This is a genomic window from Serratia sp. NA_112.1 (assembly GCF_052691715.1).
Window position 1 is genome coordinate 56,988 of the sequence record NZ_JBQZFO010000007.1, and the last position, 57,671, is coordinate 114,658.

The following is a 57,671-nucleotide window of genomic DNA, read 5'->3' on the forward strand; positions in this document are numbered from 1 at the left end:
CCCTATATCAACGCCCACCGTGGCAAGACGTTTGTCGTTATGCTGGGTGGCGAAGCCATAGAACATGAGAACTTTGCCAACATCGTTAACGACATCGGGTTGCTGCATAGTCTGGGTATTCGTTTGGTGGTGGTTTATGGCGCGCGGCCGCAGATCGACGTCAATCTGGCGCAGCATAATCTCGAACCGATTTACCACAAGCATACCCGCGTCACCGACGCCCATACGCTGGAGCTGGTTAAACAGGCGGCGGGTCTGCTGCAACTGGATATCACCGCCCGGCTGTCAATGAGCCTCAACAACACACCATTGCAGGGCGCGCATATCAACGTGGTCAGCGGTAACTTTATCATCGCCCAGCCGCTGGGTATTGATGACGGAGTGGACTACTGCCACAGCGGCCGCATCCGCCGTATTGATGAAGAAGCCATTCACCGTCAGCTCGACAGCAACGCCATCGTGCTGATTGGCCCGGTGGCCGTTTCCGTCACCGGCGAAAGCTTCAATCTGACCTCGGAAGAGGTGGCAACCCAGTTGGCAGTCAAGCTGAAGGCCGAGAAAATGATCGGCTTCTGTTCGTCACAGGGGGTCACCAATCAGGAAGGCACTATCATTTCCGAACTGTTCCCTAACGACGCGCAAAAACGCATCGAAGAACTGGAAGAGCATGGCGACTATCATTCCGGCACCGTGCGCTTCCTGCGCGGCGCGGTGAAGGCCTGCCGCAGCGGCGTGCGCCGCAGCCACCTGATCAGCTATCAGGAAGACGGTGCGCTGGTGCAAGAGCTGTTTTCACGCGATGGTATCGGCACCCAGATAGTGATGGAGAGTGCTGAACAGGTACGCCGGGCGACGATTAACGATATCGGCGGCATCCTCGAGCTGATCCGTCCGCTTGAACAGCAGGGTATTTTGGTGCGTCGCTCACGTGAGCAACTGGAGATGGAGATCGACAAGTTCACCATTATTGAGCGCGATAACCTGACCATCGCTTGCGCAGCGCTGTACCCGTTCCCGGAAGAGAAGATTGGCGAGATGGCCTGCGTTGCGGTTCATCCTGACTACCGCAGTTCGTCACGGGGAGAAATGCTGCTCCAACGGGTGGAAAGTCAGGCACGCCAGATGGGCCTGAATAAACTGTTTGTGCTGACTACGCGCAGCATCCATTGGTTCCAGGAGCGTGGCTTCACACCGGCGGAAGTCGACGTGCTACCGGTTGAAAAACAGGCGCTGTACAACTACCAACGCCGTTCCAAGATTTTGCTGGCGGATCTGTAATTGTTGGCGGGCGCAGTGTGCTGCGCCCTTGTCCATTCTCGCTTAAGCCTTGATCTGCAACCGCTCCGCCAACCCGCTACGGCGCTGGGTCGGGGTACGGATCGCCCGCATCAAAACCGCATCGATGGCATACAGCGAAAGCTGCCTGCGAGCGCGGGTGATTGCGGTATACACCAGTTCGCGGGTCAGCACCGGCAGGAAATGATTGGGCAGCACCAGTACCGTATGGTCAAACTCCGAGCCCTGTGACTTGTGCACCGTCATCGCATAAGCGGTTTCATGCGCCGGTAAACGGCTCGGCTGCACCGACTTGATGCTGCCGTCCGGCAGTTGAAAATGAACGCGGAGTTCGCCGCTCTCATCCCGCAAGGCAATGCCAATATCGCCATTAAACAGCCCCAGAGCGCTGTCATTGCGACCAATCATCACCGGACGGCCGGAATACCAACGCCCAGCGGCTCCCGGCTTACGCTGGATCAGGCCGGCACGTTGCAGCCCCGTCTCAATGCGTTCATTTAAGCCGGCGATGCCGAAAGGCCCCTCTCGCAGCGCGCACAGCACCTGGAAATGACCGAACGCCGCCAACACCGCCACAGCGTCCGCCCCTTCACCCACCAGCCGCAGATAATCACGGTAACCCGCCACACAGGCATCCAACAATGCCTGATAGTCTTGAGTTTCAGCCAGTGGATAACCGCTAACGTCAGCGAAACTGCCGCTGATCGCCGCCATTGCCCGTTTGCCATCACCGGCGTTCACGGCAAAGGCCAATTGACCAATGCCCGAATTGGCATCAAACCGGTAGCTTTTGCGCAACAGGCACAGACTATCGCGTACCGCAGCTTCCGCCTGGGCAGTTTGCCCCTGCAGCAGGCAGCCGGTCAGCCGCGTAAGTTGCTGCGCACGCGTCACGCTGTAACCTTGCTCGGCAAAGCGGCAAATATCTCCCAGTACCGCCCCGGCCTCTACCGAAGCCAGTTGATCGCGATCGCCCAGGAAAATCACCCGTGCCTGAATGGGCAAGGCGGCAATCAAACGCGCCATCATAGGCAGGTCGACCATGGAGGCCTCATCGACGACCAGTACGTCCAGATGCAGCCGGTTGCCACTGTGATAACGCATACGCTGACTGTTGGGCTGAGCGCCCAGCAGACGATGCAACGTGGAAGCTTCGGTAGGGAACAGCGCACGCTGCTCCAGGGTTAGCGTCAGCTGCTTGCTGGCACTGCCCAGGGATTCGGTTAAACGCGCCGCCGCTTTGCCGGTAGGAGCCGCCAGCTGGATGCGCAAACGCCTCCCTTCGTCGAACTGCACCAGCGCCGCCAGTAATTTAGCGACCGTGGTGGTCTTACCGGTGCCCGGTCCACCCGAAATCACCGCAATACGTCGCGTGGCGGCCACCGCGGCAGCAATTTTCTGCCAGTCGGGTTCATCGGTCGCCTCACCAAATAATTGGTCGAGAATAGCACGCAGCTCGGTCTCTTCGACCGCCTGAGGTAGACTGTCGCTACTGATACTGTCGCCTCTAATAAAGGCGGCAACCTCACCCTCGTTCTGCCACATGCGCTGCAGATACAAGCGCTGCTGTTGCAACACCATCGGCATCGCGGTACTGCCATCACCCACCGCCGCACTGGCCGACAGCCGCCGTTGCCAACCGGCCACATCCAACTGCCCTGCCGCCACCCACGCAGCCTGCGCCAGCTCCGGATGACGTCCGTCAAAAAGGTTTTCCGGCAGCAGTTGCTCTAGCATCAGGCAAACGTGACCCGCGCCAGCCTCCGCGCTGAGGCAGGCAGCAGCCAGCAGCATCTCAGGCTCATCCGCTCCAGCGACTACGCGGGCGAACTGCAAATCCAGTGGGCGTAACACGCCAAGCGCCTGTGCCTGTTCCAGTAGAGCGATCATGATGCATCCCCCACCGCAACGGTTTTACCACTGAATAACAAATCCATGCCTTCCACCAATGGCTCCTGAGGGCGGCAGGTAAAAATGCCGCTGCCCGGATGCTGTGCATCCACACCGCGCAGGAACAGATAAATCACCCCGCCGAAGTGCCGCTGATAATCATAATCCGGCAATCGATGGCGCAGATAGCGGTGCAGTGCCAGCGTGTATAGCTGGTACTGCAAGTCGTAACGATGTTCCACCATCGCCTGTTCCATCGCCGGTTGGGTATAGGCGCTGCTGTCTTCGCCCAACCAGTTGGATTTGTAATCCAGCAGGTAATATTTCCCCTGCCAGCAGAACACCAGGTCGATAAATCCTTTCAGCATCCCCTGCACCTGTTGGAAATCCAACTCAGGGCAACGGGCAGAAAGTGGATCGTAACTTTTCACCAGATTATCCAGCTCACGCGCCTGCAACAGCTGCTCGATCGGCAGATAAAACTGCAGCTCAGCCTGCTTATACTGCGGGGCCAGCGCTGACAAAGCGACGCCGGTATCATTAAGCGGGGTGTTTAACAGCACCTGCATCCACGCCAGCAGTATCGGTTGCCAGTGTTCGCCAAATCCTTGTTTTTGCAACTGCTCCAACATCCACGCCTCATCGAGCGGTTGGGTAAAGTCGATCGTTTCAAACAGGCTGTGCAGGAAGGTTCCCGGCCCGGCGCCACGTGGAAAGGTATGCGGTGTGAGCGCTGGCTCACTGTCCTGCGCCTGCTCGCCGGCGGCATCAACATCCAACCTTGGCAACAAATCCTGCATCAGGCTCGTGCCGTGCTGTTGCAGACCGGTATAGCTGGTCACCCGCCAGAAATCCTGCACCTGGCGTGAGAAATGTTTCGCCGCCAGCTCGGTCAAGTCTGGCGTTTGCGGCTGCCAAGGGTACTCGTCCAGAGTTTCGACCCGCGATAGCGCAACACCATCGACGGCCAATTGTTGCAGACATTGCTGCAGATAAGCCGCATCGCCGGCCTGACCGGCCTGCACCAGATAGCCCAGCGCGCTGCGGTGTAAATCGCTATCACCCTGCTTTTTGCGGGTCCCCTGTATCAACGGCGCAATGCCGATGCTGCAGTGGTATACCGAACGGGTCAGCGCGACATACAGCAGGCGTAGATCTTCCGCCAGCCGCTCCTCCTCCGCCCACTCGATACTTTGCTCATCGGCGTCGAGATCCAGCAGGGCCTGGAAACTGTGGCGATCGTGGTACAGCACCTGCTGCTGCTGGCGGAAATTGCCAACGAACGGCAGCCATACCAGATCGAACTCCAGCCCTTTGGATTTATGGATGGTGATCACCTGCACCAAATGGCGGTCGCTTTCCAGCCGTAGCTGCTGGTTGTCGGACTGCCGATTCGGCTGAGCAATCTGCTGCGCCAGCCAACGCACCAGTGCATGTTCGCTGTCGAGCTGTGCGGAGGCTTCCTGCAATAGCTCGCCCAGATGCATCACATCGGTCAACCGGCGCTCACCGCCGAGGCTGGCCAACAGGTTTTCTGCCAGATGGCGCTGATTCATCACCTCACGCAGCATCGGCAACACGCCGCGACGCAGCCACAGCGTGCGATATTTATCGAACTCATTGACCAGGGCATCCCAGGCACGCTCATCCTGGTTCAAGCCGTCCAGCGCCTGCGCGTCCAGCCCCATCAGCCCTGTCGCCATGGCACTGCGCAGCGTACGTTCCTGCTCCGGTGCCAACACTGCCTGAAGCAGCCACAGCAAATCCTTGGCTTCTGGCGTATCGAACACGCTGTCGCGGTTGGACAGATAAACCGAAGGGATCGCCAGTGCACTCAGGGCGTCGCGCACTAATGCCGCCTCATTGCGGCTGCGCACCAGCACGGTAATGTCTGACGCCTCTACCGCCCGCCGTTTTTCGCCTTCGACCAGCCAGGCCTGCTGGTTTTGCCCGGCGCTGAGCCAGTCGCGGATTTGCGTGGCGCACAGACGTGCCATTAATTGTTGGTACTCACTAACGCCGACACCTTCCCCCTGTTGCAGCCAGAATTGCATCGCAGGCTGCGGCTGGTTGTGCAGCTCAAACGCCAGCCCCCGATTTTTCTCGGCGGCGACCACCTCAACAAAGGGAATTTGGCCGAACAGGAAAGGTTTTTCCACCTGCGCAAACAGATGATTAACGCTTTCCACCATCGCCGGTGAGGAGCGCCAGTTGGTTTCGAGCGTATAGTGGGCGCTTACCTCTGAACGGGCGCGCATATAAGTAAAGATATCGGCACCACGGAAAGCGTAAATTGCCTGCTTGGGATCGCCGATCAGCAGCAGGCCGCATTCCGGCCTGCCGACATAGAGTTTTTGGAAGATGCGGTATTGCTGTGGATCGGTATCCTGGAACTCATCGATCATCGCCACCGGGTAACGCTGGCGGATCGCCTGTGCCAAACGTTCACCCCCGTCACTCTGCAATGCACTGTCCAGCCGACTTAACAGGTCGTCAAAACCCAGCTCAGCCCGCTGACGTTTCTCCTGCTGAATGGACAAACGTATCTCGCTCAGCGCCCGCGCCATGATCAAATCACGCAGCGTCAGAGGTTCATCGAACAGTTCGTCGATCGCCACAAACAATGCATGGCGCGGCGGTTCGCCTTTTTTAGTTTTCTCCAGCAGTACCGACTGACGGAATTTATCCAGCTCTTTCGGCAACTGATAGTCTTGGGTTTCCAGCACCACCCATTCACCGACTTTGTGCAACCAGTTAGGCAGGTTTTTGCTGCTGTAACTGCGCTTATCAACGCCGGACTGGCTGATCAACGCTTCCAGCTCGCCCGCTGCCGCCAGCCACTGCACTTTAATGGCGTCAATACGCGCCACGATTTGCTCATGGCGCATCAGCACCGTTTCTTCATCCTTCGGCGGCCGACGCAGCATGGGCGCTTCGCCATGCAGATAACCGGAAAGATCGGCCAGCAGCGCTTCCGGGCCGCTCCACTCCTGGCTCACCGCCCGGGCCACTCCGATCGGCAACGGATAACAATGGCGACGCCAAAAGTCCGCACAGGCCTGACGGCGCAGCGGCAGTTCATCCTGCACCAGCGTTTGCTCAAACAGAATGCCGGACTCGAAGGCGTTGTGGGTCAGCATACGCTGGCAAAAACCGTGGATGGTATAGATTGCCGCTTCGTCCATCTGCCGTTCGGCGGCCAGCAGTTGCGCAGCAGCATCCGGCAGATCGTCAATTTCCGCCATTAATGCATTAAATAATGGGTCTTTACTGCTGCCACGCACGCAGGCAATGCGTAAGCCATGGATATTGCTGCGGATACGTCCACGCAACTCCTCAGTGGCGGCCTCGGTAAAGGTCACCACCAGGATCTCCTCTACCGTCAGCGGCCGGGGAAAGGCTGCCGCCTGGCCCAAGCCAAGCAGCAGACGCAGATATAACGCACCAATGGTAAAGGTTTTACCGGTCCCCGCCGACGCTTCTATCAACCGCTCGCCAAACAGCGGCAACGTTAGCGGGTCAAGTCGCTGCGGAGTGGTCCCTGTCATGGCATCGCCACCTTACGCGGCAAGGTTTTCTGCAGCGCAGAGGCGTTTGGATACGTTACCCAGTTCGGCTGTACGGCGTAATCCGCCTTCTCTTGCCCACTGCCGCTCACCTGCGACAACACCGCCAGCCCCTGCGGCTTAATCACCGCCTGGTGGAAATAATCCGCCAGTTTGGTCGGCGTCAACTGCTTGATCTGCTCAATCAGCTTATGACGGGTATCAAATGCGAAGTTGCCACGGTCAAAGTCATTGGAGAAGCGGCCGGCTTCTTCGCTCAGGGTCTGCGGACGCTGCTTCAGCTCGTTGATCATCGCTTGCTTATACTGCTCGAAGTCCGCTTCTTTCATCTCGCGCAGGCGTTTCTCGGTTTTCGGGTAGAAATCCTGATAGCGCTGATACAGGTACGCCGGTTGCTTGCTGTTACTTTGCAGCAGGAAACCAATGCCCCACTGACGGCCGACGGACATCGGGAAAGCAAACACCGCGTAGCCAAGTTGTTCCTGAGTACGCAGCTGGCTGTAGAACCATGGCTGGATAATTTGGCCCAGCAACGAGCTGTAAGCCATACCGGTCACTTCGTCGTAGCCGGTCGGCACATACACTGCCGCCAGCGCCGAGTCGGTGCTGCTGCCTGCCCGCTGCAGATTGGCCAACTGGTTTTTAGTCACTTCAACGTCTTCGCCGTGCCACCATTCAATGCCGGTACAACCCAGACGGTGTTTCAGCGTGGAGGCCAGGGTATCCACCTGCTGCTTGCTCATATTGCCCACCACCAACAACTCCGGTGTTGCCTCAGCCAGCAGGCTGTCACGGTAGGCCAGCACATCTCTCAGCGTCAGGGTTTTCAGCACCTCACGGCGCTCACTGCGTTCTGAGTAAGGCACGCGAGAAACCATCTGCACCGGTTGGATAGCCAGTTCAAACGCTTTGCCTTTCTCGGCCGAATCCAGCTGTTCCAGATACCAGGATTTGGCCTGCGTCAGTTGATCTTCGGTCGGTGTGAAACTGGAGTAGCCCTCGATCAGCGAGGTCAGCAATTGCGGCAGACGCTGGGTAAAACCATTGGCGTTGAACTCCAGACCGTTGTTCGGCGAGGTTGAGAAACTCAGCCCGCCAACCGAAGCCTGATAGCTCAGTTGGTCCAGTGATATCCCGGCCAGATAGTCAGTCAAAGAGAACAACACCTGGTTGCGTGCAGAATCCATGGTTTTTGCATTGCGGAATACCACTGTGACGTCAGCCTTCGGCTCGTCGGCAAAGTAACGGCTCGGCATATACAACACACGCAGACCCGGTTGGTCGACCACCATCTCCGGTTTTTTAAACTCGTGCGAAGGTTTGGTCAGGCTGAAATCATCTGGAATATACGGGTTCAGCGTAGGTAACGACAGGCTGATCCCTTTACCCAGTTGCTGCCACTGCTCAAAGCGCTGCTGAGTGATTTTATCGACCTGATACGGCGCATTGACGAAGTAGGCCATCTTGTTATGCGGCTCATTCGGGCTGACGAACCAGATACGCGCATTTTGTGGCGTCATGGCGTCCAGACGTTCGGCAATGGCTTTGACGTCATAGCGGTCGGCCAGATAAGGCGAATCCAGCGTATGTTCGACCGGCACGCGCAGCATGGTATCCACCAGCCATTCGATGTAGTCCATATCACGGGTGATCGACGGATAGCGGAAATCCAGATTCAGGACGTGGGAAATCTCATCAAAATAGCTTTGCTTAATACCTTCGCTGCGCAACATTTTCAGATAGTTGAAGATGGCCGCAACCACTTCGTCACGCTTGGCCAGGCCTTTATCGGTCAGCGAGACGCTGATCGAGAATACGCCGCCGTTGCGATCGACCATAGGATCGGCCCCGGCATTGATGGCATCCGCCAACCCCTGCTTTTGCAGCCAGTCAGACAGGGTATTTTGGCTGCGGTTGCCAATCAGGTAACTGATGTAGGTATCGGTCTTGCTGCGGAATTCGGCGCTGTTATTGTCGATGCGGAATTCTACTTTCAACTGTTTGCGCGGCTGGGCCGGCACATAATGAATAATGATGCCCTGCTGTTCAGGGGTGACCGCCGGGACTTTGATCGGCGGTACGCTGGCGTCTCGATTAGGAACCTTGCCAAAGGTTTTGGCCGCCAGTTCAGCCAGTTCCGGCAATGGCTGGTTGCTGTACAGCACCCCCATCATCAGATTGGCAGAATAATAACGCTGATAGAATGCCGTCAGCTCATCGTGCAGCTTGCTGCCCGGCTTGTCTTTTAGGGTATCAAGGTTACCGCCAGAGAAACGCGCGCTCGGGTGAGCCGGGTTCAGCGTTTCTGCCCCAACCTGCGCCATGCGCATACCGTCACGTGAGCGTGCCATCGTCAGTTCAGCGTTGACCGCATTACGTTCACGATCGGCATTGTCCGGATCCAGCAGCGGCTCGGCGATGGCGTCCGCCATGCGATCTACCGCCGGGGCCAGCGCGTCGTTTTCCACTTCCAGATAAAACGCAGTGCGATAAGACGCGGTGCTGGCGTTATGGCTGCCGCCGTGCTTCTTCAGGAACTCCGACAGGTTTTCCGGTTGCGGATAGCGCTTTGACCCCATCAGCACCATGTGCTCCAGGTAGTGCGCTAACCCAAGCTGAGTGTTCGGATCTTCCAGCGAGCCTACCGGCAGCGCCAGCGCCGCCAGTGATTTCGGCGCCTGAGCATCGGAAACCAACAGCACGGTCATACCGTTCGTCAGCTTGATCGCCTGGTACTGGCGCGGATCGTGATCGCTTTTGTTGATCTTCTCCGCCAGCGGTTGCCATCCCTGTGCGGCCCAGCTCAACGGTGCCCAAAACATAACCACTAATACTAACCCGGTGATGCGGGCCAACTGTCTGCGCATATCCAAAATGAACCCCTATTCAGACGCCGTCGCGCCACATCCCTGACGTTGACGGCGTACATCAAAACAACACATCAAAATCTATACCCTATGAATTTCAAGCTGCAGCTTGAAAGGCGGCGGGTCTATATGCCTGTACGTTATGTAAGACCGGAGCTAACCCCGATAGTTGAATATAACCCTGATTATTTTTACCACCTCCGGGCAATCAGTACCACCGGGGGATTTTACCCGTTGCCTTTCAAGTCGCAACGTTGTTACCTGCACTCGTTCACCCCAGTTACTTACCAGAGTAAGCGCCTGGGGATGAACGAGCTGGGTGCCTGGCTGCAACTAGAAATTCATAGGGTAAATAACTCTATGTAATGCCACAGGATCAGCCTAGGTTATACCGTGCCACCGGTAACAGATAACGCTCTGTTTCGGCCAGAATTTGCGCTAAATAAATATTATCTAACTGGCGGAATACCCGCTGTACATAAGGGTCTTCACCTTCGCCCGGAATGCGTTGATCGCCCTGCCAGGTTTGTAGCAGCTTGCCCCTGGCCTTGATTTGTACCTCTTCATCCCAGTCAATCTGCTGCGTTTGTGGCTGGTAGCACTGGCTCAACCATGCCCAGCCGCTTTTGTTCAACAAAAGTAACGGCTGACACAGGCCGCGCTGATAACCCGCCACCAGTTCGGCCAATTGCTCGCGGGCCTCTTCCGTGCTTAATGCGGCAAAGCGCCAGACAGCCCCTTTACGCCCGTAAATGCGACTTTCACCGCTGCCCCCGACGCAGCAGTACACCAGATGTTCCAGCCACAGTAATATGCCGTCGACTGCCGATAAAGTTGATGGTCGCCAGCGCAGCAGCCCATCGCCTTGTACCTGGTGTAACCAGCCGCTGATGCGTACACCGGCAATGTCGATATCCAGTTCCAGGCTGTGCCCTTCGCTACGTTCAGCGCGGACCTGTTCGGCCAGCTCGCTCATCTCTTCCTGCTGTTTCTGCCAGTAAATTTCGCCGAAGGGACCAAAAGGCAACCCGCCGGCGGCGCGCACCCGTTGAAACAGGCGGCTGGCATCCTCGCCGTCAATCAGGGTGTTCAGTAGTTGGCTGTTGAACTGATAGCGGCTGAGGTTATCCAGGGTGAAGGGTTCTTCATCTGGCAGTTCGGTTTCTTCCAAGATGAAACTGACCCCTAACCGCAGTTGGAAGAAAGCGCGGATCGGGTGGCGGTAGAAGCGCAATAAATCGTCCAGCGAGATCTGAGTTTTCTCATCCGGCAGCAAGGGCTGATTAAACGGCGGATGTGCCGCACCGCGCCGATCGGCGGCAGGCAGCCATTCTGCCGCGTAGCTTTGATCTTCGGTGTCGGGCAGAAAATTCTCGGCAGCGAACGGCATGCGTGAATGCCAGTTAAGCAAGTGTTTACCCACCCGACGTGCGCTACCATCAGCGTCCAGATGTTCATCGCCCGGCAGGCAATAACTTTGCTCCAGATACTCCAGTAGTTCAGTCACCAGCACCGAGGGATAACGCTCGCTGTTATCCTGAATGGAGCGGCCAATAAAGCTGATGTACAGCCGTTGCTGCGCCGACAAAATCGCTTCCAGGAACAGGTAACGGTCATCATCTCGGCGGCTGCGGTCACCGCGTTTGACCTGTTGCGCCATCAGATCAAAGCCTAACGGCGGCAGAGTGCGCGGATAAACCCCGTCGTTCATGCCCAGCAGGCAAACCACTTTGAATGGGATAGAACGCATAGGCATCAGCGTACAGAAGTTAATTTGCCCGGCCAGGAAACGCTGGCTGATGCGTTCCTGATCGAGGCGTGCCGCCAACTCGTCCCGCAGGATAGACAGCGGGACCTCATCGGGATAGCGCGCCGCCAGCCCGAACTCAAACAGCTTGTTCCACTCCCGCTCTATCAGTGCCAACACCACTTCCGTTTCGCCGTCCTGCTCAAAGAAGGTCTCAAGCAGTTGGCGACACAGTGGCTGCCACTCTGGCAAAGAACGCGCCTGTCCCAGCCGTTGCCGCCAACGACTCAGCGCCGCCAGCAGCTCCGCCAGTTGCCCGGCCAGTTCTGCCACCAGTCCGCTCGACTCGTCATAGGGTAAAACGCCCTGCCAATCACCGGCATTGCTGTCCATCGCGTAACCCAGCAGCATGCGTGTAATGCCAAATTGCCAGGTATGCTGGCCGGTCGCCGGCAGATCCAATTCACGCACGTTGTCGTCATCCAGCCCCCAGCGCACACCAGACTCACCAACCCAATGGCGCAACAGGCGCAATCCTTCCTCCCGAATGGAGAAACGCGCCGCCAGTGCCGGCACCTCCAGCAAAGCCAGTACCTGTTCTGAGGTAAAGCGGCTCTGCGGCAGATCCAATAACGAAATAAACGCCTGTAGCACCGGGTGCGCCTGGCTGGCTTTTCGGTCAGAAATGGCAAACGGCAGATAGCGTTCGGGTGAGGCGTTACCGAATACCGCCTGAATATAAGGGGTGTAGCTGTCGATATCCGCCACCATCACGATGATGTCACGCGGCGTCAGCTCAGGATCGTCCGCCAGCATGCTCAACAGTTGGTCATGCAGCACTTCCACCTCACGCTGCGGGCTGTGGCAGGCGTGCAGGCTGATAGACCTGTCGGCCGGATCCAGTCGACGTTTGGTGTCGCTCCTCTCCAGCGTTGCCGGGGTGGTACCGATCACCGCGCTGTTCTTCAGCTCCAGCATATCGTGCTGAATGCCATGCAGCAGGTTATCCGCTGGGATATCCACAAAGGCAAAAACTTCCTCTGAGGATTCGATCTGCGAGAGTAAAAAGTGGTGGTCGCGCCCCAGCTTGCCCCATGAAGCCAACAGCGGGTTCGGCAGGTCTTGCTCGCCGGCGTCGTTAAACAATGCAGAGGCGTTATCAGGATCCCTGAATAACGAATATTCTGTTTTATCGCGATAATGCTGCCTTTTGCGGCTCTGTAATTTCGCCAGGAAGGACTGGCTCTGAATGTCCCCCCAATAGTAGTGGCAGGGGTTGGTGAACATCAGATGAATATCGATATGCTTGCCCAGCGCCTGCAGCGCTTCCAGATAGACCGGCGGCAAGGCCGAGATGCCGCAGATAAACACCCGAGGCGGCAACCCCACAGGTGGGGTTTCAGCTTTATCTAACGCGCTGATAAAACGGCGATACAAATTGGCACGATGCCATTCCGGTTGCCCCAGTTCCTGAGTGTATTCGACCAGTCGTGCCCACAGGGGCGCCTGCCACTGCTGCGCTTCCGCCAATCCGTCAATACACTCGCCTTTCTGCCAGCTTTCCAGCCATTGCGGACGATACACCAGATATTGGTCAAACAGGTCGGCTACCCGGCCGGCAAGCTGGTGAATCTTACGCTTGTCGCCGTCGTCGGTGAGGTAATGCTGCAGCGGGGCAAATTCAGGCTGAGTGAGCAGATCGGGCAGCAGCCACATCAGCTTCCAGGTCATGGCGTCTTTGCTGAAGGCGCTCTCTTTCGGGATACCCGGTAACACCCGGGTAAACATGTCCCAGATGAAGGTAGCCGGCAACGGGAAAGCGATGTTGGCAGCAATGCCAAACTGTTCCGCCAACTGCATCTGTAGCCACTGCGCCATACCGGGGCTCTGCACCAACACCACTTCCTGTTGAAAAGGATCGGCCAATGGCTCTCTGGCTATCAACGCGCTGGTTAACGTTTTCAGCAAATCCAACTGATTGGAATGATAAACCCTAAACATTGGGAGCTCCCTTAAAACAAAATATCTGCCGGTTCACTGACGCTTGCAGTACCAACGACTGAGTTCCGCCCACTGCCGTTGGGGCGTTTGTATTCTTACCGTCAGCCGTTGGCAGGCGGCTTGCGGAGTGCTTAACCCGGTCTGACGCTGCCATCCGGGGGACGGAAGCGGTAGCCCAACATCAACCCGCCCGGTAGCGGCGAAAACTTCCAATTGCTGATGCGCCAACGACCAGGCCTGTCGATACTGCCACTGACGCTGAAACGACTGCAACAGCACCTGATGATACTGTAACAACCCCAGCAGCGACACCGCGAACAGCAAAGCGGCAATCAACACCTCCGGCAGGCTGAAGCCCCGCTGACGCCATAGCTTGCTACTCCGCACAGTCAGCCTGCTTTTTTTCAGGGCAAAAATCCAACCAGCCGCCGGTTTCCGCTCTTAGTCCGATGTCGCCCCCTGAACCATCAGGTTGGGTTCGTTGATATAACCGCAACGGTTCCCCACGGCTCACCTGCGCATCACCACGTACCAGCACCATGCCTGCCTGAGAGGATAACTTTGCACAGGCCCGCAATTCGCCGGTTTGCTGGCACCACCAGCCGTTGGCGGCGAGCCTGCCGCGTGGCCAGGACTGCGCAACACCCCAACTGAGCCCCGAAGCGGCCTGATTGTAAGCCTGTAAATAATGCTTCTCGTCGGCAGCCAGCAGCAAAGCACTGTCCAACTGGCGATGCTGGGCATTCAACAGCATCAGCCCCATCACCAGCAGCATCATCACTGCCGCCAGGGTGCTGCCTCCCCGCTGCCCACCAGCGCTCATGGCAGCGAGGCCATATTAACCGCCCACTGCAGACTGCGCCGTATACCGCCATCCGCTTTTGAACGGCCACTCAAGGTCAAGGTAACCCAGCGTTTACCACTGTCGCCCGCCTTCACCTTGACGCTGAAGGCTTCAATGCGTACTTCGTCGTTATCCAGGAGACGCTCCCAGCCAGTGCCATGGCAGTGTCTCACCCCACGTTGCCCTTCCAGCCGACCTTGCCGTAAACGGTAACCGAAGTATCCAGCGTCAGCGCCGAGAGTTTCCCAGCGCCCGTTGCGGGTGATGTCATAGGCGACTATCACGCAACTTCCCACGGCCTCCCCACCCACTCGGCCAATCAACAAGGGTTGCCCCTGGCACTGACCGACACAGAAACCGGCGCGGCGTAGATCTTTCTCAATGCCAAAGGCTAACTGCCGCAGCACCGACTCCAGCCGATAATGCCGGCCAACATCGACACTATGCTGGCGTAATACCGGATAAGTTTTAGCCGCCGCCAACGCAATCAGGCTGCCAAACGTCAGCGCCAGCATCACCTCCGGCAAGGTAAAACCACGTTCTAGGGCTGGCATGTCGCAATTCCTCTTATGCTCACGCCTTCACTGCATAGCCGTAGCCGCCCCTTGGCAGACAGCACCAACCGCAGGCTACCAGCGCCATTGCGGAGCAAGATATGCCCGGCCTGCGCATTGTTACGCAGGCCATAAAACCCCATATCCTTTTGAGTAAAACCCGCCAGTTGCACGTCCCGATAGCCGGGGCTGAACACATCATCGCCGAGCGCTGTACAATCCACTGGCGCCTGGCCGCTGCCGATGCACCAGGGATCGCCGGTTTTAAAATCCAGCAATGCCGTGCGGTTGCGCCAGTTGGCATCCGCCTGTAACCGGGTGAGAAATGCCAGCAGTTGCTGCGCGGTATGTTCCAACTGCAGAGCCTGTTGATAATGACGCCAGTGGCTAACCCCCCAACCAGTCAGCAGGCCTGCCAGGGTTATCACCACCAGCAGCTCAATCAGCGTCATCCCGCGCTGGCCATCAATGTTGAAAGTCATCTTGTCATTCATGGCGGCCAGTGTAACCCGGGGCAGCGCAGGATAAAGACGGAGTTACCCGAGCTGAAGCACGCCACGCAACCTTTCTATGAAACTGACGGGCGAAACCAACAAAATGCGAAGCAGAACGCAGAAACAACCAAGACGGGATCGGCAAAAATAAACAAGGGCGCAACCAGTGCGCCCTTGGGGATCAATCATCGGGTAAAAATCAGATGGCAACCGGTGCCTTGATGGCGGGGTGCGGATCGTAACCTTCGATTTCAAAGTCTTCGAAACGGTAATCGAACAGCGATGCCGGTTTGCGTTTGATCACCAGCTTCGGCAAGGCACGCGGTTCACGCGTCAGCTGCAGCTGGGTTTGTTCCATATGGTTGCTGTACAGATGGGTATCGCCGCCGGTCCAGACGAAATCACCCACTTCCAGGCCACATTGCTGCGCCATCATATGGACCAACAGCGCATAGCTGGCAATGTTGAACGGCAGGCCGAGGAACACATCGCAGGAACGCTGGTACAGTTGGCAAGACAATTTGCCATCCGCCACGTAAAACTGGAAGAACGCATGGCACGGTGCCAACGCCATCTGATCCAACTCCCCCACGTTCCAGGCTGAAACAATGATACGGCGCGAATCCGGGTCCTGCTTCAGCTGGTTCAGCACGGTAGTCAATTGATCGATCTGACGACCGTCCGCCGTCCCCCAGGCACGCCACTGTTTGCCATATACCGGGCCAAGACTGCCGTTTTCGTCGACCCACTCGTCCCAAATGCTGACGTTGTTTTCCCGCAGATACGCCACGTTGGTATCGCCATTCAGGAACCACAGCAATTCATGGATTATCGAACGCAGGTGACACTTCTTGGTAGTAACCAGCGGAAACCCTTCCTGCAAATTGAAACGCATCTGGTGGCCGAATATCGACAAGGTGCCAGTGCCGGTACGGTCGGCTTTAGGGGTGCCCTCGGCGAGCACTTTGTTCATCAAATCCAGATACTGTTTCATTTGTTCCTCACGACAGTTGTTGCTGTGGGCGGCGACGATACGCCCAAATCATCATAATAATACCGGCCACCACCATAGGAACTGACAGGATCTGCCCCATGCTGATTACGCCGTCAAACAGGCCGAGCTGGGCATCCGGCTGGCGGAAGGCTTCGACAATAATACGGAATGCACCATAACCAATCAGGAACAGGCCGGAGACGGCCCCCATTGGCCGCGGTTTGCGGATAAACAGGTTCAGAATGATAAACAGCACCACGCCTTCAAGCAGCAGTTCATACAGCTGGGACGGGTGACGCGGCAACACGCCGTATTGGTTCAGGAGCGGCAGCAGTTGCGGATCGGCGGCGGCAAGCGCCACGTCTTCTGCACGCGAGCTTGGGAACAGCATCGCCCATGGGGTATCGGTAGTCACACGGCCCCAGAGCTCACCGTTGATAAAGTTACCCAAACGGCCGGCACCCAGACCGAACGGGATCAGCGGGGCGATGAAATCAGAAACCTGGAAGAAGGTGCGTTTGGTGCGGCGAGCGAACCAGAACATCACCAGGATCACCCCCATCAGACCGCCGTGGAATGACATGCCGCCATCCCAGACTTTAAACAGATAGAGCGGGTTCTCCAGGAACAGCGGCAGATTGTAGAACAGCACATAACCCACGCGACCACCGACGAACACACCTAGGAAACCGGCGTACAGCAGGTTCTCTACTTCATCCTTGGTCCAGCCGCTGCCGGGTTTGTTAGCCCGGCGTACCGCCAGCCACATGGCAAAAACAAAGCCAACCAGGTACATCAGACCGTACCAATGCAGAGAAACCGGGCCGATAGAGAAAATCACCGGATCAAATTTAGGAAACGCCAGATAGCTATTGGTCATCTATCACCACAACATGTCTATTATTCTTCCCCATCCGGGGGCGGCAGGTGCCAAACGCGGTGAAACTCAGCGGGAACACTATTTTTCCGTGGCTTTCAACGCAGTTGAGGAAGCGGATAATAGCATAAGCTTAACCGCCTCCGGACTGGCACGCCGGGAAAAGTTCTGTAAAAAAATCAGTCAGCCCGCGGCTTACTTGCCGCCGCGGATCAAACCGCCCATACCACGACGCTCCATAAATGCCGCCACCTGGTGGCGCACTTCGGTGGTCATTTGGGCGTTAAGCACCCGCTGGGTCAGCACTTCGGCATCGGACAGCTCAATATGCCGCAGCAGATATTTTATCCGCGCCACGCTGCGGCCGTTCATGCTCAGGTTGCGGTAGCCCATCCCCACCAGCAGCAACGCCCCCATAGGGTCGCCGGCCAGTTCACCACACAGGCTGACCTGCAGCCCGACGGCCCTGGCCTGAACGGCTATCAGCTTCAGCACCTGCAACATGGCAGGATGCAGGCTGTCGTACAGTGAGGCCACCCGGGTATTGTTGCGATCTACCGCCAGCAGGTATTGGGTCAGGTCGTTGGTCCCCACCGAAATAAACTCAACGCGCCCGGCCAGATGCGGGATCATGAAGATCATCGAAGGGACTTCCAGCATGATGCCCAATTTGGGTTTGGGGATTTCATACCCCAGCACCTCTTCCACTTCCCGCCCTGCGCGGTCGATCAACCTGCGTGCTTCGTCGATCTCCTCCAGGCTGGTGATCATCGGCAACAGTATGCCCAGATTGCCAGTTCCGGCATTGGCACGCAGCATGGCTCGCACCTGGATCAGGAAGATCTCCGGTTGATCCAGGGTAATGCGGATGCCACGCCAGCCCAGGCACGGGTTTTCTTCGCTGATCGGCATATAAGGCAGTTGTTTATCGGCACCGATATCCAGCGTGCGTAGCGTCACTGGCTTATTTGGATACATCTGCAACATGCCCTGATACTGTGCGACCTGCTCCTCTTCAGAAGGGAAACCGCTCTGTAGCATAAAAGGAATTTCGGTACGGTATAGGCCAACGCCATCAACCCGCCCGCCCAACAGTTTTTCATGTTCCGGGCTGAGGCCGGCATTAAGCATCACCTGAACTCGCTCACCGCTTTTAAGCTGGGCCGGTTGCTCAACGTCATCTTCCGCCAACCTGCTTAATTCCAGCTCTTCGCTGATCAGCCGTTGGTATTCCTGCACCAGCACCGGTTCGGGGTCGACCAAAAGTTCGCCGCGATAACCGTCGACAATCAGCAGCCGCTGGCTGAGTAGCGCAGGCTGAATATCCGCGCCCATCACCGTCGGTACGCCCATCGCCCGCACCAATATGGCTGCATGGGAGCTGGCAGCACCGTCGCGCACCACCACGCCGACCAGCCTGTCCTGCGGCATTTCAGCCAACAGTGTCGCGGTCAGCTCATCGGCTACCAGCACAAAGCGCGCCGGCCACTGGGTAGCGCCCTGGGTGGTGTCATCGAGATGGAATAGCAGACGCTGGCCGAGCGCGCGCAGATCGCTGGCGCGCTCACGCATATAGGTGTCTTGCAGGCTGGCAAACTGAGCGGCAAAGACTTCGATCACCTGTTTAACCGCCCATTCCGCCACAGAACCGGCATCAATCTCGGAAAAGAGTTCGCGCTTGAGGCGAGCATCGTTGAGCAGGTGAGAGTAAAGATCGAAGATCGCCGCGCTCTCTTTTTGCGAGCTGGCGGCAAAGCGCTTGCTGAAACGGCGGAATTCCGCACCGGCTTCTTCAAGTGCCTGAGTCAGGCGTTCGCGTTCGCTGGCGGTATCGAGCGTCGAGGCTTTGTAAACCTGGTCGAGAGACGGTTGACTGCTGTCCTGCCAACCTTCCGCTACGGCGACGCCCGGCGATGCCGCCAGTGCACGAATGCGCGTCTGACGATACTGGCCAAAAATGGCGTTAAGCTGTGACTGCAAGAGGATCCCGGCCATTTGTGTGGCCAGGGTCACCATGAAGGATTCTTCGCTTTCGTCAAACTGGCGCAGCTCACGCTGCTGCACCACCAATACCCCCAGCAACTGGCGACGATGAATGATCGGCACGCCGAGGAAGGATCGGAAACGATCCTCTTTCACCTGGGGAATGTATTTGAAGCTGGGGTGGCTCTGCGCGTCTGCCAGGTTAATCGGCTCCGCAAGGCGTCCGACCAATCCGACAATGCCTTCATCAAATGCCAGTGCGATAGCGCGCCCACGCGGTTTTTTTAACCCGCGTGTCGCCATCAGGTAATAGCAGCGGCGGTCGTTGTCCGCCAGGTAGATGGAACAGACTTCTGTATCCATTGCCAGACAGGTTTCATTGACCAAAAGATCCAGCGCATCTGTCAGGCTGGCCGCCGCGGCCACCTTCTCAACAATTTCTCGCAAGCGCGTGAGCATAGTCGGCTTAACTTAACCTCTCTTCCGGCGATAAGCGGGGGTCTGCCGCTGTGCTGCCTGCTCCTGCATCGGCATCACGGTGACGGCGAATTCTTTCATCACCCGGCGGTAAACGTCGCGTTTGAACGACACCACCTGGCGCACCGGATACCAAAAACTCACCCAGCGCCAGCCGTCAAACTCCGGCGTGCTGCTGCGTTGCATATTGATATCAGCGTCATTGCACATTAACTGCAACAGAAACCATTTCTGCTTTTGGCCGATACAAACCGGCTTTGTGTCCCAACGCACCAAACGTTTTGGCAATTTATAGCGCAACCAGTTGCGGGTTGAGGCCAGGATACGGACATCCTTTTTACTCAGTCCCACTTCTTCGAACAGCTCACGGTACATTGCCTGTTCTGCGGTTTCACCAGGGTTAATCCCACCTTGGGGAAACTGCCAGGAGTGTTGACCGTAACGGCGAGCCCACAGGACTTGCCCCTGACGATTACAGATTACGATACCAACATTCGGGCGGTAGCCATCATCATCGATCACCGGACTACCTCGATAAGCTTAAATTCGCATAGATACCCTGATTGTTTCACACAAGCTACAGGCGGTAAACCACTGCTTTGCGGCGCTGCAAACCGGATAACATTGGGATAACTCACAGATAATGGCAAAGTTATAAACATGCGGAAGGATTTACACCGGGTTTTATTCACTTTTTCTGTGGATAGGTATGTGAAGAACTCAAGGGATAAGCCGGTAAAACTCTGGTGAGCCTAAAAACCCCGGAAATATAAAAATCAAATTAAATATTTAAAAACATATACATATACAACCATAAACAGCCCTACACAGAGCCAAAACGTGATCTATGTCCGTTTAGGATCTTACCCTGGTGAAAGATCCACCAACGTCGTTTTTATCCACAGATTATCCGTATGAGTTACGCACAAAACGGACAATTTCGCAAAAAAGTGCCTGCGTCAAGGCTGTAAATCGAACCAGTGATCGGTAAAAATTTGGGTTATCCCATAAATCTGTGGATAAATAGGTGTAAGATCCTGTTTATTGTCGGTGGCTACAGGTGCACAAGCGTCAGTCGGAATTTTTCCTTTACCGGGGGGGAGAGAAAAAGTCATGGAAAATCATGCTACTATTATTCTTTTCCCCAGTCCTTTCCGGCCAAAGTTCTCTGTGGACAAATACAGTACGTTTTTCAACCAAATCTAACAGGCTTGTATTATGGCGTTTTTCTCTCCTTTGCCCCCTCCTCCAGAAAACGAACAACAGCTGTTTGAAAGAGCACAACGGCTTGCCGGCTGTCATCTGGGCGAACTGGCCGAAGGTGCGCGGTTGGCTATCCCCAGGGATCTGAAACGTGATAAAGGCTGGGTTGGCATGCTGCTGGAGCAGTATCTTGGTGCCATGGCGGGCAGCAAACCGGAACAGGATTTCCCCGAGCTGGGCATCGAGCTAAAAACCATCCCGATAGACGCCGCCGGCAAACCGCTGGAAACCACCTTCGTCTGCGTAGCCCCCTTAACCGGCAACAGCGGTGTCACCTGGGCCAGCAGTCATGTACGCCATAAGCTGGCGCGGGTGCTGTGGATCCCGGTAGAAGGCGAGCGACAAATCCCGTTGGCGCAGCGCCGTATCGGCTCACCGCTGTTGTGGAGCCCAAACGCCGAAGAAGAAGAGATGCTACGCCGCGACTGGGAGGAACTGATGGATTTGATCGTGCTCGGCCACGTAGAGCGGATCACCGCCCGCCACGGTGAAGTGCTGCAACTGCGTCCCAAAGCCGCCAACAGTAAGGCCCTGACCGAAGCTATCGGCGAACAGGGTCAGCCAATCCTTACATTGCCGCGCGGCTTTTATCTGAAAAAAAGCTTCACCGGCGCATTATTGGCAAGACATTTCTTAGTTTGACCCCTTTTGTTTAGGTGGCGTTTAGCTAACAGTGTCGCTGTATCAATAAACGCGTATAATTCAGCCTTTGTTTTTTATTAAGGTGTGGCTCGACAATGTTTGAGTGGATTATGGATCCCAATGCCTGGTTAGCGTTAGGTACGCTGACCATTCTTGAGATCATTCTGGGTATCGATAACATCATTTTCCTTTCGCTGGTGGTGTCCAAGCTACCGAAAGCGCAGCAGAACAAGGCTCGCCGCATCGGGCTGGCCGGCGCAATGATAATGCGTCTGGGGCTCCTGGCCTCTATCGCCTGGGTGATCCGTCTGACCCACCCGCTGTTTAGCATCATGGACCACAGTATCTCGGCACGCGATCTGATCCTGCTGCTGGGTGGGCTGTTCCTGATTTGGAAAGCCAGTAAAGAGATCCATGAAACCATCGAAGGTTCAGAGGAAGAACACAACACGAAGGTGCACGGCTTCTTTGGCGCCATCGTGCAGATTATGCTGCTGGATATTATTTTCAGCCTGGACTCGGTGATTACCGCGGTAGGCCTGTCCGACCATCTGTTTATTATGATGGCGGCGGTGGTGATTGCCGTTGGCGTCATGATGTTTGCCGCCCGACCTATTGGCGAGTTCGTTAACCGCCACCCTTCGGTGAAAATGCTGGCGTTGGCGTTCCTGATCCTGGTGGGCTTCACCCTGATGCTGGAAAGCTTCCAGATACATGTACCGAAAGGCTATATCTATTTTGCGATGTTCTTCTCAATGTCGGTCGAAGCACTCAACCTGATGCGCAGCAAGAAAAATACCGTCTCTGAATAATTCCCCACGGGAGTGCGCGCCAGCCACTCCCGTTATTATTTTCTGCAGCCCTGTTTCAATGTCACTTTCCCTTATCAAGATAAAGACTTATCCGAAACACGACGCATACATATTTTGCTAATCTTAAAAGAAGCTTCTTTTTTGCATATATAACTGAGGATCCGCAGGATGAAAAAGTGGGTAATGGCAGTGTCTGCGTTGATCATCGCCGCCGGTTTGGCGGGATGTTCCAGCGATTACGTGATGGCAACCAAAGACGGCAATATGATCCTGACTCAGGGTAAGCCGGAGATTGATAAAGATACCGGCCTGATCAGCTATAAAGATGAAAAAGGCAACAGCCGCCAAATCAACGGCGATCAGGTTTCACAGGTTATCGAACGTTAAACTCCCCGTCGGCTATCGCTCTCGTATTGCGTGATAGCCTTCCCCGCACTTAATCCACTTCCCCCATCTTCTCGGCTTGGTTATAGTCGGCAAAGGCGATATCACCGCCTTGCGGGTTGTTTGCCACAGCCTGCCATTTGGCTCCTGTTTCACCGGGCGGTTCAGCCCGTAAGCGCTAACATGAAAGGAAGGCCGTTAATGCAATACCACCGTATTCCCCACAGTTCTTTAGAAGTGAGCGTGCTGGGACTGGGCACCATGACCTTTGGCGAACAGAACAGTGAAGCCGATGCCCATGCGCAACTCGACTATGCATTAGCCGCTGGCGTCAACCTGATCGACACCGCAGAGATGTACCCGGTACCGCCTCGTCCTGAAACCCAGGGGCTGACCGAGCAATACATCGGCAGTTGGATCAAGGCACGCGGCAACCGTGAGAAGCTAGTGCTGGCCAGCAAGATTGCCGGGCCGGTGCGCGGCACCGACAGCAGCATTCGCCCACAGCAGGCGCTGGATCGCAAAAATATTCGTGTCGCGCTGGATGCCAGCCTGAAACGACTCAACACCGATTATCTCGATCTCTACCAACTGCACTGGCCACAACGTCCAACCAACTACTTCGGCAAGCTCAATTATCAATACACCGACGATAAAGCTACCGTTACGCTGCTGGAAACTCTGGAAGCGCTGACCGAACAGGTGCGTGCCGGTAAAATCCGCTATATCGGGGTGTCTAACGAAACGCCATGGGGCGTAATGCGTTACCTGCAACTGGCTGAAAAACACGAGTTGCCGCGTATCGTTTCGATTCAAAATCCCTATAGCCTGCTGAACCGCAGTTTTGAGATTGGCCTGGCGGAGATCAGCCAGCACGAAGGGGTAGAACTGTTGGCCTATTCCAGCCTGGCATTCGGCACCCTGAGCGGCAAGTATCTCAACGGTGCCAAACCGGCCGGTGCGCGCAACACGTTATTCACGCGCTTTAACCGCTACTCTGCGCCACAAACTCAGTTGGCGATTGCCGAGTATGTCGCATTAGCTAAAAAGCACGGGTTGGATCCGTCGCAGATGGCACTGGCGTTTGTGCGCCAGCAGCCGTTCGTTGCCAGTACTCTGCTGGGTGCAACCACGCTGGAACAGCTGAAAACCAACATCGACAGTTTCGATGTGGTATTGAATGAAGACGTACTGCAGGCGTTGGAAGAGATCCACACCCGCTTTACTATTCCGGCACCATAAAAACACGGGGCGCAGTTCAAAACCGCGCCCCGTTCGTTATTTATTTTGCCCACCGCTGCGACAGCCACAGCGCGCTAATCGCCAGCGCAAACACTACGCCAAAACCAATCCCCACGCCGACCACCGGCACACTGACTTTAACGGCCAGCGAATACAATCCGAGCATCAGCAACATGGCGGTGTTCTCCCCCAGGTTCTGTACCGCGATCGCATTGCCCGCCCCCACCGAATTTTTGCCCCGTTCCTGCAACAGCGCATTCAGCGGTACCACAAAAAAGCCGCCCAATACACCGATAATCAACAACAGCGCATAAGCGTTAAACAGAGTGGTTTGCAGCGCGAATATCGCCACCGCCACGCCGATCAGGATCCCGGCAGGCATGCAGCGCTTCACCGTCTCCAGCGTGACGAAACGCGCGGCAGCCCCGGCGCCTATCACTATCCCGACTGCCACCATCGCATTGAGCAACGTCGGCGTAGCGTTGTCAGCAATACCGAGTGCCACCGGCACCCACAGCACCAACAGGAAGCGCAGCGTGACCCCGGCCCCCCAGAACAGGCTGGTACCGATCAAGGAGAAACGCGTCTGTCCATCGCGCCACAGCACCACACAGGCATTGAAGAAAGCCCGTGTCATAGCACGCGGTGTCCAGGAAACGGCGGGATGTGCCGCCGGCAAGCGTGGAATATACAAGTTGGCTATCACCGCCGCAGCGTAGACCACCGCACACACCGCCAGCGCCGCCACAATGTGCCAGTCGGCCAGTATGCCGCCGGCCACCGAACCAATCAGGATCGCGGCGATGGTGGAGGCCTCCATCAGGCCGTTGGCCTTGACCAGCTTTTCACCGCTGGTGATTTCCCCCAGAATGCCGTACTTGGCAGGTGAATAGGCTGCTGCCCCTACGCCCACCAGCGTATAGCCGAGGAACGGATTAAACCCGAAGCAGATCACCAACGCACCAGCCAGTTTCAGGCCGTTGGCCACCATCATCACCCGCCCTTTGGCGAAGCTGTCGGCGACCTGGCCGACAAAAGGCGCCAGGATTATATAGGTGGCAACAAACGCCATCTGCAAAATCGGTTGGCTCCAGTCGGGGTAGAGCTGTTGTTTGATCAACGCCAGCGTGGCGAACAGCAGCGCATTGTCACCGAATGCGGACAGAAACTGGGCGCAAATGACGGCGATCATACTACGCGAAAGCAAAGGTGAAACAGTAGGCAACGTCGGGTTCATCAGGCAATCTCCGGCTGTTCAGCCATGTTACGCAGGGTCACAAAGTCCGGCTTACCGCTGCCCAGCACCGGTAAGGTTTTCAAAAAACGGATATCACGCGGTACCGTCAGTTCAGGGCTGCCCACTTCACGCGCCACCTTCAACAAAGCTTCACGCGTGATGCCGGCGTCGGTGGTAAACAGCACCAGCGCCTCGCCCTTGCTGCTATCGCTTTTTACCGTGGCGGCGTGCTGCGCTTCCGGCGCGATACGCTGCGCCAGCAGTTCAACGCTTTCCAGCGAGACCATTTCACCCGCCAGTTTGGCAAAGCGCTTCACCCGACCGCGGATCACGCAGTACCCCTGCTCGTCCAGGGTGACAATATCGCCGGTATCGTACCAACCCGGCTGCAGGTTGCCGTGTTCATCTTCCGCCGCCGGTGGCTCTAGTTCGCCCGGACGTTCCACCCGCAGATAGCCTTTCATGATATTAGGCCCCTTCAACTGCAGACGCCCGCCGTTATCGATGCCTGGCACCTTCATCAGCCGTGCCTCCATGTTCGGCATAATACGGCCGACGGTACCCACTTTGGCCGCCAGCGGTACGTTGATCGACACCACCGGCGCGCATTCAGTCACACCATAACCTTCCAGAATACGGATGCCGTATTTGTCCTGATAAATCTGTTTGGTGTTGTCCGCCAGTTTTTCCGCACCGGCAACCACATAACGCAAACGGGCAAAATCATACGGGTGAGCGAAACGCGCATAGTTATTGAGGAAGGTCGCGGTGCCGAACAGTACGGTGCAGTTACGGTCGTACACCAGCTCCGGTACCACACGGTAATGCAACGGGCTGGGGTAAAGGAAAATACGGCTGCCGGTCATCAGCGGCGTCAGCAGACCGACCGTCAGGCCGAACGAGTGGAACAACGGCAGCGATGACATAAAGCGGTCACGCGGGGTGAAATCGGCGATGGTACGGATCTGTTCAACGTTGGCCAACAGGCTGGCATGGGAATGTACCACGCCTTTCGGATTGCCCTCCGAACCCGAGGTGAACAGGATCAGCGCCGCATCGTCAGGCTGCTGTGGCAGCATGGCCCGTGTCGGTTGCAACAGATGGCGCAGGATCCACAACTTGTCCGCCAGAGTCACCGTATCTTTCAGATCCTCCAGGTACACCCAGTTGGCCTCCGGCACCTGCTCTGGCAAATGGGTCAGCTTGCCCTTTTCCAGAAACTGGCGCGACGTAACGATAGTTTTGAGGCTGGCGGCGGTCATGGCGCTTTTCAGGCCTTTGGAACCGGCGGTGTAGTTGAGCATCGCCGGAATGCGGTTGCGCAATGAAGCGCCAAAAATAGCCGCTACGGTGATGGTCGTATTCGGCAATAACATGCCGACATGTTCACTCTCGGCGGTAAAGCGTTGCAGGATACGGCTGACGCCCAGCGCTTTCTTGATCAACGTCCGGTAACTGTCCTCCTTGAAGTTAATATCCTCGATGCACGGCTTGCTTCGACCATAACGGTGCTGCGCCGCCAACAGAGCCTGAAACAGGGTCTGCGGCTCACGGGTATCCATCCGCGCCTGCATCATGATCTGGTGCAGCCGATCCCCGGCCAACGCACGGCGATCGCGGGCGCGTGGCGCTACCGGCATCGGCAACGAGGTCGGCGGTAAAATACGGATGCTGATCTGCGGGAACCAGCGGATCTTGAACACGCCGGCCATGCGGCCAAAGGGGCTGAACTCGGCACCATCGAGCCGTATCGGCACCAGGGTCGCCCCAGATTTGGCGGCGATAAACGCGGCACCGTCATAAACTTTCATCAGCGAACCGGTAACGGTAATGCGCCCTTCGGGAAACACCACTACCGGCCTGCCCTGTTCTACCGTGCGCACCAGTTGCTTGATGGCCATGGGTTTGGTCGGATCGAGTGAGACGAAGTCGATATAGGGCCGCAGCCAGCGCATAAACCAGCGATCGCCAATGCTGGCGTAAACGGCAAACACCGGTTTGATCGGCAAAAACAACGCCAGCAAAACGCCGTCGAGGAAGGAGATATGATTGGGCGTAATCAGCAGCTTTTGCTGGTCGAAATGCCGGACGTCGCCCTCGACACGTACCCGGAACAGCAGGCGGAACAGCACCCGCAGTATAGAAAAGATCATGCCCTTCTCCCCTTGGCCAAGATGAGCGTAAATGGTTGTAGGGAAAAGAATACTATATGGCAGGCAAAAAAAAACCTACGCATCCGCGTAGGTTGGTGCAATTGAAAATGGCTTCAACATACAGAGTATGCTGATTTCTCACCAATCAATACCTCTGGGACGTTCAATTTACCCGTGCCGGCAAAAGCCAGCCAGCGGGCAATCGCAACATTGGGCCGCAAAGTGTAACCAGCTGTTTATACCCGTCGCCTTTCAAGCCGCGGCGTTGTTATCTGCTTTACAAGATCCATCCATGGGTCTTGCCCCTTCGGGGCCGCTGCAAGCAGCGTTCAAATCTGTTCCCGACAGATTTGTCGCTCATCCCCAGTTACTTACTCAAGTAAGCGCCTGGGAATGAGCGAGCTGGACGCCTAGCCGCAACTCGAAATTCATAGGGTATATTACCTATCGGGCGCTCACCTCGACCAGGCAGCTCATGGCGTTCGGCCCCTGAGTGAGCGGCGAGGTGCCGATATCCAGGGTTAATACGTTCGGATTGCCGGACTGTTCCACCTGCAGCCGCTGGCTGTCGAAGCCCGGATCAAACCAGGCGCCGGTGGCCATCAGCGCCACGCCCGGTGTAACGCCGTCGGTAATAGCGACGCCCGCCAGACAACTGCCACGCGCATTGCTGACCAACACCTCCGCCCCATCGGTAATAGCCCGTTTTATCGCATCCTGCGGGTGCATATACAGCGTTTCGCGACCGGCGGTTTTATTGCCCTGCGCCAGGGGGGCCGGGTCCATCTGACTGTGTAAACGATCGCTCGGCTGGATGGAAATCAGGTGCAGCGGCCACTCTTTGGCCTGCGGCGCTCCCAGCCATTCGACCGGCGGCTGCCACTGCGGATGCGGTGCAAAATCAGCATAACCGTAGCCGGCGATTTTCTCGCTGAACAGCTCAATCTTGCCGCTTGGGGTTTGCAGCGGATTAGCCTGTGGGTCGGCGCGGAAGTCGTCAAAGAACACAAATTCTTTTGCCGGAGCCGGCAGCTCGACATAGCCTTTACGCCAAAAATCCTCGAACTCGGGCCATTCCACACCGGTACCGGTCTGCGCCTGACCGCACTGCTGATAGATAGATTCGATCCAGGCTCGTTCATCGCGGTTTTCGGTGAACTGTTCGCGGTAACCGAGGCGCTCTGCCAGATCGGCAAAAATATCAAAGTCATTTCTCGCCTGATGCTGCGGCGCAATGGCCTGATGCATCGCCAACACGTAGCGATCGCGCGATGAACCGCCGATATCGTTACGTTCCAGCGAGGTGGTTACCGGCAGCACGATATCCGCCATTTTGGCGGCCGGTGTCCACCAGATATCCTGCACAATTACCGTATCCGGCTTCTGCCAACCCTCCACCAGCCGATTCAACTGCTGGTGATGATGGAACGGGTTACCACCGGCCCAATGCACCAGATGGATATCCGGGTAATGCAGCGTCTCGCCACGGAACGGGTAGGGTTCGCCAGGTTGCAGCAACATGTCGCAAATGCGTGCCACCGGGATCGCCAACCCGCAAGGATTAGGGCCCACCGGCATCATTGGCCCTGGCGTATCCACGCGCGGGTTGCCAACGCCGTTCATGGAACCGTGTCCGAACGAGAAACCACCGCCCGGCAACCCGATCTGGCCGAGCATCGCCGACAGAGCAATCATCATCCAATAGGGCTGTTCGCCACGGTGAGCGCGCTGAACGGAATAGGAACAGGTAAGAAAGCTGCGCACGCCAATCAGTTGCTGCGCCAGCAAGCCAATGCGCGCCGCCGGGATACCGGTGATCGCACTGGCCCATTCAGGGGTTTTCGCCACGCCGTCATCGGTGCCGCGCAGATAACGCGCCAGTTGGTCATAACCAGCACAGTGGCTATAAAGGAATGCTTCGTCCTGCGCGCCACGCCGCTGAATTTCATACGCCAGCGCCAACATTAACGCCACGTCGGTGTTCGGGCGGATCGGGATCCATTCGGCATTCACAAATGCCGGGCAGTCGTCCCGCATCGGGCTGATGTTGATCACCGGGGTACCTTTCTGCACCAGCTTTTGCAGCCACGGTTTGAGCGAGTGTTCCGCCGCGCCACCGGACGATACCTGGGCGTTTTTCAGCGCCAGGCCACCAAAGGCGACAAACAGCTCGCAGTGCTCAACCACGCTCGGCCAACTGGTGACGCGCCCGGTCAATGGGGTAAAGGTGCCAATCACATACGGCAGGAAAAACTGCGCTGCGCCCCAACTGTAGTTACCCAGTTGATCAACACCGCCGCCACCGCCGAAATAAAAGCGCCGCACCAGCGAGCGCGCATGATGCAAACGCCCGGCGGATGACCAACCATAGGAGCCGGTAAACAGGCCCGAGGGGCCGTAGCGATCGCGCACGCGGCGGTTTTCCTCCGCCACCAGATCGAGCGCCAGATCCCAGTCAACTTCGACAAAATCCTCGCGGCCACGCAGCGTGCGATCGCTGCCTTCACGCTTTTGCAGCCAGGAACGGCGTACCGCCGGCTTGCGGATCCGTTTGTCGGAATAGGCCATCGGCGCGATGGAGTCGAGCATCGGGGAAGGATCCGGATCGCCTGCGAAAGGCTCACAGCGGATAAGCCTGCCATCTTCAACCACGGCGGTATACGCCCCCCAGTGAACGAGTTGCGGGTAACGTTTAATCGACATGCGGTTCTCAAACAAAATTGGATGCACAAAAGTACCATCTGCCAACCCGTGGTGCCAAAGTACAAATGGCTCTATTACTGAGCTACCCAGGTCTAAGCACAGAATAAATCGCCCATATCTGCAACAGCCGCCACAAGTTGCGATCGCCAGCGCTTGCAGCCCCGGGTTTTTTCCGCAAGACTGAGGAATGTAAGCGATTACCCAGGATGTATGACAGATATGGCTACCATAAAGGATGTTGCCAGGCTGGCGGGTGTTTCCGTGGCCACGGTATCCCGCGTAATAAACCATTCCCCGAAGGCCAGCGAAAGCTCACGCACCGCTGTGCTGGCCGCGATGGAACAACTGCAGTACCACCCAAACGCCAACGCCCGTGCGCTGGCGCAGCAATCGACCGAAACGCTGGGGCTGATCGTCTCCGACGTGTCCGATCCCTTTTTTGGCGCTATGGTCAAAGCAGTCGAGCAAGTGGCCTACGCGACCCACAACTTCTTGCTGATTGGCAACGGTTACCATGAGGCGGAAAAAGAGCGTCAGGCGATTGAACAACTGGTACGTCACCGCTGTGCAGCACTGGTGGTGCATGCCAAAAAGCTGACCGATCCTGAGTTAAGCGGCTGGATGCAGCAGATCCCGGGCATGGTGCTGATTAACCGCACGCTGCCGGGCTTTGAATCGCGCTGTGTGGCGCTGGACGACCGCTATGGTGCCTGGCTGGCGACTCGCCATCTGATTCAACAAGGGCATCAGCGTATTGCCATCGTCTGCTCCACCCACCAAATTTCCGACGCCTCAGACCGTCTGCAGGGTTATCTCGATGCATTGCAGGAGCATGGTATTGCGGTAGATGAAAGGCTGATTGCCTACGGTGAGCCGGACGAGATCGGCGGTGAACAAGCAATGACCGAATTGCTCGGGCGCGGTAAAAACTTCACCGCAGTGACCTGTTATAACGATTCGATGGCCGCAGGTGCGCTCTCGGTGCTGAGCGACAACAGCGTGGACGTACCGGGCCAAATGTCGTTGATTGGTTTTGATGACGTGCTGATTTCACGTTATCTGCGCCCCCGCCTGACCACCATCCGTTATCCGGTGGTGGCCATGGCGACCCAGGCAGCCGAACTGGCACTGGCGCTGGCCAATAACCAGCCGCTGCCGGAGATCACCAATATGTTCAGCCCGACGCTGGTACGTCGCCATTCGGTGGCCAGCATCAATAACGTTTACGAGCAGAACTAGTCCAGCTCGCGGTGATAGAGCCGCACCGGGCGGTCAGGGTAGTCCAGCGCGTCACCGATATAGTGCCAACCGTGACGTTCGTAATAGCCGCTGAAGTCACTGTAGAGATACAGCTCGTTGAAACCGGCCTGGCGGCTGTAGTCCTGCACATGCTGCTGCAGCCGCCAGCCCAGACCGCTGCCGCGCTGGCTTTCATCGATATACAACGCCGCCAGCCAGGGTGTCAGATCCTGGCGGCTGATTAAATCGCAGCGCCACAGACCGACGGTGCCGACCAGTTTTTCCCCCTGCAAGGCGATAAAAGTGATGGGCAAATCTGCTCCACGCAGCCCACTGTCCACCACACTGGCGAAAAATGCCCTGCTGTTTTCACTGCCGAACGCCCGCCATAGCCAGTCGATCACCTGTTGCCGGTGCTGCGGATAGTCCGCCAGAAGCGCAATATTAGTCATCCCGCCGTCCCTTTATTCTCGTTGCCTGAAAACAGTCTACGGACGTTTCATCACAACGCAATCACCGCGATAAAAAGCCGCGCAGCCAAGGGCTAACCCTATGCTAGACTGAGCATTATTTGCCACAGCGGATGTTGAAGGGGTAAGCCATTGATGATCACCATGTTGGATGTTTCCATTCGCGCGGGGGTATCTAAAGCCACGGTTTCTCGCGTGTTGAATGGCACCGGCCAGGTGAAAAAGAGCACCCGCGACGCAGTGTTCAAGGCCATGAACGATCTGGGTTATCGCCCGAATTTCCTGGCCCAATCGCTGGCGAATAAAAGCTCCAACAGCATCGGGCTGGTGGTTTCCAACTTCGATGGCCCCTACTTCGGTCGCCTGCTACGCAAAGCCGCCAAGCTGATCGAGGCCAGCGGCAAGCATCTGATTGTCACCGACGGCCACGACACGCCGGAAGACGAGCTACAGGCGGTGCAACTGCTGGCCGACCGTCGCTGTGACGCCATCATCCTGTATACCCGTTTTATGTCCGAACCCACGCTAATGAAGCTGTTGGACAGCCTGCCGGTGCCGATCATGGTGATCAACCGCGATCTGCCACAAGCCCGTGCACGCTGTGTGTCCTTCGAACAGCAGGAAGCCGCCTTCCATGCGGTGGACTATTTGATTCAGCAAGGGCACCGCGAGATAGTCTGCATTACCGGGCCGATTGCCACGCCTACCGCCCAGGCTCGGTTAGCCGGTTATCGGCAGGCACTTGAGCATCACGCCATTGCCTTCGACGATGCCCGCGTAGCCTATGGTGACAGCAGCGTACAGAGCGGCCATCAGGCTGTGCGTAGTTTACTGAGTAGGGGGAGCAGCTTTAGCGCCCTGTTCGCCTGTAACGACGACATGGCGGTCGGCGCAATGAAAGCATTGCACGATGCGGGCAAACGCCTGCCGCAGGATGTCTCACTGTTCGGCTTTGACGACGAACCCAGCGCCGCCTATTTGCAGCCGGCGCTGTCTACCGTTTATCTGCCGATCGATGTGATGATCGAAGCCGCCATCAGCCAGGCTTTCCGACTGATTAAAGGGGAGGATATACAGCCACTCACTCCTTTCACCGGTGAACTGCGGCTGCGGGAATCCGTGGTACCCGGCCCCTACGCCAACTGACTTATCTGGGCGCTGCCGCCGATTGCATGCCGCGCCGCATTTCCTTCTCTGTAGTTTCCCTTCATAAGATATGATTAATGCGCGGGCGCAGCACCGAACTGCGCCCAAATCATCAGATCAATTCTAGTGCAATCAACTCTTCAATGGTCTGACGACGGCGAATCAAACGCGCTTCGCCGTTCTCAAACAGCACTTCCGGCAGCAGCGGACGGCTGTTGTAATTCGATGACATTGACGCGCCATAGGCACCGGTGTCATGGAACACCAGATAATCACCGACCTGCACCGGCGGCAGTTCGCGAGTTTCAATGCCACCACCGGCCTGTTGGGTAAAGACGTCACCGGATTCGCACAGCGGCCCGGCAATCACGGTATCGCGCAGCGGCTGATTGGCAGTATCGCGGCCATCGGCCGGCAGCAGAGAAATATGGTGGTAACTGCCGTACATCGCCGGACGCATCAAATCGTTAAAACCGGCGTCCACCAGCACAAAGTGGCGGCTGCCCATGTCTTTCACCGCGCGCACCTCGGCCACCAGCACCCCAGCCTCCGCCATCAGGAAGCGCCCAGGTTCAATCTCCAGGCTTACCGGATGGCCCAAGTGGGCGGCAATGCGCTCACGGGCACTGTTCCACAGGCCAAAATAGTGTTCGGTATCAATCGCCTCTTCACCGTACTGATAAGGGATAGACAGGCCGCCACCGGCGGAAATGGCACTGATATCCTGGCCAAGATCGATCACCTGCTGCACCATGGCATCACACACTCGCTCCAGATGCTGGTAATCCACGCCCGAGCCAATATGCATATGCACGCCAATCAGTTTCAGGCCGTACTGTTGAATTTTCTCCACCGCCTGCGGTAAATCAGCATACCAAATGCCGTGCTTGCTGTTTTCGCCGCCGGTATTGGTTTTCTGACTGTGGCCGTGACCAAAGCCTGGGTTGATGCGCAACCATACCGGGTGCTCAGCAGAAACCTGGCCCAGTTGCTCCAGCATGTCGATAGAACCGACGTTAACCGGAATTTTCAATTCGCTGACGCGTGCCAGGGTAGCGTGATCCAGCACATCGGCGGTAAACACAATCTCACTTGGCTCACCACCCGGCTGAAAACCGGCCTGCAATGCACGCTCAATCTCTCCCAACGACACCGAGTCCACCTTAACGCCCTGCTCACGCATCAGGCGCAGAATGTGGATATTCGAGCAGGCTTTTTGGGCAAAACGAATGACATCAAAATGACGCAGCTGGCTAATGCGCTCGCTAATGATAGCAGCGTCATAGGCCCATACCGGGCAACCAAAGCGCTCAGGCAAGGCCAACAGGTTAGCGGCATTAAGGGCAGTCGTCGTATCGTGTAAAGCACGTGGCATGGTGGTATCCCTGAATAAAATTTAGTGACTCTAATACCCCAATATTGCCGCACGCTTTCTTGGATGGAAAATATCTATTTAGCCAGAGTCTATTCATTTATGATATGGCTTTGCTGATTAAAAGAGCTGCCGATGCACGCGATAACGCTACGCCAGATTGAAATCTTCTATGCGGTGATGACCACCGGCAACCTGACCGAAGCCGCCGCGCTGCTGCAAACCTCGCAGCCCACCGTCAGCCGTGAGCTGGCGCGCTTTGAGAAGCTCATCCAGCTGCAATTGTTCGAACGGGTACGAGGTCGGTTATCCCCAACGGTACAAGGCCTGCGGCTATTAGAGGAGGTGCAGCGCTCCTACTACGGCCTGGATCGTATCACCGCCGCCGCCGCCAGTATCCGCCAGTTCCAGCAGGCTCAACTGTCGATTGCCTGCCTGCCGGTGTTCTCTCAATCACTGCTGCCCGCGGTGTGCAAACCTTTTATCGATCGCTATCCGGAGGTGAGTTTCAGCGTAATACCGCAGGAATCACCGCTGCTGGAAGAGTGGCTGTCAGCGCAGCGCCACGATTTGGGACTGACAGAAAATACCCTGACCCCGGCAGGGACCGAGCGCATGACGCTGATGACACTGAACGAGGTGTGCGTGCTACCGGCCGGGCATCCCCTGCTGGCGAAAACGGTGTTAACACCGCAGGACTTTGCCGGACAAAACTTTATCAGCCTGTCGAACACCGACAGCTATCGCCAGCTACTGGATTCGTTGTTCAGTGAGGAAGGCGTCAAGCGCCGTCTGGTGATGGAAACCCATAGTGCCGCATCGGTCTGCGCCATGGTGAAAGCGGGAGTGGGAGTGTCGATCGTTAACCCGCTGACGGCGCTCGATTACGCCGGCAGCGGTGTTCACGTGCGGACATTCAGCGTTGAAGTGCCTTTTACCGTTAGCCTGATCCGGCCGCTGCACCGCCCATCTTCGGCGCTGGTCACGGCCTTTACTCAGCATTTGCAACAGCAGGCGCAGACACTCCCCGCCCGTCTGGCGGCAGTCATTACACGCTAGCCGGGCGCTTGGCACGACTGAAGGTCACCAGACAAAGTACCAGTCCCAGCAGCGCGAGCCCCGCGGCCGCCAGCGGTACGCGGGTCAACCCCAACCCCTGCGCAATCACCACGCCACCAACCCAGGCGCCAATCGCATTGCCGACGTTAAACGCAGCAATATTTAACGTTGACACCAGATTCGGTGCCTTTTTACCGTAGGTCACCACGTTGATCTGCAATGCAGGCACTGCGGCAAACGCCGCCGCGGCCCACAGGAACAAGGTGATTTCCGCCGGCACCATTGAGTGACTGGTCCAACTGAACAGCGCCGCGAAACAGGCGATGACCAGGAAAGTACAGGTCAGGGTCAGTGGCAAACGCCAGTCGGCCAGACGGCCGCCAAGGATATTACCCAGCGTCAGGCCCACCCCCATCAACAGCAGCGTCCAACTGACGCCATGTGAGGAAACCCCAGTCACTTCGGTCAGCAACGGGGCAATATAGGTAAACAGCGCGAACATGGATGCGGCAAAGGCCACGGTCATCAGCAGCGAAAGCCAGATGCCGCCGCCACGCAGTGCCGTCAGCTCTTTTTTCAGGTCGGTCGGTTGTTCATCCTTGACGATCGGCAGCTTGCTATACAGCGCCAACAGGGATAACACGCCGATCACCGTCACAGCCCAGAAGGTTGAGCGCCAGCCCAATGCTTGTCCTAGCGCAGTGCCGAGCGGCACCCCCAACACGTTGGCCAATGTCAGACCGGTGAACATCAACGCCACGGCAGAAGCCCGACGGTTTGGCGCCACCAGGTTAGCCGCCACTACAGCGCCAATGCCGAAGAACGCACCGTGACACAGAGCGGTGATAATGCGCGCCAGCATCAGGAAATCGTAGCTGTAACTCAGCGCACACATAATATTGCCGAAGATGAAAATCACCATCAGCAGTAACAGCGTCTTTTTGCGCGGCAGCTTCGCCGTTAGCAACGCCATGATCGGTGCGCCGATAGCCACGCCAAGGGCATAACCGCTGATCAACCAGCCGGCGGAAGGAATAGAGACCTGCAGATCCCTCGCGACTTCCGGCAGCAACCCCATAATAACGAACTCGGTGGTGCCGATAGCAAATGCACTTAATGCCAGTGCGAGCAGAGAAACAGGCATGCGTAACGCTCCCAATCAACAAAGCCCCGGCGTAAGGCGCGCGAGGCTGGTAAAAAAACACAAAATTATCGGCCAGCCTGGCAGGCTGTCCGTGGAAAGGTCAGAGAGGATGTTCAAAGAGCCGGGTTATCTATTTAACCCTATAATTATTAAGTCTTATTCACTCTTCTCACGCTACAAAAACTACACGTCACCCCATCGGTTAACCAGTGACAAAGCCGCAACAGCGCACAAAATACCCCGCTAAACTCGCTAACCACTTGAATGCGCTGATGATGAAAAATGTGTGAAAATGTTACTACGGCGTTAACGATATCAGCGCAACGTCGCTCGCCAGCCGGCATCGGTGGCAAACCACTCCACTAAAAAGTCCAACATGGTCCTCAGAGTCGCCGGCATCTGTCGACGGGAAGTATAAATACCGTAAATGCCCATCGACTGGGGCCGATAATCCGGCATCAGCTCAATCAGTTCGCCACTGGCCAGCTGCGGTGCCGCCGAATAGTAAGGCTGCATGGAAATCCCCGCCCCCTGCACCGTTCCCGCCATCAATACCACCGACTCGTTGGCGCTCAGATTACCGCTGACTGCGACTGCCGACTTCACCCCCTGGTGGTCAAAATGCCACAGGCTTTTACCGAAGTAGGAGTAAGTCAGGCAGTTGTGCAGCGCCAGATCCTGCGGATGACGCGGCGTGCCATGCGCCGCCAGATAGCCCGGAGCAGCGCAGACCACCGAGGCGCAGGAAGACAGCGGTCGGGCGATCAGATTGGGATCCAGCTCATTGGTAATTCGCAGCGCCAAATCGATACGCTCTTCGACCAGATTCACCGCGCGATTGTTCATTTGCAGATCCACCGCCACCTGCGGATGACGCTTCAGGTATTGCGCTACCGCGCCCACCAGCGCCGTCTGGCCCAGCGACTGCGAACAGGTGATCCGGAGCAGACCGCGCAGTTCATCACTCTGCTCCCCTTCGACCAGATCTATTTCCCCCGCCAGCGCCAGCATCTGTCGGCAACGCTCTAATGTACGCTCACCAGCGTCAGTCAGACTAAGCTTACGAGTAGTACGATGCAGCAAACGTGCACCGGCCCATTGCTCCATCTGGGCCAGATAACGCGTCACCATAGCGCGCGACATTTCCAGCGTTTCCGCCGCCGCAATCATGCTGCCACGGTCAACGATGGTGATAAAAACCTCAGCGGCAGTGATGCGATCCATGATTCGTCCGATTTACGCAATGAATAATTGCTCATTATCCGGTTTTTCTATCGCTTTATGCAACCTAACATCTACACAACATTTAATCGCTACCCAAGGACCTCTGACCATGTTTAACAAATCATTACTGACCCTGGCCTTCGCCGGCATCACCACCTTTAGCGCCTACGCCACCGCATCCGACACTCTGACCATGGAAGTGTACAACCCAGGTGAGAAAAGCGTTTTCCCGGTATCTTCTGAAATCATCAGCGGCAAGCACGAAGTGGCACTAATCGACGCCCAGTTCCAGCGCAATGACGCAGAAGAACTGGTGAAAAAGATCAAGGCCACCGGCAAGAAGCTGACCACCGTCTACATCAGCCATTCAGATCCGGATTTCTATTTTGGTCTGGACGTGATTAAAGCCGCGTTCCCACAGGCGAAAATCATCGCTTCACCGGGCACCATCGAAGAAATCAACGCCACCAAAGACGGCAAAGTAGCCTACTGGGGCCCAATTCTGAAAGACAACGCGCCGAAAGCGGTAGTGGTTCCACAGGCATTGCAGGGTGACAGCTTCACCGTTGACGGCCAGAAAGTCGAAGTGAAAGGCTTGACCGGCCCAACGCCGGAGCGCACCTACGTGTGGATCCCGGCGCTGAAAGCGGTAGTGGGCGGTGTTCCGGTCGCAGGCGACAATATCCATCCGTGGATCGCCGATAACCAGACCGTAGAATCCCGCGCGCACTGGCAGCAAACGCTGGAAGGCATCAAGGCATTGAAACCGAAAGTCGTTGTCCCTGGCCATTTCCTGCCGGGTGCCGACCAGACGCTGAAATCCGTTACCTTTACCCAGAACTACCTGACCACGCTGGAAGCTGAACTGCCGAAAGCCAAAGATTCTGCGGCACTGGTGGCGGCAATGAAAAAGCATTACCCGAACCTGAAAGATGAATCCAGCTTGGAACTGAGCGCCAAGGTGCTGAAAGGCGAAATGAAGTGGCCTCAATAAGCCCGCCTATACCCACAGATTAAAGCGTTACTGCCACCCGCCCTTGAAAGGGGGCGGGGATAAAGAGGAATAATTATGACCGGCACGACTCTGCATTACATTTTCGATCCGCTGTGTGGCTGGTGTTATGGCGCGGCCCCGCTGGTGAAGGCGGCCAAAACCATTCCAGGGCTGAACATCGTCCTGCATGCCGGTGGCATGATGACCGGCAACAACCGCCGCCAAATCACGGACGAATGGCGTAATTATGTTATCCCGCACGACAAACGTATTGCGGAGTTAACCGGACAGACCTTTGGCGAAGCCTATTTCAATGGCTTGCTACGTGATACCACCGCAGTGATGGACTCAGAACCGCCGATTACCGCGATACTGGCGGCGCAGGCGCTGGCGGGACGTGGGCTGGATATGCTGCATCGCATTCAGGAAGCGCATTATCAGGAAGGTCGACGCATCGCCGATACGCCGGTGCTGGAAGCTCTGGCGAAAGAGCTGGGTCTGGCTTCTGCCCCGTTCATCGCCGAAATGCGCTTCAACGCCGGCGTGCAGACCGCGCAACATATAGCGCAAAGCCGGGCGATGCTTGCCAAAGTTCAGGGGCAAGGGTTCCCGACCTTTGCACTCGAAGAAAGTGAAGGCCGGCTGCGCCAGATCCCGGTGGGCAACTATCTGGGGAATGTTGAAGCCTGGAAAGAATTACTGAGCGGTGCTGTTACCTGGGCGTAAACCGGGTTAATCTGCCCGGGCATCCACTCTGTTGGGTGCCTGGGCTATTTATTCGACCCGCACAAAGCGCCCTTCCGCCCGTACGTTAAAACCAAAACCGCAGTCGCCTTTGGTATGCATTTGCAGCGCATCCGCCGTGAATTGTATCGCCACATCACAGGTTATCGCGTCCTCCGGCTCCCGCTGACGGTACAGCGCCTTGCCCTGTTCAATCGGCAACACCTCGGCGAACTCACCCATATTCGGGCCGTAATACAACCCCATCTGCGGCATGTAATAACCGGAATAGTCGATCAGCCAGCGACCGTCCTGCGGCTTGACCTCCACTTCGCTCCACACCCCGCGCCCGGCATACTGCCAGTAGACGCCGCCCGGGCCGTTCGACGGCGGTTGCTTCGCCAGGCGCTGCTGCAGCAGTTTTAAATTATGTTGGGATTTACTGTCCTGCGGTGCCAGTTCCAGATAGGCGCGTGCCTTGAGCAGTTCACCGGCATGCATCAGCGCCAGTGCCACGTTGTTGTAAGCGGTGGCGGTCGCCTGGCTGTCAAGGCCACAGAACTCGCTCCAGGCGGCCTGATCGCGGAAAACGTCGGCTGCGCGCGGGTAATCGCCGCGCTGGTAGGCACTTTTCCCCAGCTCGGCATAGCTCGCCACTTTGTGGCAATCGGCATCAATATCCGGCTCATCAATATGTGCTCTGGCCTGGGCGCTGGCGAACGCACCACAGGTCAACAGCAAGGGAACCAACGCCTTCATTACTTTTCCTTTCCGCAGTAAACACCCCAAATTCGGCGCCAGTATAACCGCCATTGCTCCCGGCGACACCTCTGACGATCCAACCTTAATATTTCAAACGGTTAGCTGCGTTAGAACTGCTTACAGTCCAGGTTTGTTTGTTACTTGTCCGCAGCCCATGCTGAAGAAAATACAGAATCGACGAGAGCCCATGAACACGACCCCCCCCCCCAAACACGCCGTCTGGCAATTGATTAAGCCCTTTTGGGTCTCGGAAGAGAAACTGCGAGCCTGGTCGATGCTGATCGCCATTGTCGCTCTGTCGCTCGGGCTGGTGTACATCAGCGTGCTGATCAATCAGTGGAACCAGGTGTTTTACGACGCGCTGCAAAACAAAAACTATCCGGTATTCAAGGCACAACTGTGGCGTTTTACCTATCTGGCGCTGATCTTCATCGTGCTGGCGGTGTATAAAATTTACCTGACGCAGGGCCTGCAGATGCGCTGGCGGCGCTGGATGACGGAAAAATTTATGGGTAAATGGCTGGCGCATCAGGCCTATTACCATACCGAACAGCAACAGATCGTCGATAACCCGGACCAGCGTATTGCCGAGGATCTCAATGTACTGACCCAATACACGCTGTCGCTGTCGCTTGGGCTGCTCTCCAGTCTGGTGACGCTGTTTTCCTTTATCACCATCCTCTGGCACGTCAGCGGGCCAATGACTTTTGTTATCCATCAGCATGCCGTCACCCTGCCCGGCTACATGGTGTGGTTCGCCCTGCTGTACGCAGTGCTAGGTTCGCTGCTGATTTGGTGGGTCGGCAAACCGCTGGTCCAGCTCGGCTTTAATCAGGAGCGCTATGAGGCAAACTTCCGTTTTGGGCTGATCCGTATCCGGGAAAACAACGACGCCATCGCGCTTTATCACGGCGAACCGCGCGAAGCGCAACAGTTGGGTGACCGCTTTGACAGCATCCGCACCAACTGGTGGTCAATCATGCGCATCACCCGCCGACTTAATATCGCCTCTAACTTTTACAGCCAGTTTGCCATTGTTTTCCCACTGTTGGTGGCGGCACCGCGTTACTTCTCCGGCGCTATCCAGATGGGCGGCATGATGCAGATCGCCTCCGCCTTTGGCCAGGTGCAAGGCGCGCTGTCATGGTTTATCGATGCCTTTAGCGATCTGGCGACCTGGAAAGCCTGCGTTAACCGTCTGGCCGGTTTTAACGCCGCCGTGGATCAGGTACACCATCAGCAACGCGGCATTCAACTGCAAGCGGAGAACGATCAACCGCTGATCCTCGACCGTCTCAGCCTGCAACTGCCGGACGGCCAAAGTTTGCTGGGCTCAACGTCGGTGGCGCTGAAACGCGGTGAGAAAGTGCTGGTCGTCGGCCCTTCGGGCTGTGGTAAATCCACGCTGCTGCGTGCTATTGCCGGGATCTGGCCTTACGGCTCCGGTACCATTGGGCTCGACGCCGCCAGCAGTACGTTATTCCTGCCGCAACGCAGTTATATTCCCATAGGCACGCTGCGCGAGGCGCTCAGTTATCCGCATCTCTCAGCCGAATACAGTGATGGGCAACTGCTGAAAGCCCTAGATAACTGCCGCCTTAAACACCTTCAGCGCTGGCTGGACACCAGCGCCAACTGGAGCCACCGTCTGTCGCCGGGCGAGCAACAGCGGCTGGCGTTCGCCCGCGCCATTCTGACCCGCCCGGACATTTTGTTCCTCGACGAGGCCACCAGCGCGCTGGACGATGAAACCGAGCAGTTGATGTATTGCCTGTTGGTCGATGAGCTGCCGCAGGTGACGTTGGTCAGCGTGGCGCACCGCAACAGCGTGGCGAAATACCACCAGAGCTGCTGGCGCTTTACCCGCGCAGAAGAGAACCAACCGGCCCGTATGGCACTAAGCCCACTGCCGGTCGCGAGTTGATCAACCGGGCGCTGCTCCCCTGGCCGCGCCCGGCTTCCCTCAAATGCCGTCGGTCTGTACACCCTCACATTTTACCCGGCGTCTTTCGTGCCACAGGCTGGTCAACCCACGCTTACCGCACGCCAGCGCGACTTCGCGGAATTCATGCAGGCTCAGCCCGTCCCTTTCCAGCATCATTTCCGCCGCCAACTGCATATTCACCCCGGTAAGCACCTCACAATCCCCGTGCGCATCCGCCAATTCGCTGGCACAGCGAAACGGCGAACCGCCGAGCATATCGGTGAGAAACACCACGCCGTCCGGCTGTGCCACTTCGGCCAACGCCGAGATCAACGCAGCCTTTAACTCAGCAGTACTCATCTGCTCGGGAAAATTGACCGCAACGCAGTCCGGCTGCGGCCCCACCACCTGTTCAACCGCCTGCAACAGCCCACTGGCGAAGCCGCCATGGCCGGTAATCACAATGCCTGGCATAAAACTGCTCCTCACAATAAACCGATAAACTTACCCACCACCCCAATCACCACCGTCACGCCAATCAGCTTCACCGGTGAGAAGCCGCGCTTCATCAGGAAGAAAATCAGCAGCGTAAAGCACAGCGGCAACAGGTTGGGCATCAGCTTGTCCAGCACATCGGTCTGTAGCGCCACGCTGGCTTTGCCGGCATGCATCACCAGCGGAGTAGAAAGATGAACATAAGAAGCCACCAGTGCACCGATCACCGTCATGCCGACAATCGAGGCGGCGTGGGATATTCGCCGGGTATGGGTTTTCAGCAGCGCCAGCGCGCTGGTACCGGCCTGATAACCATAGTGAGCCAGCCCGAAGCGCAGCCCAAAGTGAAATACGTTAAACAGCAGCAGGAAGACGATCGGCCCAAACAGGCTGCCTTCCAACGCCAGCGAGGCACCAATCCCGGCGCAGATCGGCAGCAGCGTCAGCCAGAACAGCGCATCGCCAATCCCGCCCAGCGGCCCCATCAGCGCCACTTTTACCGCGCGAATGGTGGAGATCTTCTCTTTGTTTTGCTCCATCGCCAGCACCAGCCCGGAAAGGAAGGTGACGTCAAACGGATGCACATTGATAAACTCCATGTGCATTTTCATCGAGTTGGACAGATCCTGCGGATTGCGGTGGATCTTGCGCAACGCCGGGATCAACTGATATAGCCAGCCACCGGCCTGCATACGCTCATAATTGAACGAGGCCTGCAGCAGCAACGAGCGCCAGGCCATGCGGTTGATATCCCCGCGGGTCAGAGCCTCGGCGGGCTGGCTATCGACATAATCGCCCTGCTCCACCTGGCTGGTAGCCAGCGCCTGCGCCATACGTTTTTCCGCTTTTTGTGCCAGCAGATCGTCGGTATCGTTAAATGCCATCTTCAGCATCCTCCTGGGGGACAGGTTGTTTGAGCGGGTCGGCAGCGGCCCGTTGACTGTTAAAGAAGTCGATCAGGGCGATCGCCAGCGCGCCCAGCGCCACCGCCAGGATCGGCAATTTAAGGAAGGTGACGGCAATAAAACCGAGGATGAAATAGGCCACATAGGTTTTTTTCATCATCACTTTCATCAGCAGTGAGAAGCCAATCGCCGGCATCATGCCACCTGCCACCGCCAGACCGTCCAACAGCCAGACCGGGGCCTTTTGCACCATGGCACTGGCCGCGTCGGCACCGAAATAAATCGGCAGAAACGCCACCACAAAATAGAACGCGAACAGGATGCTGATACCGAGGTAGTTCACCCGTTCAATTCCGCGCCAGTTCAGTTCTTTCACCATGCGATCGCAGCGATGCATCATCGGTGAAAACAGGGTGAACAGCAGCGTGATACACCCCTGCACCGCAATCGAAAACGGCACCGCAACGCCAATCGCCACCTTGGGATCGGCTTTGGTAAGAATGGCGAATGCCGTGCCAATCACCCCGCCAATCACCACGTTCGGCGGCTGAGCCCCCGCCAGCGGCACCATGCCCATCCACACCAGTTCCAGCGTGCCGCCGACCAGCAGGCCGGTGTAGACATCCCCCAGGATCAGGCCGACCAGCGGCCCCAGAACCACCGGACGGTGGAAGTGGGTCAGGCCGTCGAACAGGTCGACCCCCGCCAATCCGGCCAGCAGTGCAATCAATAACGCATCAGTCAACATGATTTCCCCCAAACTCAAAACAGCAGTTTGCCGACAGGCTCACCCGCTTCATCCGGCACCCTGCGCACCTCACATTCGACGCCCAGCGCCGCCAGTTCGCGAAAGGCGGCCACGTCACCCTCATCCAGCGAGACCGTTTTATGCACCTGCCGCTTGCCCTCGACGAAATGCATGTTGCCGACATTGACGAAACGGATCGGCACCCCGCCCTGTACCAGCCGCAAAACATCCTGCGGCGTTTTGCACACCAAAAAGATCTTCTGGCGATCTGCCGCCTTGTGGATCACGTCGATGGTTTTCTGCAGCGTGAAGTAACGTGTCTGCACCCCCTCAGCCACTACCATATCCATCAGGTTCTGCTGCACCGGATCGGCCGCCGCTTCATCGTTGGCCACCACCACCAGATTGGCCCCCAGGGTGTTGGTCCAGGTAACGCCGACCTGGCCATGGACCAGTCGGTTATCAATGCGGGTCATCAGGATATTCGGCATTTCAGTGCACCTCCGGGTAGCAGGCGGCGTGATAATCATTAAGTACCTGCGTGACCTTATGCATCACCCAGTCCTGCGGATCCTCGCTCAGTTCGCCGGCATTCATCGCACGGGCCTGGTCGGGCAGATACTGGCTTAACAGCGCCAACGGCACCGGATTGCGGCGCAGGTTGTCAATTAGCCGCTCAACCGCCTGCTGAACCTGTGGCTGCGGCCAGTAGTAACGCACCCGGTCGCTCAGGCTGTAATGGCGGTCGATATACTGTTGATGTGGATTGCCGTGGTAGTAGCGACTCCACTGCTGCGGCTGCTCGCGCATCACCTGTTCCAGCGTGGCGCACAGTTGCGCCGACTGATGTTCGCCCAGCCATTCACGTTCAATATGATCCAGGGCGAACAGCGCCTCACGCAGGGCAAATGTCAGCGCCGGACCGACTTTCAGGATGGCGAAATGGTCGCCAACCAGTTGCCGGTAGGCCTGCGGGGGTTGGTAATCCGTTGAATGCGCCTCGTAGACCATGCCCGGCTGCCGTTCGATAAAGCGGCTAAGTTCATGGGCCCGTTGAGGTTGGTAGTGTTCTACGCTGTGATGATCAAACTCCACACCCGGCTGTACCACCAGCGCAATGGTTCGCCTCCAGGCGTCGACCAGCTCCGCCCGCTGCCAGGCCAGGCGATGTACCTCAAGCGTTTGCTGCACCGCCTGCGGCGTTGTTACCTGCATGCCTTCCAGCGCCTCCTGCGCGCCGCCCGGCACCGGCACTTCGGTACCTATGACATACACCGGTGGCTCGCCGCCGCTTTCCTGCCAGGCGCGTTCCGCGACGCTGCACAGCCGGGCCGCACGAACGGCCACGGTTTCATCATTCAGTGGGAAAGGGTCGCCCACGCAGGACATGGAACAATCGAGGTGAATTTTGCGAAAACCGGCGCGGACATAATCGTCGATCAGCGTTTCCGCCAGCTGCATCGCTTCTTCTGCCGGTCTATCCTGCCAGGCATTGGGACCGAGATGATCGCCCCCCAGCCATAGGCGGTCACGCGACAGCCCGACTTCATCCGCCAGTTGCCACAGCGCATCGCGGAACTGCTGCGCCGTCTGGCCGGTGTAACCACCAAACTGATTGACCTGATTCGAGGTGGCCTCAACCAGCACCGGCGTGCCACGCGCCCTGGCCTGCCGCAGGGCCGCTTTCAGCACCCAAGGGTGAGCGGAACAAACGGAAAAAACGCCAACCGGTTTTCCGGCCTTGTGCTGCTCAACAAGCTTTAACAACTGCTGCATGAAACCCCCACGCAGACGCCCTATTACCGATCGGCGATGACAACCTCCACGCCCAACTCGGTTAACGCCCGCTCGTAATCGTCCGGAAGAAGGCTGTCGGTAATCAGCCGATGAATTTGTCCGGCTTCGCGGATCATGCAAAAGCTCTTGCGACCAAACTTGCTGGCATCTGCCACGGCGATGATCTCGCGCGCCACCTCGCACATCACGCGATTGAGGTGGGCCTCACCGGGATGAGGCGTGGTGATACCGGCAACCAGATCGAAACCGTCGACGCCCAAAAACAGTTTGTCGAAGCGGTACTGGCGCAATTGCTGCTCGGCAGCCGGACCGTAGAGCGAATAGGAGTTACGGCGCACGCTGCCGCCCAACACCATTACCTCCACCCCATCGTGACCTGAAAGCTCATAGGCAATGTTCAACGCATTGGTCATCACCACCAGATCGCGTCGTCCTTTGAGGAACGGCACTATCTGGGTAGTGGTGGAACCGGAATCGAGGATCAGCGCGTCGCCATCACGCACATAGCTTGCCGCTACGCTTGCGATCTGCGACTTCACGTCGCGGTTTAATCGCCCTTTGTCATGCAATGGGCGATCGAAGGCGAATTGCTGATTGAGCATCGCGCCGCCATAGGCCCGCAGCGCGCACCCTTTTCGTTCCAGAAAGCGCAGATCGTTGCGGATCGTCACCGTGGATACTGCAAACTGTTTGCTGAGCTGCTCCACGCGCACGCTACCGTGCTCGCATAACAGATCGATAATGTGTTCACGTCGCTTGGCGGTATTCACTGGCATGAGCTGCGGTCCTCAGGTTTCCGGCCGGGCCGGGGAGAAGATGGCTTTCGCTCTACTGCGCTGGCATTACAGCAAAGCGAAAGCAATGAAATTGTGATCGGGGTTACAGCGCTGTTTTAGCAGAAAAAGAGGCTAAAAACCTTTCGGATCGAAATGAAGTGAAAATATTAAGCGGCAGTGAAAGGCAAAGTGAAATATCAGGGCAGGCGCGGTTGCCGGGATGCAGCTCCCAAAGCACAGCAGCAAACGAAAGCGGCGACTTTGCGGGCCGGCTGGCCGACTTTTAGTTCATCAGGTGATCGGGATCACATAACAGCAATTATCCCCTCCCGGCATTGTGTCGCAGACGCCGAAATGGCGCATTTGTCGCAAAACCTGCTTCTTGTCAGGCTAGGGGTTCTTCCCTACACTTGCGCGCAGATATCGGCCCCCTGCCGGTACGTAAGCGTTAACGTCAATCAACGCATCATGCCATGCAGTATTGATTGACTGCCTGCCTGCCCCGGTGCGAGGAACTGGTGCCCCAATCCGACTTACCCCCAACGGCTGCCCCGCTAAAACGCAGCCGTTTACGCCCCCCATTATTACTGGTCACCGACATTATGCTGGTCGCGGCCAACCTGCGCGCCGCGCTAACCAGCGTCGGGCCGTTACTGGAACAGATCCAGCAGCAGTTGTTGCTGTCCTCTACCTCGGCCGGTCTGCTTAATTCGCTGCCGTTGATCCTGTTTGCCGTGCTGTCGCCGGTCACTCCCGGCCTGGCCAAACACCTGGGGATTGAACGCACGCTCGGTATGACGCTGCTACTGCTGGTGATTGGCATCGCACAACCCGGCATGTTATGGCTGGGTACTGTCCTGATCGGCGCAACCATCGCCTTTGCCAACGTGATCTTACCGACGCTGGTGAAACGCGACTTTCCAGGCCGCGCCGCAGCAGGCGGTTTTTGAGCTGTTTATCTATCAGGTGGTGGCAATCGCCGCCAACTTTGTCATGGTATTTATTCTGCCGCGCGCACGCAATCAGCGGGCTATTGCGCTGTGCAGCTCACTGCTGATTTTTACCGGCGTCGCCAGGCTGCTGCTTCTGCCAGCCTATTCTCTGATATGGTTGATCTTTGCCGGTCTGGGGGCGGGAAGTTCTTTGGTACTGGCGCTGTCGTTCTTTGGCCTGCGCAGCAGCCATCATCACCAGGCTACGCAACGGTCAGGCATGGCGCAATCGGTAGGCTATTTGCTGGCCGCACTGGGGCCGACGCTGTTCGGCATATTGGCCGGACGCAATCGGGTTATTCGTTAACGCCGGGCCGGGTGGCCGGTTTCGGTACGGACTCCGTGGCATCGTCCTGCCAGAGATCGTTGATAAAGTCTCGTTGTTGTTGGGTCAACTGCCAGGAAGGGGGGATCTTGACCGGGCTGTCATCCCGGGCGCCCCCTTTCTTCTTGACGCGTTTTTTGTCCATCGATTTGTTTCCTAAATAAGCAGCCAATAAATCACGGCGGCGATGGCCAGCCAAAACACCCCGCAGCCGATAAATACGCACAGCCAAGCTTTACGTTTGATATCCGCGTCATCCTTGCTTATCACTGCCGCTCCACATAATAGATTAAACTGATCAAAATCCAATTATTGATCTATTTAAACGATCAATAAAGAGGTTTTTTCCTATGGAAATTTAAAAAATACCTGCTAGTCATACACCTAACGTCAGTTGGGCGGCAGAAAGACAACAAAATTAGTCAGGTCATTGCCGATAACGTTGGGGTGGATTAATCGACAAGCAGCAGTGTGACACAAGCAGATAGATCAAAATTAAACCACTACTCACATAATTAATCAGCATAACTTAAGTTAAACTGGCAACAATTTGGGCCGGAGGGCAAGCCTGAAGTGGGGGATATGCTGGTTTGAGCGGATAGCGCCCTGCAAGGAGAATGTATCACCCAGCCCAATAGTGCAGGCTGGGTGATATTAATATCAGTCAATCTGCGAAACCGAGTCCTTGCTGGCACGTTCACGCTCGCTGCCGGTCAACTCGCTGAGTCGCCCGTCACGCATTTGCAGCAGCCGGTCGGCATGTTCGAAGTAATGATCGTCATGGCTGATGGCAAATACCGTTTTGCCCAAAGCGCGTAACTGCGGTAGCAGTTCACGATAGAATATTCGGCGAAATTGCGGATCCTGATCCGCCGCCCATTCGTCCAATAGCAAAATATCCCGCTGCTCTGCCACCGCCAGCAACAGCGCCAGACGCTTGCGCTGCCCCTGCGATAACTGCGGATTGGTAACCCGCAGGCCGTCGAATTGCAATTTGCTTTTCATGTTCAAATGGTTAAGCCAGCTTTCCACCAGTTCGGCATCCGGCTGCTCGCCTTCCGGCCCCTGCAAATGGTGGAACGGATGAAAGTCGGTAAAAATGGCGGAAAACAAGCGGCGGTAGTCGGGCATATCAGCCGCAGTTTGCACAATGCCATCCAGCAAGATTTGCCCACTGACCGGCTGATATAACCCGGTCAACAACATCGCCAGCGTCGATTTACCACTGCCGTTGCCGCCAATCAGGAAGACCAGTTCACCGCGTTGCAAGGTCAAGTCAATCGGCCCAACGGCGAAACCCGCTTTTTGCTCCGTCGCGCCATAGTGGAACATCACATCGCGCAGCTCCAGGGTTTGCCAGGCTTTGGCTGCTACCGCAGGAAACTCGGGTTGATAATCGGCAAGTCGCAGCGCTTTGACCTTGCCGAAGGCGACTTCGGCAGCAATCAGCGTCGGGAATGCCCCCACAGCCTGCAGCAACGGGGTACGCAGGAACAGCAACGTCAGCGAGTAAGTTGCCGCGACAGTAGTATCGGCCCAGCCCAGGCTGTTGGCCATATAAAACACCAAACCAATCGCACCCAGCATCATGATATTCGACCAGTTCACCGCACTGAGATGGTAGGTATCGGCGCGGATGATGTGCTGCCGATAATCTTCGGCATCCGGCTGGTAGGCCTGCCGGTATAGCGCTTTTGCACGATCGCGGTTCAATGCCAGCTCTTTGCGGCCTTCAATCGCAGACTGATAGTGTTCATAGAGGTGCTCTTCAGCCTCTCGCACGCTGGTCAAATGACGATACACCCGCGATACCAGACACCCGCTGCCCAATACCGTCACCGCGACCCAAACGGCAGTGACCGCCAGCATCTGCGGAGATAACCAGCCCAGATAGGCCGCCGACCCCAGCGTCAATATCACCCCTTGCACCAGCTCCGGCAGGCGAACAAAGGCAATGGTGATATTACGTATATCACTGGCCAGGCTCGCCAACAGTGAGGCGCTGCCTAGTTGCTCTATCCGCTCAATATCGGTATCCAGGATCTGTTTCACCAGTTGGCCGCGCAGCCGGAACACAAAATGGTGGCCGAGCGTGGTCAGCGCCAGTTGCGAACCCAGCGTGACTACCATCAGCAACGCCAGCAGCCCGAGGAACTCCGGCAATACCGCCAGCGGGTTGCCCGCCACCGTCATCAGCCGCAAATTTATAAAGGCGATGATGCCTATACCCAGTGCCGCACTGGCCATGGTCAACGCCATTACCGCCAGAAACGGCCAGCGATACTGGCGGTAAACCACCCGTAGCAACTCCATGAAGAACCCTTAACCTGAAATCTTGAGATGGCAGGCATTGTAAGCGGCCAAAAAGTGATATCAATAACAATTCTCATTTTGTCGCCGGCGTTGGCTTCCTGAACCTGAGGATTTACACTGGCGGTTACTCCGGGACGAGGAAAAACCCCACCGATGTTACCCACACATGAATATGCCAACGACCTGATCCTGTTCGCCCTGATTGTGGACTGTGGTTCTTTCAGCAAAGCCGCTGAAACCGCCGGTATCACCAGTTCGGTGGTTAGCAAACGCATCGGTCGCCTGGAAAAGTCCCTCGGCGCACGCCTGCTGTACCGCACCACCCGCAGCCTGACGCTAACCGAAAACGGCCAAAGCCTGTATCGTCAGGCCAAAGAAATCAGCGCAAAAACTCAGGAAGCCTTGAACGTCATCAGTGAAAACAGTGATGAACTGACCGGCATCATCCGCATGTCGGTGCCGACCATTTCAGGGGAATTGTTGTTAAGTGAAAGCGTGGCGGAATTCTGTACCCTTCACCCGAACCTGAAAGTGGAAATGCGGCTGGAAAATCGCTTCGTCGATCTGGTTAATGAAGGGATAGATCTGGCGATCCGCACCGGCACCCTGCCGGATTCCAGCCTGATTGCCCGTCCGATCCTGAACTCTCGCTGGGTGATCGTATGCTCGCCCAGCTATCTGCAACAATATTCTGAGCCGCAAGCAGCAGGCGACCTGCTCAAGCATAACTGCCTGACCTATACCTATCAGGAAAGCGGTACCGACAACTGGTTGATGAAGCAGCCAGGCAGCAACGAGATTTACGAACTGCAGGTCAAGGGCAACCTGTCCGCCAATAATGCCAGGGCGATCCGCAAAGCGGTGCTCGGCGGTTATGGCATTGCCATGGTGCCACGCTGCATGGTGTACAAGGATTTACAAGAAGGTACCATGGTGGAGGTTTTGAGCGGCCACTGCGGCAAGGTATTAGGCGTTTATGCAGTTTACCCTTACACCCGCAATTTGCCGTTAAAGACCCGTTTATTAACCGAACATATCATCACCGCCTACCAAAATATCAGCCACTATTTTTGAAGTGGGTCACATAATTATTCTGCCCGGCTCGTGAGCGAGCCAACGGGATTACCCCACATTTGAATATAATCCATTGATAATTGTTGTGTAATCAATGTGATCTCACACATTCATCACACAATGATTTATTCTATCCATCTGATTTTTAATACAATAAAAACGCATCCCTTGATAAAGAAAGGTTCCGAAAAGTCGCTATATCGCCCCATCTCTCCATTTTGGAAAATTGCAGAATAGAACATCAGCCAGCGTTGTGATTAGAATGAAAATGTTGCGGTAATTAACCTTTCGGCTACATACCTCCACAAATAACAATAATAACGCTGAGGCTTCTATGTCCCTACTTTTCAGTATTGCGCCCATCGTCCTGCTGATTTGGATGATGACCAAAAAACGCGGTATTCCCTCTTATATCGCGCTTCCCTTAACGGCCGCCGTGGTGTATGGGGTGCAGATGTTTTGGTTCGATAGTCTGCCACTGCTGTTGCACGCCAATATCATCACCGCACTGGTATCGGTTTTCACCCCGATAACCATCATTGCCGGTGCAATCTTGCTCAATAAACTGATGCAAATCAGCGGTGCGGAAAATGTGGTTCGCCGTTGGCTGGAAAATATCAGCCCTAACCCTGTAGCCCAGTTAATGATCATCGGCTGGGCATTTGCCTTTATGATTGAAGGTGCCAGCGGGTTTGGCACCCCAGCCGCCATTGCCGCGCCCATTCTGGTTGGGTTGGGCTTTAACCCCCTGCGCGTAACGCTGCTGACGCTGATCATGAACTCGGTTCCCGTCTCCTTCGGTGCCGTCGGTACCCCTACCTGGTTCGGCTTTGCCAACTTGGGCTTGTCCGACGCCAGCCTGCTGGAAATTGGCCGTCAGACTGCGTTGATCCACTTTGTCGCCGGATTTGTTATCCCATTACTGGCCCTGCGCTTTATCGTTTCCTGGAGTGAAATTCGCCTCAATCTGCCCTTTATTTTACTCAGCGTCTTAAGTTGTACGGTGCCTTATCTGTTGCTGGCCCAGGTTAATTATGAATTCCCGGCTCTGGTGGGCGGTGCCATTGGTCTGATGCTGTCGGTTCTGTTCGCGCGTACCGGCGTTGGCCTGACCCGTTGCGAAGGCAAAACCGATTCCCAACCGGTGGAGTTCATTCAAGTAATAAAAGCAATGACGCCAATTCTGCTGCTGATTGCTATTTTGATAGTGACGCGCATTCACCAGTTGGGGATTAAGGCACTCCTCAATAGCAGCACGCCTTTATGGCAGGGCAAGCTCAGCGGGTTGGGCGAGTTACGCGTCAGCAATGCTCTGATCGTTGAATTGCAGCAGGTGTTAGGCACTTCCGCCGCCGCCAGCTACAAAACACTGTATGTCCCTGCATTAATTCCTTTTTTATTGGTGGTATTGCTGTGCATTCCCCTGTTCCGACTGAACGGCAGGCAGGTAAAACAAATGTTCGCAGAAACCGGTGGGCGCATAGCCAAACCCTTTATCGCCCTGTTTGGTGCCCTGGTGATGGTCAACCTGATGATGCTGGGCGGCGACAAGGCTCCGGTGATCCTTATTGGCAAGACACTGGCCTCACTTACCGGAGAAAGCTGGCTGCTGTTCTCATCCTTCCTCGGCGCCCTGGGAGCGTTCTTTTCAGGCTCCAATACCGTTTCCAATCTGACATTCGGCGGCATTCAGCATTCGATCTCCCTAAGCAGCGGGCTAAACGTCAACCTGACGCTGGCACTACAGTCCGTTGGCGGTGCCATGGGTAACATGGTATGCCTGAACAATATTATCGCCGTTTGCTCAATCCTCGGGATCGGCAATGCCGAGGGGAAAATTATTAAAAAAACCGTATTACCCTTGCTGGTGTACGGGGGAATCGCCGCAGTGATGGCGCAGATCATGATTCTCTGAGCGTAAAGAAATAAGGTAAAAATATGATTATCTCCGCTTCCACCGATTACCGGGCCGCAGCTCAGGCTAAGCTCCCGCCTTTTCTGTTTCACTATATTGACGGCGGGGCCTACGCGGAACATACGCTGCGGCGCAACACGGAAGACCTGGCGGGCATCGCGCTACGCCAGCGCATACTGCGCAATATGTCCGACCTCAGCCTGGAAACCAGCCTGTTCGGTGAAAAACTGGCGATGCCGGTGATCCTCGGCCCGGTCGGGTTGACCGGTATGTACGCCCGCCGCGGTGAGGTGCAGGCGGCTAAAGCCGCCGCGCAGAAAGGCATCCCTTTTACTCTGTCAACGGTCTCGGTATGCCCGATAGAAGAAGTGGCACCGGCAATCGATCGGCCAATGTGGTTCCAACTGTACGTATTGAAAGACCGGGGTTTTATGCGCAATGCGCTTGAACGCGCCAAAGCCGCCGGGGTGAAAACCCTGGTATTCACCGTCGATATGCCGGTGCCCGGTGCGCGTTACCGCGACGCCCACTCCGGCATGAGTGGCCCCAATGCCGCCGCTCGCCGCATACTACAGGCGGTGACCCATCCGCAGTGGGCCTGGGACGTAGGGCTGTGCGGCAAGCCGCACGATCTGGGTAATGTTTCGGCCTATCGCGGCAAACCTACCAGTCTGGCAGACTATATCGGCTGGCTGGGTGCCAACTTCGATCCCTCAATCTCCTGGAAGGATCTGGACTGGATCCGCGAGTTCTGGCAAGGCCCGATGATCATCAAAGGCATTTTGGATCCCGAAGACGCCAAAGATGCAGTGCGCTTTGGTGCCGACGGTATTGTGGTGTCCAACCATGGTGGCCGCCAGCTGGACGGCGTATTGTCTACCGCTCATGCGCTGCCGGCGATTGCCGAAGCGGTTAAAGGCGAGATTACTCTGCTGGCCGACTCCGGTATTCGCAGCGGGCTGGACGTGGTGCGCATGATTGCTCTGGGTGCCGACGGCGTGCTATTGGGGCGTGCCTTTGCCTATGCGCTGGCCGCCGCCGGGCAGGCCGGCGTCGCCAACCTGCTCGAGCTGATCGATAAAGAAATGCGCGTTGCCATGACGCTGATCGGCGCGAAAACCATTGCAGACATTAACACCGACTCGCTGGTTCAGGGGTTGCGTTAATGACATCCTTCTTATCATTAGCCTTACCATTGCGCCAGCCTTGATGAGTGGTCACGCTGGCAGTTCAGCATCCGGCAGACGAAAAGCCCCCGGCAAAGGCACCGCGCAGATAACGGCTGAATTCTGCCACGACCCGCGAGACCTGCGGCGCATAAGGGCGTACCACATACAGACTGTCAGCAAAGGCATCGACCGGCCGCCAGGCCGGTAATACCTCGATCAATCTGCCGTCCGCCAATGCCTGCTGCGCACTAAAGTCTGGCAACAGGGCAATGCCCAAGCCTTCCGCTGCCGCATCACGTATCGATTCGCTGTTATTGGTGGCAAACGGGCCGCTGACCGGTACCCGAATCTTTTCTGTCTTGCTCTGTGCTGCCTGTTTGGCGACAAAGCTCCAGCTTGGGGGTTCACTGCTGCGGGGATAATAAAGACACTGATGCCGTTGCAGATCGGCCGGTGAAACCGGCATGCCTTGACGCTGCACATAATCCGCCGACGCCACCGCCAGGGTGGCGGTTGGGCAAAGTCGCCAAGCAACATGGGTATCGGGCAGCTGGTCACTGTGGCGGATCGCCAAATCGAACCCTTCGCCGGTTAACGACACCAGCCGATCGGACACCTCAAGCTGTACCCGTACCTCTGGGTTGGCACGCAAAAAACCGGTAATGCGCGGCACCAACTGCTGGCGGGCAAATGCCACCGGTGCCGTCACCCGCACCGAGCCACGCAGCGGCCCGGTCGAATCACAAATGCCGGAAAAACTCTGCTTTATCTGCGCGAAAGGCTGGCGCACTTCCTCCACCAACCGCAGCCCGGCATCGGTCAGCCTGACGCTGCGAGTCGTGCGCTGTACCAGAGGCACCCCGGCCAGCATTTCAATCTCTTTGATTTTTTGACTCATCGCCGCTTTGCTGACATCCAGCCGTTCCGCCGCACGGGTAAAACTCCCCTGCTCAGCCAGCACGGTGAGCCAGTGCAAATGGGTCCACAGGGTTTCTACATTTGGGTTTTTCATCGTCGACTGTTCATTTTTATAAACAATGAGTTCAAGTATAGCGCTTCTTCCCCTGTCGGCGCTTCGCTAAGATAGGTTCTCCAGGGCGAAGATAACTCGCTGCCTCACATCGAGATTAACCCACTGACAGGATTATAAAAATGCCATTACTTATCTTTGAAGTCATTGAGGGCCGCAGCGAAGTCGAACTGAAAACCCTGCTCGATGCCGCCCACCGTGCAGTGCTCAGCGCCTTCGAGGTGCCACCACGTGACCGCTACCAGATTGTTCATGAAAACAAAGCTCATCACATGGTGATTGAAGACACCGGCCTGAACCTGACACGCACCCGCAATTTGGTGGTGGTACGGGTGATTACCAGCCCGCGGCCCGAACAGCAGAAACAGCGGTTTTATGCCGAGCTCAGCCGTGAGCTTAAGGAGAGTTGTGGGATTGAAGGCAGTGACCTGATGGTGTCTGTCACCACTAACGACAAAGGTGACTGGAGTTTCGCGAACGGCGTGGCGCAGTATCTGACCGGCGATCTTTAACCGGCCATTCCCCAGGCGTTATCTACCGCCTGGGGTTAAACGCCCTCAGGGCTGCTGTTCGTCGTTATATTGGTTTTGCCACATCGCGGCATAGCGGCCGTTGGCTGCCAGCAGGGCTTCATGCCGACCGCGCTCAACGATTTCACCGGCCTCCAGCACGATAATTTCATCGGCGTCGACCACCGTCGATAAACGGTGCGCAATCACCAGCGTGGTGTGGTCACGGCTCACTTCACGCAAATGCGACTGGATTTCGCGTTCGGTCTGGGTATCCAGTGCGCTGGTCGCTTCGTCAAACACCAAAATCGCCGGGTTTTTCAGGATAGTACGGGCAATCGCCACCCGTTGCTTTTCACCGCCGGACAACTTAAGCCCACGCTCCCCCACCCGGGTCTGGTAGCCGTCGGGCAGGCTGACGATAAACTCATGTATATGCGCCAACCTGGCGGCCCGCTCGATCTCTTCCTGGCTCGAGCCGGTTTTACCGTAGCCAATGTTGTAGCCCAACGTATCGTTAAACAACACAGTGTCTTGCGGCACGATGCCGATCGCCGCGCGCAGGCTGGCTTGTTTCAGGCTGCGGATATCCTGGCCGTCAATCGAGACCGAGCCACCGCTCACGTCATAGAAACGAAACAGCAGCCGGGACAGCGTGGATTTTCCCGCCCCCGAAGCACCGACCACCGCGACCGTGTTACCGGCCGGAATAGTGAAGCTGACGTTTTTCAGGATCGGTCTACGCGCATCATAACCAAAGCTGACCGAGTCGAAACTCACCTCGCCGGCAGTCAGGTGTAACGCCTTCGCATCCGGCCGATCGACGATCTCCTGCTCTTCCTGCAACAAATCGAACATGTTTTCCATATCGATCAGCGCCTGCCTGACTTCGGCATAAATAAAACCAAAGAAATTCAGCGGCTGATAAAGTTGCAGAAGATAGGCATTCACCAATACAAAGTCACCAATCGTCATGCGCCCCTGAACAATACCCTGCGCCGCCATCGCCATCATCACGATCAGTCCGATGGAAATAATGGCAGTTTGCCCGAGGTTCAGGGCGGTAAAACTGAACTGGTTTTTGATGGCGGCATATTCATACAACCGGCGCGACATATTGAAACGCTCGGCCTCGAAGTCTTCGTTACCGAAGTATTTTACCGTCTCATAATTGAGCAGGCTGTCGATAGACTTGGTATTGGCATCGGCATTCGCCTGATTCAGCTCGCGCCGAAAGCGACTGCGCCAACTGACTGCCATCACGGTAAACAGGATATAACAGCCGACCGTCAGCAAAATGGCCAGCGCAAACCAACCGTTTAACAGATGCCACATGATCACCGCGACAAGGGTGATTTCGAACAGGATTGGGAAAATGGAGAACAGCAGCCGCGAAAGCACGGTTGCCACCGCCTGAGTGCCGCGTTCAATCGATAACGACAGCCCACCGGTTTGGCGCTCCAGGTGAAAGCGCAGGCTCAACGCGTGCAACTGTCTGAAAACCCGAAGCCCCAGTAATCGGGTTGCATTCTGGCTGACA

At 56.6% G+C, this 57,671-nt stretch carries 48 protein-coding genes (2 of these 48 cut by a window edge); 17 read left to right on the forward strand and 31 right to left on the reverse strand.

Annotated features, from left to right (window positions below; all coding sequences use genetic code 11):
* Positions 1–1,278, forward strand: partial view of an amino-acid N-acetyltransferase gene (gene argA / locus ACUTQ5_RS15110; protein WP_261094123.1) — the 3' portion only. Its footprint begins 48 nt before the window's first position; only the last 1,278 of its 1,326 coding nucleotides appear in the window; its start codon lies off the left edge, out of view; its stop codon occupies positions 1,276–1,278.
* Positions 1,279–1,320: 42 nt separating this feature from the next.
* Here the strand turns inward: argA and recD are convergent, their stop codons facing one another.
* The 12 genes from recD to rppH form a co-directional block, all read right to left on the reverse strand.
* Complete coding sequence (recD, locus tag ACUTQ5_RS15115; protein ID WP_445651917.1) at positions 1,321–3,186, reverse strand: exodeoxyribonuclease V subunit alpha; 1,866 nt, start codon at positions 3,184–3,186, stop codon at positions 1,321–1,323.
* Entirely contained in the window at positions 3,183–6,734 is a 3,552-nt protein-coding gene (gene recB / locus ACUTQ5_RS15120) for an exodeoxyribonuclease V subunit beta (RefSeq protein ID WP_445651918.1), read from the reverse strand. The genes recD and recB overlap by 4 nt, the downstream gene beginning before the upstream one ends.
* Positions 6,731–9,619: a pitrilysin gene (gene ptrA, locus ACUTQ5_RS15125; protein ID WP_445652025.1), complete on the reverse strand. Its 2,889-nt coding sequence runs from the start codon at positions 9,617–9,619 to the stop codon at positions 6,731–6,733. Before ptrA ends, recB begins: the two co-directional genes overlap by 4 nt.
* Positions 9,620–9,995: 376 nt before the next feature.
* A complete protein-coding gene (gene recC, locus ACUTQ5_RS15130) occupies positions 9,996–13,367 on the reverse strand; it encodes an exodeoxyribonuclease V subunit gamma (RefSeq protein ID WP_445651919.1) in 3,372 nt (1,123 codons plus the stop codon).
* A 33-nt stretch (positions 13,368–13,400) separates the two neighbouring features.
* A complete protein-coding gene (locus tag ACUTQ5_RS15135) occupies positions 13,401–13,754 on the reverse strand; it encodes a prepilin-type N-terminal cleavage/methylation domain-containing protein (RefSeq protein WP_261110397.1) in 354 nt (117 codons plus the stop codon).
* Positions 13,744–14,190, reverse strand: coding sequence for a YgdB family protein (locus tag ACUTQ5_RS15140; protein ID WP_445651920.1), 447 nt, complete (start codon positions 14,188–14,190; stop codon positions 13,744–13,746). The genes ACUTQ5_RS15135 and ACUTQ5_RS15140 overlap by 11 nt, the downstream gene beginning before the upstream one ends.
* Positions 14,187–14,765 (reverse strand): prepilin peptidase-dependent protein, encoded by a 579-nt coding sequence (locus ACUTQ5_RS15145; protein ID WP_445651921.1) that lies wholly within the window; start codon positions 14,763–14,765, stop codon positions 14,187–14,189. Before ACUTQ5_RS15145 ends, ACUTQ5_RS15140 begins: the two co-directional genes overlap by 4 nt.
* Positions 14,753–15,259, reverse strand: coding sequence for a prepilin peptidase-dependent protein (locus ACUTQ5_RS15150; protein WP_445651922.1), 507 nt, complete (start codon positions 15,257–15,259; stop codon positions 14,753–14,755). The genes ACUTQ5_RS15145 and ACUTQ5_RS15150 overlap by 13 nt, the downstream gene beginning before the upstream one ends.
* A 199-nt stretch (positions 15,260–15,458) precedes the next feature.
* Positions 15,459–16,253 carry a thymidylate synthase gene (thyA, locus tag ACUTQ5_RS15155; protein WP_445651923.1) on the reverse strand — a complete coding sequence of 265 codons (795 nt, stop codon included), beginning with the start codon at positions 16,251–16,253 and terminating at the stop codon, positions 15,459–15,461.
* Positions 16,254–16,260: 7 nt separating this feature from the next.
* Positions 16,261–17,133, reverse strand: a complete 873-nt coding sequence (gene lgt / locus ACUTQ5_RS15160) for a prolipoprotein diacylglyceryl transferase (protein ID WP_445651924.1) — start codon at positions 17,131–17,133, stop codon at positions 16,261–16,263.
* Between the two features lie 192 nt (positions 17,134–17,325).
* Positions 17,326–19,572, reverse strand: a complete 2,247-nt coding sequence (gene ptsP, locus ACUTQ5_RS15165) for a phosphoenolpyruvate--protein phosphotransferase (RefSeq protein WP_445651925.1) — start codon at positions 19,570–19,572, stop codon at positions 17,326–17,328.
* A 12-nt stretch (positions 19,573–19,584) separates the two neighbouring features.
* Positions 19,585–20,112: an RNA pyrophosphohydrolase gene (gene rppH / locus ACUTQ5_RS15170; RefSeq protein WP_012146527.1), complete on the reverse strand. Its 528-nt coding sequence runs from the start codon at positions 20,110–20,112 to the stop codon at positions 19,585–19,587.
* A gap of 696 nt (positions 20,113–20,808) precedes the next feature.
* Between rppH and mutH the strand changes: the two genes are divergently transcribed.
* The 4 genes from mutH to ACUTQ5_RS15190 all read left to right on the forward strand — a co-directional run bounded on the left by mutH (position 20,809) and on the right by ACUTQ5_RS15190 (position 23,933).
* Entirely contained in the window at positions 20,809–21,495 is a 687-nt protein-coding gene (mutH, locus tag ACUTQ5_RS15175) for a DNA mismatch repair endonuclease MutH (protein ID WP_445651926.1), read from the forward strand.
* A 95-nt stretch (positions 21,496–21,590) separates the two neighbouring features.
* Positions 21,591–22,307 (forward strand): TerC family protein, encoded by a 717-nt coding sequence (locus ACUTQ5_RS15180; RefSeq protein WP_445651927.1) that lies wholly within the window; start codon positions 21,591–21,593, stop codon positions 22,305–22,307.
* A gap of 168 nt (positions 22,308–22,475) precedes the next feature.
* The gene (locus tag ACUTQ5_RS15185) at positions 22,476–22,694 is read left to right on the forward strand and encodes a YgdI/YgdR family lipoprotein (RefSeq protein WP_445651928.1); all 219 of its coding nucleotides are present in this window, start codon (positions 22,476–22,478) and stop codon (positions 22,692–22,694) included.
* 198 nt (positions 22,695–22,892) lie between these two features.
* On the forward strand, positions 22,893–23,933 hold the full coding sequence (locus ACUTQ5_RS15190) for an NADP(H)-dependent aldo-keto reductase (RefSeq protein WP_445651929.1): 1,041 nt from the start codon (positions 22,893–22,895) through the stop codon (positions 23,931–23,933).
* A gap of 40 nt (positions 23,934–23,973) precedes the next feature.
* Here the strand turns inward: ACUTQ5_RS15190 and lplT are convergent, their stop codons facing one another.
* The 3 genes from lplT to ACUTQ5_RS15205 form a co-directional block, all read right to left on the reverse strand.
* The gene (gene lplT, locus ACUTQ5_RS15195) at positions 23,974–25,170 is read right to left on the reverse strand and encodes a lysophospholipid transporter LplT (protein WP_445651930.1); all 1,197 of its coding nucleotides are present in this window, start codon (positions 25,168–25,170) and stop codon (positions 23,974–23,976) included.
* Positions 25,170–27,323, reverse strand: a complete 2,154-nt coding sequence (gene aas / locus ACUTQ5_RS15200) for a bifunctional acyl-ACP--phospholipid O-acyltransferase/long-chain-fatty-acid--ACP ligase (protein ID WP_445651931.1) — start codon at positions 27,321–27,323, stop codon at positions 25,170–25,172. Before aas ends, lplT begins: the two co-directional genes overlap by 1 nt.
* A 444-nt stretch (positions 27,324–27,767) precedes the next feature.
* Complete coding sequence (locus ACUTQ5_RS15205) at positions 27,768–30,026, reverse strand: molybdopterin guanine dinucleotide-containing S/N-oxide reductase (protein WP_445651932.1); 2,259 nt, start codon at positions 30,024–30,026, stop codon at positions 27,768–27,770.
* Between the two features lie 219 nt (positions 30,027–30,245).
* On the opposite strand from ACUTQ5_RS15205, the gene galR reads away from it, so the two are divergent.
* Entirely contained in the window at positions 30,246–31,265 is a 1,020-nt protein-coding gene (gene galR / locus ACUTQ5_RS15210; RefSeq protein ID WP_445651933.1) for an HTH-type transcriptional regulator GalR, read from the forward strand.
* On the opposite strand, the gene ACUTQ5_RS15215 is transcribed toward galR, so the two are convergent.
* On the reverse strand, positions 31,262–31,717 hold the full coding sequence (locus ACUTQ5_RS15215) for a GNAT family N-acetyltransferase (RefSeq protein ID WP_445651934.1): 456 nt from the start codon (positions 31,715–31,717) through the stop codon (positions 31,262–31,264). The two genes, galR and ACUTQ5_RS15215, sit on opposite strands and share 4 nt — an antisense overlap.
* A gap of 153 nt (positions 31,718–31,870) precedes the next feature.
* Here ACUTQ5_RS15215 and ACUTQ5_RS15220 point away from each other — a divergent pair, with 153 nt between their 5' ends.
* A complete protein-coding gene (locus tag ACUTQ5_RS15220; protein WP_445651935.1) occupies positions 31,871–32,881 on the forward strand; it encodes a LacI family DNA-binding transcriptional regulator in 1,011 nt (336 codons plus the stop codon).
* A gap of 112 nt (positions 32,882–32,993) precedes the next feature.
* Here ACUTQ5_RS15220 and lysA read toward each other — a convergent pair whose 3' ends face one another.
* Entirely contained in the window at positions 32,994–34,256 is a 1,263-nt protein-coding gene (lysA, locus tag ACUTQ5_RS15225; RefSeq protein ID WP_445651936.1) for a diaminopimelate decarboxylase, read from the reverse strand.
* Positions 34,257–34,388: 132 nt separating this feature from the next.
* Between lysA and ACUTQ5_RS15230 the strand changes: the two genes are divergently transcribed.
* Positions 34,389–35,312 (forward strand): LysR family transcriptional regulator, encoded by a 924-nt coding sequence (locus ACUTQ5_RS15230; RefSeq protein ID WP_445651937.1) that lies wholly within the window; start codon positions 34,389–34,391, stop codon positions 35,310–35,312.
* Here ACUTQ5_RS15230 and ACUTQ5_RS15235 read toward each other — a convergent pair.
* Both ACUTQ5_RS15235 and ACUTQ5_RS15240 read right to left on the reverse strand, forming a co-directional pair.
* Positions 35,302–36,456: an MFS transporter gene (locus ACUTQ5_RS15235; RefSeq protein WP_445651938.1), complete on the reverse strand. Its 1,155-nt coding sequence runs from the start codon at positions 36,454–36,456 to the stop codon at positions 35,302–35,304. The two genes, ACUTQ5_RS15230 and ACUTQ5_RS15235, sit on opposite strands and share 11 nt — an antisense overlap.
* Before the next feature lie 315 nt (positions 36,457–36,771).
* Positions 36,772–37,680, reverse strand: coding sequence for a LysR family transcriptional regulator (locus ACUTQ5_RS15240; protein ID WP_445651939.1), 909 nt, complete (start codon positions 37,678–37,680; stop codon positions 36,772–36,774).
* Positions 37,681–37,789: 109 nt separating this feature from the next.
* On the opposite strand from ACUTQ5_RS15240, the gene ACUTQ5_RS15245 reads away from it, so the two are divergent.
* Together ACUTQ5_RS15245 and ACUTQ5_RS15250 are read left to right on the forward strand one after the other, a co-directional pair.
* A complete protein-coding gene (locus ACUTQ5_RS15245; protein WP_445651940.1) occupies positions 37,790–38,674 on the forward strand; it encodes an MBL fold metallo-hydrolase in 885 nt (294 codons plus the stop codon).
* A gap of 75 nt (positions 38,675–38,749) precedes the next feature.
* Complete coding sequence (locus ACUTQ5_RS15250; protein WP_445651941.1) at positions 38,750–39,400, forward strand: DsbA family protein; 651 nt, start codon at positions 38,750–38,752, stop codon at positions 39,398–39,400.
* A 48-nt stretch (positions 39,401–39,448) separates the two neighbouring features.
* Here the strand turns inward: ACUTQ5_RS15250 and ACUTQ5_RS15255 are convergent, their stop codons facing one another.
* Entirely contained in the window at positions 39,449–40,156 is a 708-nt protein-coding gene (locus ACUTQ5_RS15255) for a tetratricopeptide repeat protein (protein WP_445651942.1), read from the reverse strand.
* A gap of 190 nt (positions 40,157–40,346) precedes the next feature.
* Between ACUTQ5_RS15255 and ACUTQ5_RS15260 the strand changes: the two genes are divergently transcribed.
* Positions 40,347–42,083, forward strand: coding sequence for an ABC transporter ATP-binding protein/permease (locus ACUTQ5_RS15260; protein ID WP_445651943.1), 1,737 nt, complete (start codon positions 40,347–40,349; stop codon positions 42,081–42,083).
* 39 nt (positions 42,084–42,122) lie between these two features.
* Here ACUTQ5_RS15260 and agaF read toward each other — a convergent pair whose 3' ends face one another.
* Genes agaF through agaR form a run of 6 tightly spaced genes read right to left on the reverse strand, consistent with a single transcriptional unit; the run spans position 42,123 to position 46,804 of the window.
* On the reverse strand, positions 42,123–42,557 hold the full coding sequence (gene agaF, locus ACUTQ5_RS15265; protein WP_445651944.1) for a PTS galactosamine/N-acetylgalactosamine transporter subunit IIA: 435 nt from the start codon (positions 42,555–42,557) through the stop codon (positions 42,123–42,125).
* Positions 42,558–42,568: 11 nt separating this feature from the next.
* Positions 42,569–43,462, reverse strand: coding sequence for a PTS system mannose/fructose/sorbose family transporter subunit IID (locus ACUTQ5_RS15270; protein ID WP_445651945.1), 894 nt, complete (start codon positions 43,460–43,462; stop codon positions 42,569–42,571).
* On the reverse strand, positions 43,452–44,231 hold the full coding sequence (gene agaW / locus ACUTQ5_RS15275; protein ID WP_445651946.1) for a PTS N-acetylgalactosamine transporter subunit IIC: 780 nt from the start codon (positions 44,229–44,231) through the stop codon (positions 43,452–43,454). Before agaW ends, ACUTQ5_RS15270 begins: the two co-directional genes overlap by 11 nt.
* 14 nt (positions 44,232–44,245) lie before the next feature.
* A complete protein-coding gene (agaV, locus tag ACUTQ5_RS15280; RefSeq protein ID WP_445651947.1) occupies positions 44,246–44,722 on the reverse strand; it encodes a PTS N-acetylgalactosamine transporter subunit IIB in 477 nt (158 codons plus the stop codon).
* A 1-nt stretch (position 44,723) separates the two neighbouring features.
* Positions 44,724–46,007, reverse strand: a complete 1,284-nt coding sequence (locus ACUTQ5_RS15285) for a D-tagatose-bisphosphate aldolase, class II, non-catalytic subunit (RefSeq protein WP_445651948.1) — start codon at positions 46,005–46,007, stop codon at positions 44,724–44,726.
* A gap of 23 nt (positions 46,008–46,030) precedes the next feature.
* Positions 46,031–46,804: a transcriptional repressor AgaR gene (agaR, locus tag ACUTQ5_RS15290; protein ID WP_445651949.1), complete on the reverse strand. Its 774-nt coding sequence runs from the start codon at positions 46,802–46,804 to the stop codon at positions 46,031–46,033.
* Between the two features lie 518 nt (positions 46,805–47,322).
* Between agaR and ACUTQ5_RS15295 the strand changes: the two genes are divergently transcribed.
* Both ACUTQ5_RS15295 and ACUTQ5_RS15300 read left to right on the forward strand, forming a co-directional pair.
* The gene (locus ACUTQ5_RS15295; protein WP_445651950.1) at positions 47,323–47,754 is read left to right on the forward strand and encodes a hypothetical protein; all 432 of its coding nucleotides are present in this window, start codon (positions 47,323–47,325) and stop codon (positions 47,752–47,754) included.
* A 16-nt stretch (positions 47,755–47,770) separates the two neighbouring features.
* Positions 47,771–48,103, forward strand: a complete 333-nt coding sequence (locus ACUTQ5_RS15300; RefSeq protein WP_445651951.1) for a hypothetical protein — start codon at positions 47,771–47,773, stop codon at positions 48,101–48,103.
* Here the strand turns inward: ACUTQ5_RS15300 and ACUTQ5_RS15305 are convergent.
* The 3 genes from ACUTQ5_RS15305 to ACUTQ5_RS15315 form a co-directional block, all read right to left on the reverse strand.
* Positions 48,093–48,266: a hypothetical protein gene (locus ACUTQ5_RS15305; RefSeq protein WP_445651952.1), complete on the reverse strand. Its 174-nt coding sequence runs from the start codon at positions 48,264–48,266 to the stop codon at positions 48,093–48,095. The two genes, ACUTQ5_RS15300 and ACUTQ5_RS15305, sit on opposite strands and share 11 nt — an antisense overlap.
* A gap of 11 nt (positions 48,267–48,277) precedes the next feature.
* Positions 48,278–48,391 carry a YmiA family putative membrane protein gene (locus tag ACUTQ5_RS15310; protein ID WP_445651953.1) on the reverse strand — a complete coding sequence of 38 codons (114 nt, stop codon included), beginning with the start codon at positions 48,389–48,391 and terminating at the stop codon, positions 48,278–48,280.
* 390 nt (positions 48,392–48,781) lie between these two features.
* Entirely contained in the window at positions 48,782–50,434 is a 1,653-nt protein-coding gene (locus ACUTQ5_RS15315) for a multidrug ABC transporter permease/ATP-binding protein (protein ID WP_445651954.1), read from the reverse strand.
* Positions 50,435–50,587: 153 nt separating this feature from the next.
* On the opposite strand from ACUTQ5_RS15315, the gene ACUTQ5_RS15320 reads away from it, so the two are divergent.
* The 3 genes from ACUTQ5_RS15320 (at position 50,588) to lldD (ending at position 54,589) form a co-directional block, all read left to right on the forward strand.
* Positions 50,588–51,508 carry a LysR family transcriptional regulator gene (locus tag ACUTQ5_RS15320; RefSeq protein ID WP_445651955.1) on the forward strand — a complete coding sequence of 307 codons (921 nt, stop codon included), beginning with the start codon at positions 50,588–50,590 and terminating at the stop codon, positions 51,506–51,508.
* Positions 51,509–51,842: 334 nt separating this feature from the next.
* Entirely contained in the window at positions 51,843–53,423 is a 1,581-nt protein-coding gene (locus ACUTQ5_RS15325; protein WP_445651956.1) for an L-lactate permease, read from the forward strand.
* Positions 53,424–53,446: 23 nt separating this feature from the next.
* The gene (gene lldD / locus ACUTQ5_RS15330; RefSeq protein WP_445651957.1) at positions 53,447–54,589 is read left to right on the forward strand and encodes an FMN-dependent L-lactate dehydrogenase LldD; all 1,143 of its coding nucleotides are present in this window, start codon (positions 53,447–53,449) and stop codon (positions 54,587–54,589) included.
* Positions 54,590–54,653: 64 nt separating this feature from the next.
* Here lldD and ACUTQ5_RS15335 read toward each other — a convergent pair whose 3' ends face one another.
* Complete coding sequence (locus ACUTQ5_RS15335; protein ID WP_445651958.1) at positions 54,654–55,604, reverse strand: LysR family transcriptional regulator; 951 nt, start codon at positions 55,602–55,604, stop codon at positions 54,654–54,656.
* Between the two features lie 140 nt (positions 55,605–55,744).
* On the opposite strand from ACUTQ5_RS15335, the gene ACUTQ5_RS15340 reads away from it, so the two are divergent.
* The gene (locus ACUTQ5_RS15340; protein WP_445651959.1) at positions 55,745–56,134 is read left to right on the forward strand and encodes a tautomerase family protein; all 390 of its coding nucleotides are present in this window, start codon (positions 55,745–55,747) and stop codon (positions 56,132–56,134) included.
* Positions 56,135–56,179: 45 nt separating this feature from the next.
* Here the strand turns inward: ACUTQ5_RS15340 and ACUTQ5_RS15345 are convergent, their stop codons facing one another.
* On the reverse strand, positions 56,180–57,671 hold the 3' portion of the coding sequence (locus tag ACUTQ5_RS15345; protein ID WP_445652026.1) for an ABCB family ABC transporter ATP-binding protein/permease. 275 nt of this gene lie beyond the right edge of the window; only the last 1,492 of its 1,767 coding nucleotides appear in the window; its start codon lies beyond the right edge, outside the window; its stop codon occupies positions 56,180–56,182.

Excerpts from the sequence above, each read along its gene's own strand:
- recD (WP_445651917.1), bottom strand. The coding sequence starts at position 3,186 with ATGATCGCTCTACTGGAACAGGCACAGGCGCTTGGCGTGTTACGCCCA.
- recB (WP_445651918.1), bottom strand. The coding sequence starts at position 6,734 with ATGACAGGGACCACTCCGCAGCGACTTGACCCGCTAACGTTGCCGCTG.
- ptrA (WP_445652025.1), bottom strand. The coding sequence starts at position 9,619 with ATGCGCAGACAGTTGGCCCGCATCACCGGGTTAGTATTAGTGGTTATG.
- recC (WP_445651919.1), bottom strand. The coding sequence starts at position 13,367 with ATGTTTAGGGTTTATCATTCCAATCAGTTGGATTTGCTGAAAACGTTA.
- ACUTQ5_RS15140 (WP_445651920.1), bottom strand. The coding sequence starts at position 14,190 with ATGAGCGCTGGTGGGCAGCGGGGAGGCAGCACCCTGGCGGCAGTGATG.
- ACUTQ5_RS15145 (WP_445651921.1), bottom strand. The coding sequence starts at position 14,765 with ATGCCAGCCCTAGAACGTGGTTTTACCTTGCCGGAGGTGATGCTGGCG.
- ACUTQ5_RS15150 (WP_445651922.1), bottom strand. The coding sequence starts at position 15,259 with ATGAATGACAAGATGACTTTCAACATTGATGGCCAGCGCGGGATGACG.
- thyA (WP_445651923.1), bottom strand. The coding sequence starts at position 16,253 with ATGAAACAGTATCTGGATTTGATGAACAAAGTGCTCGCCGAGGGCACC.
- lgt (WP_445651924.1), bottom strand. The coding sequence starts at position 17,133 with ATGACCAATAGCTATCTGGCGTTTCCTAAATTTGATCCGGTGATTTTC.
- ptsP (WP_445651925.1), bottom strand. The coding sequence starts at position 19,572 with ATGCTCACGCGCTTGCGAGAAATTGTTGAGAAGGTGGCCGCGGCGGCC.
- mutH (WP_445651926.1), top strand. The coding sequence starts at position 20,809 with ATGGCGTTTTTCTCTCCTTTGCCCCCTCCTCCAGAAAACGAACAACAG.
- ACUTQ5_RS15180 (WP_445651927.1), top strand. The coding sequence starts at position 21,591 with ATGTTTGAGTGGATTATGGATCCCAATGCCTGGTTAGCGTTAGGTACG.
- ACUTQ5_RS15185 (WP_445651928.1), top strand. The coding sequence starts at position 22,476 with ATGAAAAAGTGGGTAATGGCAGTGTCTGCGTTGATCATCGCCGCCGGT.
- ACUTQ5_RS15190 (WP_445651929.1), top strand. The coding sequence starts at position 22,893 with ATGCAATACCACCGTATTCCCCACAGTTCTTTAGAAGTGAGCGTGCTG.
- lplT (WP_445651930.1), bottom strand. The coding sequence starts at position 25,170 with ATGAACCCGACGTTGCCTACTGTTTCACCTTTGCTTTCGCGTAGTATG.
- aas (WP_445651931.1), bottom strand. The coding sequence starts at position 27,323 with ATGATCTTTTCTATACTGCGGGTGCTGTTCCGCCTGCTGTTCCGGGTA.
- ACUTQ5_RS15205 (WP_445651932.1), bottom strand. The coding sequence starts at position 30,026 with ATGTCGATTAAACGTTACCCGCAACTCGTTCACTGGGGGGCGTATACC.
- galR (WP_445651933.1), top strand. The coding sequence starts at position 30,246 with ATGGCTACCATAAAGGATGTTGCCAGGCTGGCGGGTGTTTCCGTGGCC.
- ACUTQ5_RS15215 (WP_445651934.1), bottom strand. The coding sequence starts at position 31,717 with ATGACTAATATTGCGCTTCTGGCGGACTATCCGCAGCACCGGCAACAG.
- ACUTQ5_RS15220 (WP_445651935.1), top strand. The coding sequence starts at position 31,871 with ATGATCACCATGTTGGATGTTTCCATTCGCGCGGGGGTATCTAAAGCC.
- lysA (WP_445651936.1), bottom strand. The coding sequence starts at position 34,256 with ATGCCACGTGCTTTACACGATACGACGACTGCCCTTAATGCCGCTAAC.
- ACUTQ5_RS15230 (WP_445651937.1), top strand. The coding sequence starts at position 34,389 with ATGCACGCGATAACGCTACGCCAGATTGAAATCTTCTATGCGGTGATG.
- ACUTQ5_RS15235 (WP_445651938.1), bottom strand. The coding sequence starts at position 36,456 with ATGCCTGTTTCTCTGCTCGCACTGGCATTAAGTGCATTTGCTATCGGC.
- ACUTQ5_RS15240 (WP_445651939.1), bottom strand. The coding sequence starts at position 37,680 with ATGGATCGCATCACTGCCGCTGAGGTTTTTATCACCATCGTTGACCGT.
- ACUTQ5_RS15245 (WP_445651940.1), top strand. The coding sequence starts at position 37,790 with ATGTTTAACAAATCATTACTGACCCTGGCCTTCGCCGGCATCACCACC.
- ACUTQ5_RS15250 (WP_445651941.1), top strand. The coding sequence starts at position 38,750 with ATGACCGGCACGACTCTGCATTACATTTTCGATCCGCTGTGTGGCTGG.
- ACUTQ5_RS15255 (WP_445651942.1), bottom strand. The coding sequence starts at position 40,156 with ATGAAGGCGTTGGTTCCCTTGCTGTTGACCTGTGGTGCGTTCGCCAGC.
- ACUTQ5_RS15260 (WP_445651943.1), top strand. The coding sequence starts at position 40,347 with ATGAACACGACCCCCCCCCCCAAACACGCCGTCTGGCAATTGATTAAG.
- agaF (WP_445651944.1), bottom strand. The coding sequence starts at position 42,557 with ATGCCAGGCATTGTGATTACCGGCCATGGCGGCTTCGCCAGTGGGCTG.
- ACUTQ5_RS15270 (WP_445651945.1), bottom strand. The coding sequence starts at position 43,462 with ATGGCATTTAACGATACCGACGATCTGCTGGCACAAAAAGCGGAAAAA.
- agaW (WP_445651946.1), bottom strand. The coding sequence starts at position 44,231 with ATGTTGACTGATGCGTTATTGATTGCACTGCTGGCCGGATTGGCGGGG.
- agaV (WP_445651947.1), bottom strand. The coding sequence starts at position 44,722 with ATGCCGAATATCCTGATGACCCGCATTGATAACCGACTGGTCCATGGC.
- ACUTQ5_RS15285 (WP_445651948.1), bottom strand. The coding sequence starts at position 46,007 with ATGCAGCAGTTGTTAAAGCTTGTTGAGCAGCACAAGGCCGGAAAACCG.
- agaR (WP_445651949.1), bottom strand. The coding sequence starts at position 46,804 with ATGCCAGTGAATACCGCCAAGCGACGTGAACACATTATCGATCTGTTA.
- ACUTQ5_RS15305 (WP_445651952.1), bottom strand. The coding sequence starts at position 48,266 with ATGGACAAAAAACGCGTCAAGAAGAAAGGGGGCGCCCGGGATGACAGC.
- ACUTQ5_RS15315 (WP_445651954.1), bottom strand. The coding sequence starts at position 50,434 with ATGGAGTTGCTACGGGTGGTTTACCGCCAGTATCGCTGGCCGTTTCTG.
- ACUTQ5_RS15320 (WP_445651955.1), top strand. The coding sequence starts at position 50,588 with ATGTTACCCACACATGAATATGCCAACGACCTGATCCTGTTCGCCCTG.
- ACUTQ5_RS15325 (WP_445651956.1), top strand. The coding sequence starts at position 51,843 with ATGTCCCTACTTTTCAGTATTGCGCCCATCGTCCTGCTGATTTGGATG.
- lldD (WP_445651957.1), top strand. The coding sequence starts at position 53,447 with ATGATTATCTCCGCTTCCACCGATTACCGGGCCGCAGCTCAGGCTAAG.
- ACUTQ5_RS15335 (WP_445651958.1), bottom strand. The coding sequence starts at position 55,604 with ATGAAAAACCCAAATGTAGAAACCCTGTGGACCCATTTGCACTGGCTC.
- ACUTQ5_RS15340 (WP_445651959.1), top strand. The coding sequence starts at position 55,745 with ATGCCATTACTTATCTTTGAAGTCATTGAGGGCCGCAGCGAAGTCGAA.